Source organism: Candidatus Omnitrophota bacterium (genome assembly GCA_028715965.1).
Lineage (GTDB): Bacteria > Omnitrophota > Gorgyraeia > Tantalellales > Tantalellaceae > JAQUQS01.
The window spans coordinates 1-57,671 of sequence record JAQUQS010000008.1 but is presented as its reverse complement, the minus strand read 5'-3'; the positions used below and the strand labels follow the sequence as shown (position 1 = coordinate 57,671).

Sequence of the window (57,671 nt, the reverse complement as noted above, 5' to 3'; positions counted from 1 at the left end):
CATAAGCTGTCCCTTTGTATCCAGCGTTCCCTCGAACTTACCGTTTATCCTGAGGTTAACGGGGTCGTCGAACCGCAATGTCCCCTGCATGCTGGCGCTCACATCCAGGAATTTCTCCTCAGCGTTCTGTTTTTCCGGAAGTTTTTTTCTCATTATTCCCTCCTTGCGTTAGGTTAATGGCTAAGCGTGCCATATCACATTCTCGACATCAGGTAATGCCGCGATGTCTATCTTGATATCTTCCCGTGATGTCCTGGGAAGGTGTATAAGCTCAAAAAGCATCTCCGTCGTATCCCTGTCCTCCGACCTTTCTGAGTTTATGCTTTTTATCCTTCCGCCGTGCGCGTCAATAATGCGTTTTACGTCGCCTTTCAGGGTAATGGGATCCCCCTTCACGGTGACCCTTATCATGCTGCCGTGTTTCCTGAGGGCCAGCCTTTCTTCAAAACGTGAAAGAAAAAGTATTGATAAGGATACAATGGCCGTAAAGACCGCGGCAGGATACATCCCTACCCCTACCGCCACACCCATCGCCGCGACAGCCCATATGCTCGCCGCGGTAGTAAGCCCGCGTATGGCGGCTCCATAACGAACAATAGACCCGGCTCCCAGGAACCCGATACCAGTAACGACCTGGGCCGCTATACGTGTCGGGTCTACAGACGAGGAGAACCCGCCTGTGGTGACCATAAAAATAGAGCTTAGCACGAAAAGTGACGATCCCATGCCCACCAGTATGTGGGTCCTCAATCCTGCCGCGCATCCATGCATCTCTCTCTCAAGCCCAATAAGCCCGCCCAGGAAAGCGGAAAGCAACAACCTCACCAATATCGTCATAGTGTCCATGATCACCCCAAAGGTTTCGCGTTCAGAGTCAGGTCTGATCTCACGCCCGCATCGAACAGTTCTTCGGCGTAGGCGGCTATCATGACCGCGTTATCGGAGCAATACCTCTTCTCAGGAAGATATAACTCTACATCTTCCTTCTCTCGTCTTTCCGTCATCCTCTGCCTGAACAATGTATTGTTCACTACCCCGCCGCCGACCGCCACCCTCTTTATCCCGGTCAATCTGGTCGCGCGGTACACTTTTTCGACCAACGTATCTATTATAGCATTCTGGAAAGAAAAACAAACTTTTTCTTTTTCCTCTTCACTGCGGGAAGAATCCCTCCAGTAGTACAATGCCGCGGTCTTTATGCCACTAAAACTGAAATCCAGGCTCTCCTCGTCCTTTAAAAGAGGTCTGGCGAAAGGGATCGGGTCATCACCGTCATATCCACGCGCTTTTTCTTCGACCAATGGGCCACCCGGATACCCGAGATCAAGTATCTTAGACACCTTGTCGAACGCCTCACCGGCCGCGTCGTCCCTGGTTCGTCCTATCTCCCTGAACTTGCCGAGCTCCCTGCATTCAAAAATACTAGTATGCCCGCCCGACACCACCACTCCGATGAACGGCATTATCCCGGATAACGGCAGTTTAACCCCATCGCGTATAGTACTCGCTGCCATATGCCCGTGAAGATGGTTGACCCCTAGAATAGGCAGGGTCCGGGCAAAACTCAGCGCCTTGGCGAACGCCAGTCCCACAAGGAGGGATCCGGGTAGACCGGGCCCTTCCGTTACAGCTATCCTGTCTATGTCCTCCACACGTTTCCCTGCGTCATGAAGCGCTTTCTCAAAAACCGGGCATATGAACTCCGTATGGAACCTGGACGCGATCTCCGGGATAACCCCACCATAACGCGAATGTAAATGCACGCTGGAGGACACTTCGCTGGAAAGCACTTTGCCGTCCTCCAGTATGGCGGCGGCCGTTTCATCACAGGATGTCTCTATCCCAAGCGTTATCATTCGTTCTCTCCGTCCAAACGCCCGATGAGCTCGGGCAACCTTACAAAGACCACGTCGCTGCCCAGTATCTCCGGAACAACCTCTTTGAGCGCCTCCACTGTTGCCTGGCGATAATGGCCGATACCAACGGCATAACCATTCTTACGTGAAAGCTCTGCCAATTTTGCCATCTGCCCTTTTATATATTCCCGGTCAAGCTGGTTATCGATGAAAAGCCCTCTTTTGATCGCGGGCACTCCCATCCGGCGCGCGGAAGCCTCCACGACCGAAGATGCCGAGGTATACGAGTCCAGGAAGAACAGGCCCCTTCGTTCCAGGTCTCCCATAATAACATCCATCACATGCTCGTCCGTGGTCGCCCTTGATCCCATGTGGTTTGAAACGCCTTTGGCGTTCTTTACGGAAGCCAGGTCATTGTCCAGGATATCCAGGATCTCCCTGTCGGACATGTCGGTCATAATAGTATTCTTCTCAAGACCCGAGGTCACTTCAAAGGGTTCCATTGGAAGATGCAATATCGTATCTAATCCTTCGGCATCCGCGAAGTCACAGACCCTTGAGGAAAAGGCGAGATCCGGCAGGACCGCCAAAGTCACTGGTATCCCCAGCGCTGCTATCTCCTGAAGCAGTTTTTCCCCGTACCCAAGGTCATCCAGGACCAGGGCTATGGCCGGGGCTGGCGGTTCTTCCTTAACGTTACTGGACGGCACATCAGCCCGTACCCGGGGCTGGGTGGTCGTAGGCTCCGGCACCTTCACCGGTTTCCCCCCTCCCACACGCCCAGAGAACAAGTATACCAGTACCATGATAAAGGATAACAGCGCTACCGTTACGAGGGCAAAGAGCATAAGACGTTTGTACATGTATGGGATCTCCTGAAAATGGTCCTCTTCGTGTCCCCGCGTATATGTATGTGTTATTTCTGGCGGATCTTTTCGGCAGAGGACAACGATATAACCCGGGAACCTTTGACTATATTTACCGCCGTGGCAAGCTGGTTATCTTTTACCAATCTTTCACGCAGAGCTTCGTCCTTTTCTTCCTTTTCATCCTTAACGGGTTTCTTGACCTCATCGATCTTCCTGAAAATATCGGCGTCATCATCCGTCGGAACAGATTTATCCATATCAGCGGGTTTGATCGCCTCCACATAAATATCCGGTTCCATGCCTTTGTCCATCAGTCCGGTGCCTGAAGGCGTGAAATACTCAGCAGTGGTAAGACGCAGCGCGGAGTCATCCTGCATGGGAATGACCGTCTGGACGGACCCTTTACCAAAGGTGGTCACTCCAACGACCAACCCGCGTTTATTGTCCTTTATCGCTCCCGCGAGTATTTCCGCCGCGCTGGCAGACCCTCCGTTAACAAGGGCCACAAGGCCTATATCCCCGAATTCCGGGTCTTTTTTCGCGATAAAATCAAAACGTTTATCGGGGTAACGCCCCTCCGTGTAAACAATAAGCGAGCCCTTGTCCAGGAACTGGTCCGCTACTTCCACCGCCGCCTCCAGGAGCCCTCCCGGATTATTCCTCAGGTCCAGAATAAGGTATGAAGCGCCTTTTTTGATCAGGTCCTTAACCTGCTTTCCCAGGTCCCTGCCTGTCCTTTCCTGGAACTCCACGATCTTTATATAAGCAATGCCGTCGTCAAGGATCGCGGCGTCTTTCACGCTGTCTATCTTTATTATCGCGCGTGTTATCTTGATCTCGATAAGGTCCTGAGCATCCTCCCTCAATATGGTCAACATCACGTCAGTGCCGGGTTCGCCCCTGAGTAGCCTCACCGCCTCGTCCAACTGCATATCCTGGGTTATCTTATCCGAGATCTTCACTATCTTGTCCCCGGCCAGTATACCCGCGGCCGAAGCCGGTGTATCCTCCATCGGGGAAATAACGGTAAGTATCCCATCCCTGATACCGACGCTGATACCAACACCACCGAACTCACCCTTGGTCTCCTCGGTTATTTCCTTGAAACTTTCGGGGTCGAGGAACTGGCTGTATCCATCAAGCGTGTTCATCATCCCCTGCACAGCGCCGTATATAAGGTCCTTCTCCTTGACCGGTTCGACATAGTCCGCTGTTATAAGGGTGATAGAATCAGCCAGTATCTGTATCTGCCGGAAAAGCTCTTCCTTGTTAAGGGCTCGGCTGGCATCCTCCTCGCTCCGGGCCGGAGCGCTAGCTAACAAAAATATGGATATGAATAGTATGACCGGGCCTTTTTTCATAAAACCTGCCTTGTTGGAGGATCGGGTAAACGGCTATGCCCCTATGAAAGCTTTTCCCTTAACATCTCCCCGACCAGTTTGGGGTTGGCCTTGCCTTTTGTCTTCTTCATGGTCTGTCCGACAAGAAAACTTAAAGCGTTCTCCTTGCCGTTCTTGAAATCATTCACGGATCTTTCATTCTCGGATATGACCGTGTCTATCACGGCTTCAAGTTCCGACCTGTCCGAGACCTGTTCTAATCCTTTTTCCCCGACGATATCGTCGGGGGACTTACCCGTATCAAGATGCGCTTTCAGGACCTCTTTGGCGGCCAGACCGCTTATCTTACCGCTTTTTTCCATTTTAATTATGGAAGCCAGCATAACCGGGGACAAGCCCAATCCTGGGACATCGGTCCCCCTCTCCCTGGCATGCATCAGGACCTCTCCCTTTATCCAGTTACACGCGGTCTTGGCATCTCCCAACGCCCTCGCGACACCCTCGAAGAACTCGGCGATGTCCCGCTCGGAGACCATCAGTTCAAGATCCTGATCGACCAAACCATATGTTTCAGCGAACCGCTTTTTCTTGCTCGCGGGGAGCTCCGGCATGAACGCCCTTATCTCCTCCAGGAGGTCTCCGGAGACCTCGAAAGGCACAAGGTCGGGGTCGGGAAAATAACGGTAATCCTGCGCGTATTCCTTGGTCCTCATAGAGACCGTGATATTCTTATTCTCGTCCCAAAGGCGTGTTTCCTGCACGATCTTCCCGCCATCGTCCAGGGCTTCAGCCTGCCTTATCTCCTCGTACGCCAGCGCGTCCCTCACGGCTTTGAAAGAGTTCAGGTTCTTTATTTCGACCTTGCTGCCCAGCTTTTCAGTCCCCTTTTCCCGGATAGAGATGTTGGCGTCGCAACGCAGACTACCTTCTTCCATATTGCAGTCGGAAACATCCAGGTACTTTATGATCTGTTTTAACGTGACAAGATACTGGTATGCCTGTTCCGGCGACCGCAGGTCGGGTTCGGACACGATCTCCAGAAGTGGCGTGCCCGTCCGGTTAAGATCGACATAGCTGTACGGCTCGTCCGTTCCGTGTATCAGTTTCCCCGCGTCCTCTTCCAGATGTGCCCGCGTCACTCCGATCACCACCTGGCCTCCGTCCGCTCCTTCAAGCGTGATACTGCCGTTATACGCCACGGGCATATCGTACTGGCTTATCTGGTAGTTCTTCGGTAGGTCCGGGTAATAATAATTCTTCCTGTCGAACTTCACCGTTCTCTGGACATCACAATCCAGCGCGAACGCCACTTTGACGGCATACTCAAAGGCTTTCTTGTTCAGGACCGGCAGCACTCCGGGCAGCCCGAGGCATACCGGACATACCTGGGAATTAGGCTCAGCGCCGAATTTCGTACTGCATCCGCAGAAGGCCTTGGTACGCGTAGCCAACTGCACATGGACCTCAAGCCCTATCACGGTCTCGTACCTATCCGACATCGTCCCTCCCGGATGAGATCCCACTGAAAGCGCACGCCTTTTCGAAAGCGCCCGCCGCGGAAAAGATCGTCTCTTCCCTGAATGCTCCCGCCATTAACTGGAGCCCCACCGGCAGGCCCTTACCATCCAGACCGCACGGCAGGGAAATAGCCGGAATGCCTGCCAGATTAGCCGGTATGGTAAAGATGTCGGACAAGTACATGGTCAAAGGATCGTCCATCTTCTCCGCAAGTTTGAAAGCCGTGGTCGGCGCCGTAGGGGTAAGTATCACATCACATTCGTTAAAAGCCTTCTTGAAATCTTCGGATATCCGCGTTCTTACTTTCTGCGCCTTCAGGTAATAAGCGTCGTAATAACCGCTGCTCAGCGAATACGTCCCCAAAAGTACCCTGCGTTTTACCTCAGGCCCGAACCCCTCGTTGCGGCTCCTGAAATACATATCGACCAGGCTTTCCGCCGAACGGGTCCTATGCCCGTAATGCACTCCATCATATCTGGCCAGGTTAGAGCTGGCTTCGGCCGGCGCGATTATATAGTAGCAGCTAACGGCGTACTTCGTATGAGGAAGGCTTATTTCCCTGATCTCCGCGCCCATGGAACGGAATATATCCACGGCCTCATCGATACGCCTTTTTACATCCGGGTCGATCCCTTCCGGGAAATACTCCTCGGGAATGCCTATTCTCAATCCCTTCACGGGACTTTCCACGCTTTTGACATAGTCCGGCACCTCGACATTGACCGAGGTCGAGTCCAGCGGATCATACCCCGATATCGCCCTAAGCATAAGCGCGCAATCCTTTACGCTGCGCGTTATCGGCCCTATCTGGTCCAGGCTTGACGCGAACGCTATAAGACCATAACGCGAGACCCGTCCGTAAGTCGGTTTCATCCCGACCACGCCGCACATAGCCGCGGGCTGCCTGATCGAACCGCCTGTATCGGACCCCAGAGCGGCCACTACCGCGCCCCCCGCGACAGCCGCGGCGGACCCGCCACTGGACCCACCCGGGATACGCTCGGTATCCCAGGGATTCCTGGTCGGACCGAAATAGGAGGTCTCACAGGAAGAACCGAAAGCGAATTCGTCCATATTGGCGCCGGCCACGGGGATAGCGCCTTCCGCAAGCAGTTTTTCTATGACGGTCGCGTTATAAGGTGGTCGAAAATCCTCTAGTATCCTGGAAGCACAGGTGGTAAGACTGTTCTTTATACAAATATTGTTCTTGATAGCCACCGGTACGGCGTATAGATCGCCGGCTGGGCCGGATCTTTCCAGCTCTTCCGCCCGAGCGATGATAGCGTCCTTATCTACCCGGATAAAAGCGCTTATTTCACGGTCAACCGCCTCGATACCCGCGATCATATCCCCGGTCGCTTCACCGGGTTTCCCTCCGCGGGCTGAAAGCCATTCTTTGAACCCTGAGATATCCCTGAACGCATTTACCATACTGTGACCTATGATTCCTTTATGACCCTGGGCACACGGAAAAACGAACCTTTCCTGTCCGGCGCGTTCTGCAAGGCCTGGGATACAGGTATGGAAGGTCTTTCCTCATCTTCCCTGAAAACGTTCTTCATCGACGGCAGGACATGTGTAGTAGGGTTTACGTTATTCACGTCAACTTCATTAAGCTGTTCAATATATCCAAGGATACGGGAAAGGTCGCCCTGGAAGCATGAAACCTCGTTCTCGTCCAGGCTCAGCCGGCCCAGTTGCGCCACATAACGCACGTCATCCGCGGTGATCTTGTTATTCTTTTCTGAAGGTCTATCCATAATGCCCCTAAGGTATCATAATAATATTAAATTGTCAATTCACCTGTTCCCGTCCCATGCTCCCGCGAATATCGACCAACTTATCGGAGATCCGGGCAAACTCTTCCAGAGATAGGTGTTCCGCTCTGTTTCCCGGGTCGATCCCGCATTCATGGAATATATTTTCCCACTCCACACGGCTCAACCCGGCTTCTTTCCATCCCGATAACGGGTTTATCATCTTTTTTCTTCTCTGGGAAAAGGCCTTTCTTATCAGGCAGAACATCGTTGTCTCATCCTTGGTCCCGACCCGGGGGGACGCGGGGATGTCCATTTCCAGAAGAGCTGAATCCACCTTCGGGCGGGGAGAGAAACAATTCCGGCTTATCCTCATGACCTTCGCGGGCTTTGTATAGAACTGCACGAAACAGCTCAACGACCCATACGTCCTGGACCCCGGTGGTGCCACTATCCGATCAGCGAATTCTTCCTGCACCATCAGGTATATCCGCTTGATATGATCACGGTTAGAGATCAGATGCTCTATGATCGGCGAAGATATGTAATAAGGTATGTTACCATAGACATGTACCTTCCCTCCTGAAGCTATCTCCGCTATATCGGTCTTAAGGATATCCCGGCTGACCAGGTCTATGTTCCCCACCTCCCGGAACATGGGGGCCATAAGCCCGCATATCCTGGCATCCTTTTCAACAGCTACCAGCCTGCGGCATGATCTCGCGAGGGAGAATGTCATGCTCCCGAACCCGGGTCCGATCTCCACTACCGTATCCTCCCCGGAATAAGGCAATAGGCTGATTATCTTTTCTTTCACGTTGTTGTCGACCAGAAAGTTCTGCCCAAGACTTTTAAGCGGCCCGAACCCCGCTTCTTCCCATAGTTTTTTGAGTTCTTTTAGGTTCATATGATACGGATCGGTTCCCGGAAAAGCAATGTCAAACGGCCTGCCTTACGGCCTTGACCGCGCATTTTATCGCCTGCTTGAAGGAAACGGATGAAGCGATGTTCTTTCCGGCTATATCAAAAGCGGTCCCATGGTCCGGGCTGGTACGAACATACGGAAGCCCAATGGTCATGTTGACACCCGTTTCGAATTCCACCATCTTGAACGGGGCCAGCCCCTGGTCATGATACATCGCCATGACTATATCCAGGCCGCCATTGAACGCTTTATGGAAAATGACATCCGCCGGGATGGGCCCGACAATATGCGGATAGACCGCCCGGGCCCGGTCGATCGTAGGCTTGATAACACTAATATCTTCCTTTCCGATCTTACCACCCTCACCGCCATGCGGGTTCAACGCCGAAACACCTATCCTCGCCTCATTCCTGCCGCATATAACGACACGCGCGTCCACGACCTGCATCAATGTCCTCATCAGCAGATCCCCTGTCAGCTCCCGCGACACATCCTTGAGCGGTATATGCCGCGTGACCGGCACGACCCGCAGTTTTTCCCCGACAAGCACCATCGTGACAAAATCCACTTCATGCCGGTCCCTGAGATATTCCGTGTGACCGATGAACCCGGGCTTAACTCCGGATATCATCTCTTTATTAACAGGAGCGGTGACCAGGGCCATTCTACCACCCGACCCACTCCCTTCCTTCATGATGTCCGATGCCAGGTCCAGGCAATCCAGGGTCTTTTGCGCGCCTTCACGCGTAGGTTTCCCGGGTTCCGCGTTATCAAGCGGTATCCCCGGATCCATAAGAAGTACCCGTCCATCAGAAAGATCGACCGTGGAACCCGATCCCTGCTTATCATGGACCTTCGGCTGGGGCAGGCCTCTGGACTCGAACGCGGCCAGCATGACCCGGGCATCGCCAACAACAATGAGATCCGCCAGTCCCCTTACATCCGGATCGGATAACGCTCCCGCTATCACCTCCGGACCTATCCCGGCGGGGTCTCCCATCGTCACGACAACAAGAGGCCTATTTGTATGAGATATACGCATTCTTCCTTTTTTCTTCAAGCCATTCGACAAGGCTTTCCTGGAAATCCTTCATAAAAAGCTGTTCTCTCAAAAAGTCACTGACCTCCTCATATGCCAGTGGCCTTGACTCCTGGACATCCTCGGCAAAGAACAGATGGTACCCAACGCTCGTCTCCACCACGTCCGACACTTCGCCCTTCTTCAGGTTGAATACAGGACCATCTATCTCGCCAAGAAGTTCGCCTTTCACCACATACCCCATATCGCCGCCATCAGCAGCGTACGGACCTTCTGAACGTTTTTTGGCCACTTCGCTGAAATCAGCCCCCTTCTTGAGCTCCTCCTGTATTTCCCGGATCATCTTTTGACTTTCTTCAGGCGTCCTATCCTCCGCCTTACGTATCATTATTCCCCTAAGTTTGATACGCGGCGGCGTCACCATTTTTTCCTTGTTCTTCTCATACAGATCGCTTATCTCCGAAGGCGTTATGGTTATTTTTGAGGCCACTTCCTGTTCCACGAGTTCCTGGGCAAGCATCTGCTCCCTGATCTCTTTCTCGAACTCGCTCAGGTTGGTCCCCCTGTCGTTCAGGGCGTAAAGGAATTCTTCTTCCGAAGGATAATATGACTTTATTTTATCGACCCGCTCTTTCAGCTTGGCTTCATCAATGGTTATATTCTTTTTTTTGGCCAGGCTTATCGTGAGCTTGGCGTTGATAAGCTGCTCAAGTATCCCCTTGCGTGCTATATCCAGCTGTTCTTCGAGATCCTCACCCGCAAGATTCTTCTCGAACCCCTCCTTGATCGGACCAAAAAGACGATCAAACTCCCTCTGGGTGACCACCTCGTCATTGACAACAACGATCACCTTGTCCACCACTTCGGCCGTCGCAGAGACAGGCTCCAGAACCGACCCACACAACAACAATGCCACACATGATAACCCGACAATAATAGTCCTCATCGATCCTCCTGCTTTAATTGATGCTACCCGCTTTTTCCTTGTCTCCGGCGTTTAAAACACTTTTATCGATCTGTACATTCGTATTCTCTCTTAATCCCGCTATAAGGTCATTGAACATCTGCTGCATCTTCGCCTTACGCAGTCTCATCACGATATCCTGCCTGACATCATCGACCTCCCGATACTCCGGTTCTTTCCTGTCGGTCAGCTTGATTATGTGGTATCCCAGTCGGGTCTTCGTCACCTCGCTTATCTCGCCCGGCTGGAGACCTTCACACCCTTTTTCGAACTCCGGCATCAGCTGCCCCTTGGGGAAATACCCGATATCCCCGCCTTTCTGCGCGGTAGGATCGATCGATCTGGCTCTTGCTATTGCCTCAAAATCCTCACCACTCCGCAGCTCTGCCAGTATACTGTCCGCCTCTTCCCTGGTCGGGACAAGAATATGCGACACCCTTAATATCTCCGGGGTCTTATACTTCTCCCTGTTATCCTCATAAAAAACCATTATGTCGTCCTCAGAGACATCGACCTTATCCTCGATATCTTCCTTTATGAGCTTGGCTATCAATATCTTTTTAGTAGCCTCCTGGATGACGCCCTGGACCTCCCTGTCCTTGTGTATGTTCCTGCGTATGGCCTCTTGATAAAGCAAGGTATCGTTCACCACTTCATCAAGGTATTCCCCTTTCCGCTTTTCGACCACATCCATGTATCTCCTCGGAAGATTGGAAATACGCTCATTGAAATCATTCAAAGTGATCTTATCCCTGCCGACCGACGCGATTATCTTCTCCCCCGGGTCGGACTGTCCGCACCCAAAGACCAAAAGAGACAAAAACGCGGTCATGAACAGATATAAGACATTAGACCATCGTCTGTTCAACATGTTGCTTTCCTTTAATATTATAAATAAGTATTATTACGTATATGTGGTACTAGTATATGGTACCAGAAGAAAAAGTCGTCAGCAAGTAATTTCAGACAGAACCCGGGAATTCCTTATTTTTTTGCCCCGGCCTTGTCGATCTCAGCCCGTAAAAGACGACAATAAAGATCGAACCCCACCTGGTCGATAAACCCGCTTTGTTCCAGGCCCAGGATGTTCCCCGCGCCTCTCATCTCGAGGTCCCGCATGGCTATTTTGAATCCCGAACCTAGTTTTTTATATTTTTTTATCGCGCTCAACCTGGCCTGGACCTCGGATGTCAGGATGTCCCTGTCCCGAACGATCAGGTACGCGTACGCTCTCCTGTCAAACCGGCCTATCCTGCCACGCAGTTGGTACAGGTCCGCCAGGCCGAATTTATCCGCGTGGTCGATTATCATGGTGTTGGCGTTGGGAATGTCTATCCCGGACCCTATTATCGTGGTACAGACCAGGACATTAACATCACCCCGCATGAACTTAAGCATTGTACTCTCAAGCATCCGGGGACTCATCTGTCCGTGCCCGACCATCATCTTAGCATCGGGAACAAGGCCGGCTACCTCCTTAGCCACTCCGTCAATGGTCTCCACCCTGTTATGAACGAAATAAACCTGTCCGCCCCTTTTCAATTCATATTCAATAGCTTCTCTTATCTTGCCGTGGTCCCGATCGATGATCTCCGTTTCAATAGGGGACCTTTCCAGTGGGGGCGTCTCTATCATAGAGATGTCCTTGCCCCCCATGAGCGCCAGATACAGTGTCCGCGGTATCGGCGTAGCGGTCAATGTAAGTATATCAAGGTCCGTCTTCAACTTCTTGATCTTTTCCTTGTGCTTCACCCCGAAGCGTTGTTCTTCATCGATCACAAGAAGCCCCAGGTCCTTGAACTTAATGTCCTCCGAGAGCAGTCTATGTGTCCCCACCACCACGTCTATCTTCCCCGCCTCTAATCCCCTGGTCACTTCCGCCTGCTCTGAGTCAGTACGGAACCTGTTCAGCATCTCTATCTTTACTGGATACCCGTGGAAACGTTCGGTGAACGTAGCGGTATGTTGTTCCGCCAAGATAGTGGTCGGGACAAGCACCGCGACCTGTTTCCCGGACATAACGGCCTTGAAGACCGCCCTGAGGGCCACCTCCGTCTTGCCGTAACCGACATCCCCGCAGAGAAGACGATCCATGGGACGCGGCCTTTCCATATCGGCTTTTACCTCGATAGCGGCTTTTTCCTGGTCCGGGGTCTCCTTGTAAGGGAAAGCGGCCTCTATCTCTTTCTGCCAGTCGGAATCCTCGGCAAACCTGAAACCTACGGAACTTTCCCTCTTGGCCTGTATCTCCAGAAGGTCCTGCGCGACCCTAGCGGCACCTTTCGCGGCATTTATCTTAGCGGCTTGCCACCTTTTACCGCGAAGACGGTTCATCTTCGGAGCGCCTTTATGGAACGCTATGTACCTCTGCACCTTATCAAGGTCTTCATACGGCACATATAACACATCGCCCTCGGCATACTCGAGGACAAGACAGTCGGCGACCCGGTCATCCTTGCGCAGATGGCTGATACCTTTATACCGTCCGATCCCGTAGTCGACATGTACTACAAGATCTCCCGGCTCTATGTCGACAAAAGAATCAATGGGTTGCTGGTCATATCCGGAAGGTTTTTTTGACAGGCTCTTTCTTCGCAGAATATTCAACGGGAGGATTATCACGCCTTTATGTTCGTCTATAGTGCGGAAGGACTGGGTATCAACGCTCTTGATACTTTTCACCCGGCCATCGGGGATATCGATACGTACGGGATACTCAAAGGTGACAGGGAACACCACAAGCGTCTCCCCGACAAGGCTATAATCACCCGTAGCGCCTACATGCCGCCGCCGGTCATATCCGAACTTTTGCAATGTGGCGAGGAGTTCTTCGACCTGGACGTCCTCCCCCGTATAGAGCTTAAGCGATTCGAACATATGGGTCTCACAGGAAGTTAAAACGGATACCAGCTTCCGTCACATTTTTTCCGGCAGCGTGATATTAAGAAGGTTCAGGCCATTGGCGAGCACTATGCGAACACACTCAACCAGAAAAAGCCTTGCCCCGGAAAGAGCCGCGTCATCGGACACCACCCTGCATTCAGTATAAAAGGAGTGGAATGCCCTGGCAAGCTCACTAAGATAGACCACTAAACGATTAGGTTCAAGCGCGCTCGCCGCCGCGCTCACCGCCAGCGGGAACTCTCCCAATTTACGCATAAGGTCCTTTTCCTGCCCCGTCGACAACAAGGAAAGATCCCTTCCCCCGGGAGAGGCTTTATCCAAAGCGTCGCTGCCGAAAGCCTTTATGCTGCATATCCTGGCATGCGCGTATTGTATATAATAGACCGGATTATCCGACGATTCCTTCTTGGCCAGCTCAAGGTCGAAATCAAGGTGGCTGTCCAGCCTGCGTGACAGGAAAAAGAACCTGGCCACGTCTTTGCCGATCTCATCGATTATCTCCCGGAGGCTGACGAACTCGCCTTTTCGCGTGGACATCGAAAGTTTTTCCCCGGCGTTAAGAAGCGTTACCAGCTGAACTATCATTATATCAAGAGAGGACGCGTCCTGCCCCATAGCCTGTACGGCCGCTTTCATGCGCTTGATATAACCATGGTGGTCCGGACCAAGAAGATCTATGAGCCGAGTGAATCCCCGGCTGTATTTATCCAGGTGATAAGCGATATCGGGAGCAAGATATGTATATGACCCGTCACTTTTGACCACCACCCTGTCCTTGTCATCCCCGAACCTTGTAGAGGCGAACCAAACCGCTCCATCCTGGTCATATATATATCCATTAGCCCGCAACAGGTCCAGGGCCTTGCGGACCTCGTCGCCATGCTCGATATCTGATTGCGGTTTCCACACATCGAACTCCACCCCGAAATCATCCAGGTCCTTGTATATCAGGTCCATTATGTGGCCAACCGCATATTTCCTGAAGAACTCTTCGGTCTCCGGCGTACGCGCCTTCAGCGAAGGTCCTTTCTCCTCCAAGACCTTTCGCGCGATATCGATCATATACTCGCCCATGTACCCGTCATCGGGCATGGCGTCTTTCTCCCCCGTAAGGTTACGATAGCGCACGAAAAGCGATTCGCCCAGCATTCTTATCTGCCGGCCTACATCATTGAGGTAATATTCGTTCGTGACCTTATAACCGGAAAAACGCAATATACGCGAAAGGGTATCCCCTATAGCCGCCTGGCGGCCATGGGCTATAGTGAGCGGACCAGTAGGATTGGCACTAACGAACTCGAGGTTGATATGCTGCCCCTTCCCGTCTTCCGAACGGCCGAACACGTCCTTCTGGGCGTATATCTTTTCCAGGAGGTCACAGAAGAAATCATCCTCAAAGAAAAAGTTCAAGAACCCGCCCTTCACCTCGACCCGCCCTACCGAGGGTATCTCGGCTAATTTTCCGCGGATATGGGACACCATAGCGGAAGCGAAATCCGCAGGAGGTATCCTGCAGATGGAAGCCAGCCTCATAGCAATATTGGTCGTGATATTCCCGTTCGAGGGATCGCGGGGAGGTTGTAGGATAACAGGCGTACCTTCAGGAAAAATGGTCCCCTCCGGCGAACACTTTTCCGCGAAAACGGTCTTTGCCGCCTCTAATATGACCTTCGTCAATTTTTCGGTAAGTTCAGGTGTAAACATGTTCAGTAAGATCCCCGGGGAGCATCTGACCATAAACGTTCAAGACCGTAAAAATCCCTGATATCCTTATGGAAAACATGCAATATAACATCACCGTAATCGACAAGGACCCAGGAAGGATTGTTCCTGCCTTCAACTTTTAACGGGGATATCTTGAACTTTTTGGACAGGTCCTTTTGTACGGCCTTGGAGATGGCATCCAGCTGCCTGGAAGAACCGGCGGAGACCAACACGAACCAGTCAGATATCGTCGACGATGAACTCATGTCCATCAGGACGATATCTTCCCCTTTTTTGTCAGCCGCGATCCCCGCGATCAGCTTAGCTTTTTCCTGCGATGTTATCTCTTTACCCACGTATATTGACCCGTGATGCTTCCTTTGAACAGGCTCAACGAGATATGCTCTATTATAAATAGATGCTACTTTTTCCCCATTATCCGGTACATACCGGTGCCACATTCGGGACAGCAACCTTTCATGGCTTTCCTGCCATTCTTCATGGTCACTTCCTTAGCATCCTTCATTTCCTTCTTGGATTTACATTTAACGCAATACGCTTCAGCCATGTGAAAACCTCCTAAATTTTGATGCTTTCAACGTTACTGGATAAGTTTATCATAGAGGGACCATTTGTCAAGTGAATATGACACTCTTAATCCCGGTACAGGCCCTTATTCCGTATATATTTCACCACATTGACCGGCATCATATGATCGATGGGCTCACGTACCCGTATCCTTTCCCTTAACATGCTCGAGGAAATATCTATACCCGGCATATCCACTCGCGTTATCCTGCCCTCATAACCAGTTATTTCCGGGCTACCTGGCCTGGATACGACCACAAAATCGACCAGGTCCAAAAGCGTATCGGGATCTTTCCATGTCCCCAGTCCTGAAGCGGCATCCGCCCCCGCGATAAAGAAAAGTCCGGCGCTATCACCATATACTTCCCTGAAATGACGCACTGTATCTATGGAAAAGGATACCCCGCCCTTGTCCATTTCATAAGTCGATATCTCGAACCTGTCATCACCCTCAAGCGCGAGACGCACCATATTAAGCCTGTCCGCCGGAGATACGTCCCCCTGCACATCCTTGTGGGGAGGAATATAGGAAGGGATGAATACCACCTTGTCCAGATTCAGGGCGTGCCAGCATTCCTGGGCAAGTACAAGATGTCCCGTGTGTACTGGATTGAACGTTCCTCCGAAGAGCCCTATCCTTGGCATGGCACCCCTTGAAATTGAGCGTAGTTATTCTCTTATCTGGCCCGTACCGCGTACCACGTACTTATACGTGGTCAGTTCTTCCAATCCCATGGGGCCACGGGCATGCAGCCTGTCCGTCGATATCCCGATCTCGGCGCCCTTGCCGAACTCGCCTCCATCGGTGAACCGCGTAGAAGCGTTCACGTAAACAGCGGAAGAATCGACCCGTCTCAGGAAATCCTCAGCCGCGCGCGCGTTTTCCGTTACTATAGCGTCGGAATGGCCTGAGCCGAAACGCGCGATATGCCCGACCGCCTCGTCCAGTGAATCCACTATCTTCACATTAAGCACGAGGTCCAGCCACTCCGTGGCGTAATCTTCGTCAGTGACCGTTCCAACGGGTATGTTAGCGTATTTTTTTGTCCTCACGCATCCCTTTATTTTTACGCCTGCGCCAGCGAATTTCGCCAGCATCCCCGGCAGGAAAGCATCCGCGATATCTTTATGCACCAGCATGGTCTCCATCGCGTTACAGACACCGGGCCTCTGCACCTTGGCGTTGAAACATATGTTCTCGGCCATATCTGTGTTAGCGTCCTTATCTACATAAACATGGCATATACCCTTATAATGCTTTATCACGGGCACACGACTCTTCTCCGTTACCTCCCGGATAAGGGCTTCTCCCCCTCTGGGCATTATAAGGTCAATCTTTCCGGCCGCACCGAGCATACTGTCGACCATATCCCTGGAAGTGTCCTCGACGAGCGCAAAGGCGCCTTCGTCCATCCCCGCGGACACCGCGCCCCGTCTCATCGCGTCGTAAATAGCCTTATTCGAGTTTATGGCGTCGGATCCGCCGCGCAGTATAACGGCATTGCCGGATTTCATGCATAACGAGACACAATCCGCCGTTACGTTCGGCCTCGACTCATAGATGATACCGATAACCCCGATAGGCACCCTTACTTTCTCTATCACGAGGCCGTTAGGGCGAGTGGTCGTTCCGATCACCTTCCCGACCGGGTCCTCAAGCGCGGCGACTTCCCTTAACATGGAACACATGCCGCTTATCCTCTTATCGTTCAGTTCCAGCCTGTCGACGAACGCGCCTGTTCGCCCTTTCTCCCGTGCCGCCGCTACATCGATCGCGTTGGCTTTCTTTATATCCGCGGCGGATCTCTCTATCCCATCCGCCATGGAACGTAAAACCGCGTCCTTACGCTCGCGGGACATCACTGCAAGCGAATAAGAAGCCTTCCTGGCCTTTTCGGTCATTTCATTCATCATATCCCTGTTCATTGCGGCTCCTTCGCCCCGCGTAAGGCTCTTTATTCCCCCATAACGACGAGATTATCCCGATGGACGACCTCGTCATAATCCTTATACCCAAGTTCTCTTTCTATGCAATCTGTCCTTTTGCCTTTTATCTTATCTGTTTCCGCCGAAGTATAGTTCGATACTCCCCTTGCCAACACCTTCCCGTCGGCATCGACTATGTCCACCACGTCCCCGTCGGAAAAAACACCGCGTACGCCTTTAACCCCACCGGGAAGAAGGCTTTTATGCTTTTCGACCAATGCCTTCCTGGCCCCGTCATCGACCACAATAGCGCCTTTTGACCTCTTGCTGAAGGCTATCCATCTCTTACGCGCCTTTATAGGCCTCTCGCTGGGATTGAAACGCGTCCCCACATGCTTACCGTCGCGAATGTCCAAAAGAACGTTCTCTCTCCTGCCACGGGCGATAACACCGGGTATCCCTGCCTTAGAGACCTTTGCCATGGATTCAAGCTTGGAGATCATCCCGCCCGTGCTCACCTCGCATCCTTTTCCCCTGCACAGTTTCTTTATGTCCTCGCTTACCATGTCGACCTCACCTATCACACAACCGCTGGCGTCCATGAGGCCTTCCACATCCGTGAGTATCACCAGCATATCCGAATCCGATATATCCGCCACCAGGCTCGACAATCTGTCGTTGTCACCGAACTTTATCTCTTCAGTGGAGACAGTATCATTCTCGTTTATTATAGGTACGGCCTTGAACTCAAGCAGGGAATTAATGGTATATCTTATGTTGAGGAATCGCCGTCTGTCGTTGAAATCATCCTGCGTCAGGAGTATCTGCCCGGCCACATACCCGCGTTTAGCCAGGTATTCATTATAAATATCCATCAGGTGGTTCTGCCCGACACTGGCTATGGCCTGAAGATCGGAAAGTGATCTGCCCTTTTTCTGTATGTTCAGGAGGCCGAGCCCGGCCCCGATGGCGCCGGATGACACAACTATGACCTCAAGCCCCCCGTCCACAAGGTCCGATATCTGCCCCACCAGGAGCCGAAGCACCTTCCTGTCGATACGGTTATCCTTATCCGTGAGGACCCGTGTCCCTATCTTGACGGTTATTCTTTTCATATCTTTCACCTGAACGCTTTCACTTTATGATATATCTCGTCCAGAAGGTCCTTTACCCCGTATCCGCTTACCGCGGAGACAGGGAATACTTTATCCCCCACCTCTTTTGAGAACCTTTCCAGTTCCTTATCGGCCCCTGGCAGGTCCATTTTACTCCCCGCTATGACCCTTGGTTTATTGAATACGTCTTCGTCATAGGCCTTGAGTTCTTGCTCCAGTTTTTTAAAATTCTCCAGGGGATCACTGCCATCCACCGGCTGCATATCGACCAGATGGACCAGGACCCGCGTACGCTCGATATGCCTTAGGAACCTGTCCCCCAGTCCTTTACCCTGATGCGCTCCTTCAATGAGCCCGGGCATATCGGCCACCACAAAAGTATCCTCATAAAGGCTTACCACACCCAGATGGGGATCTTTTGTCGTGAACGGATAAGGGGCTATCTTGGACCTGGCCCTGGATATTCTCGACACCAACGTGGACTTCCCCGCGTTAGGGAACCCAATTATGCCCACATCCGCGACAAGTTTAAGCTCGAAAATAATGGTTTTTTCCTCGCCGGGCTCGCCGGGAGTGGCCTCGCATTTCCTCGCGTTACCCCTGCCGCCAGAGCCACCCTTAGCCACAATGACACTTTCTCCGACTGATACAAGATCCCTCATCACAAGACCATTTGACGCGTCTATGATGATCGTACCCGGAGGCACTTTGAGCACACGGTCCTGACCGCGTTTCCCGATCTTAGTGTTAGAGCCACCGTGTTTGCCGTTCCCCGCGTTATGATGCTGATTATACCTGAAATCCAGAAGTGTATTGAGGTTAGGATCGCTTTCGACCACTACGTTACCGCCGTCACCGCCGTCACCGCCGTCGGGGGTGCCTTTTCTCTGGTACTTGTCCTTATAGAGGCTTTGGCATCCGTTCCCGCCACGCCCCCCGGAGACATAGATCTTGGCGTGATCGATAAGCATTTTATTTTGGCATGACGTTCACGACGCGCTTACCGGTATAGGACACCACTCCTTCGCATTTCGCGAACAATGTATCATCCTTACCCTTAGCTACGTTAAGCCCGGGTTTATAATGGGTCCCTCTCTGCCTGACCAGTATGTTACCTGCCAGGACAGCCTGCCCGCCGTATTTTTTTACACCCAGTCTCTGTGAATTTGAATCGCGTCCGTTGCGCGATGAACCTTGTCCTTTTTTATGTGCCATGACTTTCTCCCGTTATATGTTATTCTTCGGCTTTCTTTTCTTCGCCGGATTTTTTCGCGCTCTCGCCAAGCTCGATATTCACGACCTTTAGCTCCGTAAGGTCCTGACGGTGTCCTTTGATGGACTGTGAACTCTTCCTGTCGCGGTACTTATAAGCGATGACTTTCTTCCCGCGGGTCTCCCTGAGCACTTCGCATTCAACATAAGCGCCCTTTATGGTCGGATCACCCACGAGATAGCTGTTCCCCTTCTTGGCAAAAAGCACCTCTTCCACCTTCAACGTCTTTGAGGACAGGTCCTTTAACCTGTTCACCGTGAACTTCGTATCTTTCTCAACTTTGACCTGATCCCCGTTAATACTCATTATAGCGTACATGTTCTTCTCCTGCAATTCCGTAACTGTTTTAATAATATAAGCTTACAGCAAGCCAATTACGCCTTCGTATACAAATGTTTTACCATATTATCAAATAGGTGAATTCTTGTCAAGTTTAATTATCAAAGGGTTTTATGTGTTCCAGCTGGCGATATAGACCTGGTTCTCCATATTCATCGGTGAGACCGACACATAATTATATGAAATGTACGCTATGACCGACCACATATATATATCCCTTCCCGCGACAAGAGCGCCATTGACATCGATTATATCGAAAGCATCAAGGGAAACTATGTCCCGGGAGGCATATACAAGAGCTTCTTCCGTATCCAGTTTGCCTCTTATCTGTATATCACCGTTCCTGGCAATGAACACATTACGATTGTCTTCAGTAGAATACTGTTCGACCTCCCCCGGTGATGTAACATAGAAAAAGAGGATCTTCACCCTCTTACCGATATAGATATTGTCTGCAATTATCCCGCCGTTCACCGTGCAGTCGCCAACGAACCGGACATCGCCGTCCACGAATACTATGCCGTTATTCGGGCTCAGGGTCTCGTCCTCGAATTCCTTCACGCCATTCCCGTCAAGGTCGTCAGTCCCGTAATATATGCCGTCATCCATAGCGGCCGCCCTGTAAGCCTCGTAATCGAACACCGGGAACGTAACGATAGGAGCACTGTCCCCCTCGGACACTTCAGCGGCATCATTATTGTCACCATTTATCCATACAAGTATATCAAGAAGGTCCGACTCATCATGTGTGGTCCCCTCGGTCACCAGTCCGCGCGCCGATACGTCTCCGGTCACCCCGACCCCTCCCAGCGGACCCTTCAGGTAGACGTTATTGTTCGCGTGGACGTCACCTGTTATCGGGCATATGGCAAGAAGAGCCGCGATCCGCGCGTCATTACCCGCCGCGCACATGAAGTCCAGCGCTGTCGGGATATTCACCCCGAGCTCCGCCGTTACTGTCTTAGACACACCGTCCACCGTACCCGTTGAAGTAACGAGATATTTGGTCTGGCTGCCCTGGCTTGTAGCGTTCCCGAAACTTACACTATAAGTCCCTATATCCAGGCTCCCGGAAAACGCGCTTACCCCTGAAGACCCCATGTTCTTTATCCTGGATACGGCATGATGTATACCGGCTTCGGCCAGGTTCTTAGCCTGCTCTCCCGTCTTGACCCTCCGTATAAGCTCCACATCCTGCCTAAGCATGGACCCGAGAGAAACAGTACTTATGCTCATAAGCATCACAAAACAGAGAACCAGCATAAGGACCATTCCTTTCCGGTCCTCCCTGACGTGACTCTTTATCATGAGCATTAAATCCCGCATAAAAGATCATCCTTCATTTGCCGGTATTCCTCGGTTCCACCTCAAGCACGTTACTCTCGGTCAGCACCCTGCCATTGACCTCGGCGCTGGCGGAAAGTTCTACCCGCAGAACACGCACTAGCGCGGAGCTATCAACCGTGACCTCGACCTGTCCAAAATCGTCCTCTTTCACTATATCGCCCTTTATGACACATATCTGTTCCTCCCCGGCCCACGTCATCTCCACATCATCCAGCCACGCGGTATCATATCCCGTCACAAGCGGTTCCCCACTCCGGTAGGGGAACTCCCATGGATCAGTCGCCGCTGCCTGTTCCGTAATATACGCCACATAGCTCAACGTACCTCCGGACCACTCCCAACCCATATCGGTGGATATGACCGCCTGGAACTGCGCATAACGTCCGCTGCCAATGCCCAGGCTCCCCGGATTAGTAGAAGTTCCTGTCAGGGTATCCCACGATGAAGCTCCCTGCATATCATCGTTATCCGAACTTCGGGCCTTCATGACTATCGAAGTACCCGAAGGCGTACTCCCGTTCCACTTGATCTGGCTATATGACGGTGATGAAATAGTAGTGTCGTACACCTGGGACTCGACCGTACCTTCGTTGTCCCATGTGTCAATATCCATGGCGAAATAGACGTTATTTGATGCCACGGGCACATAAGTCGCGTCACTCCAGTCAGGTGTACCCGCGGCTTGTAATATATTAGTGTATGTCCCTGTCCCTCCTCCTATATCGGCAAGCCGCATATACTGGGAGTTACAAACGCTACCGGTCCACTCCCGGCACTCACAATCGGACGAGTCAAATCCCTCCCAACCCGACGGAAAGGAAACGGATGAAAGGTCGGGGATACTGACGGTTATCAGAAGATCCACCGGATCACCGTCCGCGTCCTCGCGTACCATCGGGAACGCCGTCCATACCGACCAGATCTCGCCGCCGGATGGAATGTTCGCGTAATCCAGTATATCCAGCTTGTCCCCGTCACCATTCATATCGATGTCATTGTCCTCCTCACTGAAAAAAAGACGCTGATGCCTGTGATATTCGCTTACCGTAAGCCCCGAAGGGTCCTGGTTCGCCAGCCCATCCGGGTCCGTATCCGTACCTTGTATTGTCTTACGTGTCAGGTATGCCGCGTCTATCCTGGTCGGATTGGACGACGGGGCCTTGAAACGGACCCGCACGGCGTTGGCGGCCATATCCATATATCCGTTCTTTACTATCGTCCTTATCACTATTGGATACGCCGGCAGATACCCATCCGCTCCATCCTGGGAAGCCGCCCCGGTCTGCGAATAAGCTGACCAGGCTATCATGTTCTTGTCATCCTCCCGATCCTCCGGTAGCTCGAGTTTTATCTTCACGTCGGCGTCGAATTTTGTGGTATTGTTCCGCGTTGTATTGTCGAACGCCGATTCCCGTACCAGGTCATATCCGTCCGTTATCTCGATATAATCGTCAATGAACGTGGCGTTATATTCCAGGTAATTGTTGTTGGACCACATGCTCCCGGAAACCTTCTCCAGCGTGCTGCCGCCGGAACTTAAGGCGCCGGACGGGGCGCCCGCGGAATTATAGTATTCCGCTTCGCGGGGATATCCCGCCGGCTCTATCTTTATAGTGTCCAGGCCAAAAGCGTACCCTGTGGAATCATCGTTCTTTCCTGTCACCTTGAACTTAACAGTATGGCTACCGCTACTCAGCTTGGCGTAACCGAACACCACATTGCGCACCTTGACCGGGTCCGATGAATCATAATAAAAATCTATCACGGGAGACAAAGTGGTTATCTCGAAAGCCTGCAGGTCCTTTTTTATCAGGTCCTCATGTGATGCCCCGGTATTAGTACCATTCACGACATTGGTAAGGAGTGAATATCTCCCCGTGGCGTCCAGGGCGCTATCCCATGAGTTTATAACGGTCCGGCGGAGCTTATCCACGCCGGTTTCACTCACGATATGGTATATGACGGTCTTGCTCCAGGATATCTTATCCGACCCATCTCTTAAAAAAAATCCATCACTGTCTGTTGTCGCCAGTGGCATGGATATAGCGGAGAACTCGCTGCCACCTGAAGGATAGAATGTCATATATGTACCGCTCGACAAACGTATATCGCTTCTTAATCTCTCTATGGCCTTTATCATGTCTGTACGTATCGACGTGTGCCTTATCTCCCCACGCCAGGTCCGTTGCGTATATATCCACACCGAGACCACGGTTGACACCACCATTATGCTTATCACGGCAGCGAACATGATCTCCGCCAGTGTTATCCCTTTTTTGTCTCCCACCAAGCGCGCCATAGCCTACCCCTCGTCACTGATCCGGGTTTTCCGCGATCAAAGTCTCCATTATCACGGGGTTGCCGGAGGCTTCCCCCTCGTCCACCCTGTCCACGCTTACCTTGATCTTGATAAGGTCAGCGTATCCGTTATAATTTTCCGTTATTTCGGTCGTTCTGTAGTAATCCACCGTGCCGTTCCCGTCAAAATCCTGAGACACGGCTGTCTCTGGAGCCGCGGATGGCAGGTCGCTGAAATCGAATTTTTTGAGGACATCCAGTCTCCTCTGGGCTATGATCGAGGCGATATACACGCTATCGGATTTTTCGCTGTAGCTGATACTCTGCGACATGGCCCCGATGAACGCGACAGTAAGTAATGTCACTATGGCCATAGACACTACTACTTCCGCCAGCGTCATACCGCGTTTATCCATAATTAACATAAATTTAATACAGAACATCCCAACGCCCCCATCTTATAGTATATATTATCATAACGCGGGATATGGCAATTTGACCCTCAGTGTTTAGAGATAAAATAGCCGCTTATTGGCAAGTCCGAAGACATCAAACGAGGAGGATCAATTCTCCTCGATAATGGTCTCCTCGATATGAAGGCCTCTATCTTCCTTAATATCGATCTGGCACCGGTATTTACGCTGTATATCCCCCAGCATGACCGCCTGATCGGATATAAGCGCCTCATGAATGTCCGGATGCACGGTGACCAAAAGGCGTTTACGATGTTTTGTGCTTTTCGAAAGCACTTGGTCTATATGCCTTGCGGTCTCAATAGCTATGGTCTCTACGCTTTTGATCATACCCTTTCCGCCACAATACGGACACTCTACGTGGGACGAACCCTCGAGGCTTTTCCGCATCCTCTGTCGCGTCATCTCCACTATCCCGAATTGCGAAATAGCGCGCAGGCTTATCCTCGCCTTATCTTCTTTCAGGTTCTCCTGCAATATCCTGAAAAGCTCGTCCCTATGGTCTTTTCTTTCCATATCGATGAAATCTATTATTATGATCCCACCCATGTCCCTCAATAAAAGCTGTTTGGGTATCTCCCGCGCGGCCTCGATATTAGTACGGAAGGCGGTCTCCTCAAGGCTCTTTTTACCAACATAACTGCCGGTATTCACGTCTATGACAACGACTCCTTCTGTCTGTTCTATCACAAGATATCCACCGTTCTTGAGCTCAACTTTGCGCTCGAATATCTGGTCAATCTTGCGGTCGAGGGAATATTTCGTGAACATAGGGGTCTTTCCCTTGTAGAGCTTTACTTTTTTACGCAGGGACGGCATAAATGCCCGGAGGAACTTTATTATCCTGGAGTATTCATCTTTCGAATCGACAACAAGCCGCACGACATCGTCGGTGAAGATGTCCCTCAATAGACGCAACACTACGCCATATTCCTCATAGACAGTAACAGGCGCCGATTGCTTTTCCGCGCGCGACCTTATCTTTTCCCAGAGGCTCACGAGATACTTGGCCTCGTTCACGAGCTCCTGCTCACTTCTCTTTTCCGCCACTGTACGCACTATACACCCAACGTCCTTAAGACATCCTATCTTCTCGATTATGCCGCGGATACGCTTGCGTTCCTCCCTGTCCGGTATCCGCCTCGATATACCTATGTTCTTATCGAAAGGCGTAAGGACGATATACCTCCCCGGGATGCTTATATAGGTCGTAAGTCGCGGACCTTTGGTCCCGATGGCCTCCTTCACGACCTGCACCATGATCTCCTGGCCCTGCTTCAATATATCGGATATCTTCTGGTGTTGTTTATGCCTTTTTTCGGAAGATTCGTGCTTTTCCCCATCCGAATCATCCATAAGCATTTCCTTGAGCATGGAAGGCTTGTCCAGGACATCACTGACATGAAGAAAACCGTTCTTTTCCATGCCGATATCCACAAAGGCGGCTTCTATCCCGGGCAATATGGATTTTACCTTTCCCTTGAATATACTTCCCGCGTAATGTTCCAGCCCCTTCCTTTCCATGAAAAAATCCACCAGGTTGTTCCCTGCCATCACGGCAACCCTCTTTTCTACGGGGCCGACGTTTATCAATATCTCCCTGGAAACGTTCTGAACTTCCTTGTGTTTTCTGTTCCTAGCCATCATATATGTTCCTTCTCCTGATCTTTTTATCATTTATCGATCGTTAATCCATGTATATCTATACCCTGCGTCACCTGACGCCTCAAAGACGTGAGGACCTCTTCCTCCCGGACCCTTTCCTTCAGCCAGAACACAAGCTCCTCATGATCACTCTCCACCCCGAGCTTAAGCGCCTTCGGCATGCTGATCTTCACCCTCGGGGTAAACCCTTCCGTAAAAACCAGCGGCAGGCCGGAGCGTCTTAATGCCCTCCTGAAAAGCGTCATAAGGTCAAGATGCGAGATAAAGACCATCTGGCCTTTTTTACCAAAATCCGCCTTGTACTTCGTGTTCATGCTGTCAGCGTTAACCATAGATATGGCATTCCCCTATGGAGCGACGGGAGGGACGCGGCGCTCCGCCGCGGCTCAAAATGTTCATCATATACACCCCACGCTTCCTCCCAATGATGCCGTGGGGACGGGAAAGCTCCTCATTTTTCTTTTCTAAAATCCAGGAACGGTCTCTTCTTTTTTTTCGGCGACGTGGCCTGGACGTTGACCACCTTGACCTCCGCCTCTTCGCTCTTCTCCACCAGAGTTCCCGACTGTACCGTTTCCGCGTCACCCCGTGACGAGGCGTTGACAAAATCGTCCTTGTACCTATCGTACAGATTACTCGTACCCGAGAGGTCCATCGAGGCCTTGCCCTCATCCAGAAGATGCACAGTCACAAAAAACACTATCTCGCTGCGCATGGTCACTTCCGACTCGTACTTGAACGCGCTACCGATCAGGGGTACCCCGCCCAAAAGATCTCCCAGGATCGGGAACCTGTTGTCTTGCTTAGTTACGTTCTTACGGATAAGCCCTCCGATGAATATGGTCTCTCCGTCCCTCACCCGGACCACCGTATTGGCCTCCCTGGAACTAAAAGTAAGTGAAAGGGTGGTCACGCTACTATTAGCCAATGTAAGCTCGCTGAATCCCGAGTTAGTCGACACCTCCGGCAAAAGGTTCACCGAGATGTCGCCCGACTCATTGACATGCGGTATCACCGTAAGAAGCACTCCGACCTCTCTTGCCTCGTCCTCGGACTCGAACTCTACAGTAACAATGCTCGGGTTAAGGGTCTGGGTCGTCTCCTGCGTCTTCTGAAGCATTATCTTGTCTATGACCTTTATCGTCGCTTTCTGGTTATTCAGCGTAGTTATACGCGGGCTGGAAAGTATCTCAGTATCCCCGCGGTTCTCAAGCAGGCTCAATGTCGCGGAAAATGTACTGAAATCCAGCGTGCCGTAACTGAAAAGCGGCGAATCCCCTATCGACGGGTTAAGGGGATCGATACCAGTGGAATTATCGATGAACGGGAAATTCGAGCTGGAAGTCCCCACGGTATCCGTAGGATAATACTGCTTCTGCCCGTCACCGAACATCTTGATCACGCCCGAATTAGTAAAGGGGAACGTGGTAGGGCGTCTTGCGCCCGACGCCGATATAACAGCGTTCCAGTCCACGCCGAAACGTTCATCGTCATCCAGTTGTATCTCTATGACCTTGGCGTCAAGCATGATCTGCGGCGTTTTCTTGTCTATCTTGGCTATCAGGTCCTGTACCATGCTTATACGTGTCGGGATCGCAGATACGATGATCGAATTCGAACTGGCGATGAACGTGGCGTTTTCTCCCTTCTGCCGGTCGAGCAGGGAGTTAATGGCCTTCATGAGCTGTTGTATGCTTTCCTCCTTGGCTTCCACGCCTACCGTATCACCCTGCGTACTCTTGGTGAGTTCTATCTCGCGTATTATGTTATTGAGCGGTATCACCTCGGTCACGGGCTCCTCCGCGCTCAACTGGCTCCTGGGGAACACGCGGATGATATCCCCTTCCCTTGAATAGATATATCCGTAATTACGCGTAACTATGTCAAGTGCTACATCCCATGGCTTGTCCCTGAGGCGCATGGTAACCTGGGCCTCGACACCCGGCGATGGGACTATATCCACTCCACTGACCTCCGAGAGGTAGTGGAGTACCGTTTTTATGTCGACATCCTTGAAGTTGACCGTTACGTTCCCCGCGCCGGGAAGAGGGGTCTCCACTTGCGGGATGTTCTCCGCCGGAGAGACCGGATCGACCACACCCTGTCCCTGCACCTGCGCGCCGGAGTCCAAAGGCAGGAAAAGAGCCATCATCGTCACCGGCAGGGCAAGAGATACCGTTCTTATCAGCGTGGTGAATGTGGAAAATTTTGTCATAAGAGCTCCTTTTTCGTATACAATATCGTCATTCGTAAAGGCGTACTATATATTCGTCGTCGCCTATCTTCAAGGTGACATAATTATCGGCAATGGTCATCATGGTAACCCGCCCTATCTTTGTCCCTTCCCTCATTATCTCACCGTTTATTATCGCCTCTCTAACACCGTCCGCGGCCATAAGTATGCCCTGGAGACGCACATCGTCCACCATCAGGACCGACTCCACTCCCTGGACCGTGCTTTTCCTGGAAGCCCCTACCAACGGCACAAAAGGGTCCCTGCGATCGGAATGTTCATATTCTTCCGCGCCGGACATCTCGTGCGACCCGAAGACACTGAGCGCCAGCAGGAGCATAATTATCATTCTTTTCATATTCTTCCCGACATGTTCACTCTTTCATGTTATCCGAAGCGACATATGTAAGCAGGACCATGCGTATATCATGCACCCTCGGGGTCTTGCTGCTATTATTGATCTTAAGGTCCTTGATCGTTATGACCCTTTCGCCGCTTTCCAGCCTGGAAATAAAATCACCCAACTGGTGATACCCTCCCTTGGCCGTAAGGACTATAGGCACCTCGTGGTAGAACGTCTTGTCATCTTTTGCCCCCAGTTCGGGCATATCGATAGGCGTAATGCTCAATATCTTAATATTGGCCCCCTCCGCCACGGACGATATCCCTTCCAGAAAGGTCGATATCTCTTTCTGGTCCGGGAGCCCTCTGGAATATGTTTCCAGTTCCGCTCGAAGTTTCGCCAGTTCCTCGGATGTCTTCGCCAGTTTTTTGACCTTCTCGTTCAACTGGGTGATCCTGATATTGGCCTGGGCGATACCGGTGATGTTCGATCCCAGTCTTAACACACCAGGCACTATGGCAATAGCTATGTAGATCAGGCACACCGCTGCCCCGACACCCAGGATAAGGTATTCCCTGTACTGTTCTTCCTCAAGAAAGGCCCTGACCTTGTCCGGGAAATGGTCCATTATGCTCATTTAGACCTCGTTTTTTTCTTCTTCGGCGCCGTCTTTTTAACAGCTTTTTCCTGTTCCGGCGCCTTGAGCTTACAATCCAGCTGGAACCGCATGACCTCCTGCCCCGTTATCTTGCTGTTGTTTATGCTGTCCAGCTCGATGTCGTCGAAATATTGCGCGAACTTATTATTACTCTTTAAGCTGTTTATGAACCTCGCGACAAGCGCGGTAGCCTTATCGCTTTCCCCGAGAGCGTACCCCTTTATATCTATTGAGACCGGTTCACCCTGCAGTTTTTTACCCTTGGCGCCGGACACCTTAGAGACGACCTCAAGCTCGTAAAGCCACACATTGGATATCACGGACTGGTTGAGCCCGGAAAGAATCCTGGTCCAGTTTAACTGAGGTCTTGATATCGACTTGAGGGATCTTACCTTGTCCTCGATCAATTTGGTGTCCGAACTGATCTTGGCGATCTTGGCGCGCTGGGGTTCCATCTGTTCCCACTTGCTCTTCAGGCCATCCAGGGTCCTACCCGTGCTCTTGGCGAAGAAAAGTATACCCGCGTGAAGCAATATGAGCACCACCACCGCGAGGGACACGACCGGCACGGCCTTGATCTTCGGAAGGGTCAACCGGACGGTCGGCCTCGCCTTTACCTCTTTTTCTTTTCTTTTTTTTCTGAGCTCTTTAGGGAGCAGGTTTATTTCTATCATGTTTTTTCTCTACACGTTCCTGAGGGCCAACCCTACACATACGGCAAGCCTTGAAGCGATCATGCCCATATCCTGTTTAGATAAGGTCTCAGCGAGTTTCAACCCTTTTACCGGGTCCCACGTCTCGACGGGGACCCCTAAACGTGAACCAAGATATTCCAACAGGCCTTCACGGTATACAAGTCCCCCTGAACAGAACACCCGGGATATCCCCTTGTTGTACCTGTTCTCGAAATACCCGAATGACAATTGGATCTCCTTGACCAGGTCGTCCAGTATCTGGAGCATTATCCGCTGGGCCCCTTCCTTGTTGGACTGGTCCAGCCCCATCTTGATCTCCTCGGCCTTTGCTAACGGCACCGAAAGATCACGGGATATCGCCAGCGTCATGTCCCCTCCCCCGATCTGTACCTGTCTTGTAAAGCATGGCTGGTCCCCGGTGGAAATAAGTATATCCGTCTGCGAATGTCCCAGGTCAAGAAAAACCGTGCCCTCATCCTCCGAAAGCCCTCCGGTAGAAAGATAGGCATTGAACACCGCGAGCGCGTTTATATCGATAAGGCCTACGTTAATGCCCATCCTGTCGAATATCCTTATAAGGGGATCAACAGCCTCTTTTTTTCCCGCGGCCAGGAGCACCTTCATCTGTCCCGGCTCCGGGGCCTTACCCATTATTACGAAATCCAACACAACTTCGTTCACGTTGAACGGTATATATTTCTCAGCTTCGAAAGCCAACGCGTTCTCAAGCTGCTCTTTGGTCATTTTCGGAAGATTGATAAAACGTACTATGACGTCCGGTCCTGACATGGATATGTTCACGGTCTTCGGCTTTATATCAATCTCGTCGAAAGCCTCCCCGATAACGTTCTCCATCTTATGATCCTTGCCATCCAGCGGCAGGTTCTTTATGTTATAAGCGGTGACGGTCCTATCGTTCTGTTCCCGGGACACGGATAAGACCTTAACGGAATAAGCGCCTATATCCACGCCCACTATATCTTCTTTATGGTTTTTCGGCATGTGTGTGTTGGTCTTTTTAAATTAATAATATTACTATAACTCACCCAAAGCGTATCACACCGGCACGTATATTGTCAAGCCGGCCCGGAATAAAAAAAAGAGGGCGCGTACGCGCCCTCTTTTTGTCGAATATCCGATACATCCTTATCCTTCGGCAGGTGGTTCTTCCTCTTCAGCCGTTATCGTGCCATCCAGGTTCAGGGTCCCGCGTCCCGGTATAGTGGCCGTTGGTTCAGTGCTCATATCGCCTATGGTATACGTTATTCCACTCGGTCCTGTCGGGAACACCTTCAGGTAGTCATCCACCAGATCAGCCTCGGCCGGTGTCGCGTCCGTGGCCGCACCAGTATCCAGAGCCCAAAGCGTCTTGGCTCCCTCTATCTGCTTCAGGTTGGCCAGAGCTGCCTTCTCCTGCGCGGTCTCGCGCGCTTTCACAAAGTTCGGTATCGCTATCGCGGCTAAAAGACCTATAATTGCGACTACTATCATTATCTCCACGAGAGTGAAACCGCCTTTGCCCATCAATTTACGCATCTTCATATGTATCACCTCCTCTCTTTCGGATAGGGATCATTTTTAACCTCATCCCCACCACTAGCAAGTATACATTCCGATATTTCCCATTGCAAACCAAGCGTTCATTTTGTTAACTTCTAAATAGCCAGATGAGGATAGCGCGGATCAGGCCTGTATAAGCGTGCTCATCTTGAATATAGGCAGGAACATACATATCACTATACCACCTATAACGATCCCCAGGAACGCGATCACAAGGGGCTCAATAAGACTTGTCAAGGCATCGACCGACGCATCGACCTGCTCGTCATAAAAATCCGCGATCTTGGTCAGCATCGTTTCGAGCTGTCCGCTTTTTTCACCCACAGCTATCATGCGGGTGACCATGCCCGGAAAAATACCGCTCTTCTGCATCTGGACCGCTATGCTCTCCCCTTCCCTTACGCTTTCCTTGACCTCATTTATGGATTTTTCTATTACAGTGTTCCCGGACGTTTTAGCGACTATCTCAAGGGCCTGAAGAATGGGAACACCGCTACGCACAAGCGTACTTAGTGTCCTTGTGAACTTGCTCACCGCGACTTTTTTGAAAAGCACCCCGAAAACAGGAAGTTTCAATTTGAGGCCGTCAGCCTGTAATCTCCCCTTTTCCGTGTTAACGTACCATTTGCCCGCGAATACGGCAAGGCCAATGACCACCGCGACCTGGACAAAAGACCCCCTCATGGCGTCACTGAGGTTTATAAGGAACTGTGTCGGCGCCGGAAGCGCCGCGCCGAACCCGGAGAACATATCCTTGAAAACGGGGATCACCTTGAGTATCATTACCATGGTGATCACGATCGCCATAAAGCTCACCACCGAAGGATATACCAGCGCCGATTGTATCTTTTTCTGGAGAGCACTGGTCTTTTCCAGGTATAACGCTACCCGGTCAAGCACCTCATCAAGCATACCGCTTGATTCTCCCGCGCGCACCATATTCACGAAGAACGTAGTGAAGACCGGCTCATACTTCGCCATCGCGTCCGAAAGGCTGGCCCCCGTATTCACGGCTTCCCTTATATCGAGAAGTATCTTTTTGAAAGAGAGGCTTTCGACCTGTTCCGCCAGGGTATCCAGCGAAGTTACCACGGTGAGCCCCGCGCTCATCATTGTGGCAATCTGGCGGGTGAACAGCACTATTTCCTCTGTTTTTACCTTAGCTCCCTGTTTCGACAAAAAAGAAAGAGATGAAAGGAACGAGCCTTTTTCGCTGACCTGCTCGAGCCTCAGGATCATCAGGCCTTCCCCCCGAAGCAGATTGAGAGCCTGCTTGTTGTCGGAAGCGTCCACCTCTCCCTTCAGGGTCTGTCCCACTTTATCTTTCGCTATATATTTGAATTTGGACATCTTATCCTTTTATCCGCGCCTCAGGTCACCCTTAGCACTTCCTCGTACGTTGTCAGCCCGTTAATGAACTTCGTCATGGCATTACCCCTGAGATCCCTAACACCCTTTCCGACCAAGTACTTCTTTATATCGAACTCGGAGCTGCTCGCATTGATCATCTCCCTTATCTTCTCATCAACCAGCAGGGTCTCAAGCACACCCATCCTGCCCAGATATCCCGTACCGTTACATCTCTGGCAGCCGGCTCCCTTGAAAAACTCGTCTTTGTCCCGCGCTTCCGGGTATCTTGCTTTTATCTCCGCGACAAGCGCTTCAGGAAGCCCTGCTTCCGTCTTGCAATGCGGACATATCTTACGTAGCAGTCGTTGCGCGCAGGCCATTATAAGACTGGACGCCACAAGGAACGGCTCTATGCCCATGTTCACGAGCCGCGTGATGGCTCCTACGGAATCATTGGTATGCAGGGTACTTAGCACCATTTGTCCGGTAAGCGAGGCCTTAATAGCGATATCCGCGGTTTCCATATCCCGGATCTCTCCGACCATTATGACATCAGGGCTCTGCCTGAGCACGGCCCTGAGCCCGCCGGCGAAATCAAGCCCTATCTCCGGTCGCGCCGCTATCTGGGTTATACCTCCCACCTGGTATTCTACCGGGTCCTCTATGGTGACAATGTTCTTTTCCGGGACGTTCATCTCGGTAAGAACGGAATAAAGCGTGGTCGACTTACCGCTCCCGGTAGGACCGGTAACAAGTATTATCCCGAAAGGCCTGGACAACGCTTCGCGGAAATCACTCATCGGGCCTGGCAGGAAGCCCAGGGTATCGAGCCCGATGGAAAGATTGCTCTTGTCAAGCGCCCTTAGTACCACCTTGTTCCCGAAATTGGTCGGGAGCACCGAGACCCTGAAATCTATTTCCTTGTTCTCGAGCTTTATCCTGAACCTGCCGTCCTGGGGAACACGTGTCTCGGTGATATCCAGGTTCGACATGATCTTCAGTCTTGCCAGTATGGCGTTCTGGTTGATCTTCGGCAGGTCGAAAATATTATGCAGCCGTCCGTCCACCCTGTACCTGACCCTGAGCGTCTTTTCCTGCGGTTCGATATGTATATCACTCGACCTGCGCTTTATCGCCTCAGAGATAATGAGGTCCACCACTTTAACTATCGGCGCGGTAGTACTCTCCTTGGTAAGGTCCATTATATCGGTACCCTGTGCATGCTCGATGATCTCTACGCTGGACTCCTCGCCCTCATCAATTATGGTACTTATATCCTCATCAGCCTCATCGTAAAAAGAAGAAAGTATGTCCTGTATATCCTTTTTCGTGGATAATACCAGTTCAATGTCGCATCCCGTTATGGTCTTGATATCATCAATGGCCAATATGTCCGTCGGATTAGCCACCGCCAGGGTTATTTCCTTGCCTATCCTGGATATCGGCAGGACGGAATATCTTCTCTCCAGTTTTTCCGTTACAAGCGCCATAAGGTCCCTGTCAAGGGAGATACGCGATACATCTATGGGCGGAATATCAAGGGCCGTCCCAAGCACTCCCAACATCTCTCTTGGCGGTATGATGTCGCTTTCCATAAGAAAGTTGACTATGTTCCCCGAAAGCTTCCTGGTCTCATCGACAAAGGACTCCAGCCTTCCATGATCCATGCTCGGGACATGTTTCAGGTTGTCTATTATCTTTTCAGTAAGCGTGTTACTCATACTTAAGCCTCAACGCGCCATAACGGTAATGCGCAGCACATCCTCCAGGGAAGAGACCCCCTCCAGCACGTTATATATACCATTCTGCCTGAGGGTGCTCATGCCTTCTTCCTTCGCCTGCCTCTCGATCTCATGTTCCTGCGCGTTCTTGAAAATAAGTTCTTTTATCGCGGGCGACAACTTCAGGCATTCCGCGATGGCCACCCTGCCCTGATACCCTGTCCCCACACATTTTTTACATCCTATCGGGCGGAATATCTGTTTTATCCCTCCCTTTTCATCGAACAACCCGTATTTCTCGGCCACGTCCCTGGTCGGCATATAAGGTTCCTTGCACTCCGTACAAAGTTTCCTGAGGAGCCGCTGCGCGGCCACCAGCTCCACTGATGCCGTGATAAGGAACGGTTCGATCCCCATGTTGACCATCCTGACCACTGACCCGGCGGCGGTATTCGTATGGAGCGTACTCAAGACAAGGTGCCCTGTAAGCGCGGATTTTATGGCGACATCCAGCGTCTCATGGTCCCTTATCTCCCCTACCATTATAATGTCCGGGTCCTGACGCAGTATGGACCTCAGGCACGCGGAAAAGCTGAGACCTATCTCATCGTTTATACTGACCTGGTTTATCCCCTTGAGCTCATATTCCACGGGGTCCTCGACCGTAACTACGTTCTTTTCGGGATCGTCTATATACTTGAGAATGGAATAAAGTGTCGTCGTTTTACCGCATCCTGTGGGGCCGCATACAAGTACCATCCCGTGGGGCCGGCGGGCCGCTTCCCGCATATCAGCCTTGGCGCTCTCTCGAAACCCAAGGGAGTCAAGATCTATCATGGCCTGTTCCTTGTCAAGCACCCTGAGCGCGATCTTCTCGCCAAAACTGGACGGCACTATCGATACCCTGAAATCCACCTTGCGGTCCTCGATCTTTATCCTGAACCTGCCGTCCTGGGGAAGACGTCTTTCCGCTATATCCAGATCGGACATGACCTTTATCCTGGAGACTATGGCCTGGTGGAATTTCCTCGGAGGCGTATATCTTTCGCAAAGCACGCCGTCTATCCTGTACCTGACCCTTGAGCTCCTCTCAAGCGGTTCTATGAGTATGTCACTCGCCCGCTCTTTTACTCCTTTTCCTAATATCATATTGGTCAATTTGACCACAGGCGCGTCCTCGGTGATCCTCAAAAGATCAAGGGAAGAGAAATCGTCAGCGTCATCCTCCACCATCTCCATCTTGGCGCTTTCCATGTCCTCTACGATGGCGCTTATTTCCTCGTCGGCTGATTTTTCGAAATATTTCAGGAAAGCGTCCTTCATTTCGTCTTCCGTGACTATCACCGGGCTGACATCCAGGCTGGTGATTATCCGGAGATCGTCCAGGGCGAAAATGTTCAGGGGATCCACCATAGCCACCGTGAGCTGCTTACCCATGCGGGATAGCGGCAATATCTGGTAGGTCCTGCACACGCGCTTTGGGATAAGTCCCAACACCTCGTCACTTATGTTGAACCGGGACAAACGGAACGGGGGGAACCCCATTTCCTCGCTGAAGACCGTCAAGAGATCTTCTTTCGACACTTTCCTCATGTCGATCAGTATATCACTTAAGCTTCCTCCTCTTTCACCACATATCTTACTGGCGTGCTTGAGATCCTCTTCGGATACAAGCTTCTTCTTGAGAAGGAGGTCACATATCCTTTTTGTAATGAAAAGCGACATAGGTCAGCCTCTGGTCTTATCCCTGCTTGTACAGCTTGTCTAACGCTTCATATATGGAACTCACCGTAGAGATGAAAGCCTGTACCTTTTTCGAGGTCTTGGATTCGGCCTCTTCAATGGCCTTTGTGTTAAGAGGATCCGACATGGCAACGGTAAATATACTGCCTATCATATCCAATGGCACCATGCTGTATTTGCGCGCCATTTCTTCGGGCAGGACTTCGGCCAGTTCTTTCTTGAGCTCGTAACTTTCCAAGGGCAGGAAAGGGAACCCGTATTGCATGGTAAGCGCCAGGACTATATCTCTTTCTTTCGCGTAACCCAGTTTTATCAGCACATCCCCAAGAAGGCCCCCTTCCGTCCTCTGGACCTCTATGGCAAGCTTGAGCTGCTCGGACGTGACCACCTCGTTGAAAACGAGTATCTCTCCCAGTTTTTTCAACATCTTCCGTTCAGGTATCACTTCTCTCCCTTCCCGGCCATGACTATCCCAGCATCTTAATAAGCTCTTCCGTGTTCGGGGACCGTGCCAGGGCCTCATCATGGGTAATCTCCCCCTGGAAGACCAGGTCGACCAGGGACTGGTTCATCGTCTTCATGCCATACTTCTGGGAGGTCTGGATTATTGAATATATCTGGTGTTCCTTGTTCTCCCGTATCATGCTGCGCACAGCTGGCGTCGCGACCAGCACTTCGGCGGCGAGCACCCTGCCCTTCTTTCCCGCGCGGGGAATGAGCTGCTGGGATAATATGGCTATAAGCACGAATGAAAGCTGCACGCGTATCTGCTTTTGCTGGTGTGACGGGAAAACATCCACGATACGGTTTATCGTCTGTATCGAATCCGACGTATGGAGCGTTCCCAGCACAAGATGTCCCGTGTCGGCTATTACGAGAGCCGCCTGTATCGTATCCAGGTCCCGGAGCTCACCGATAAGGATCACATCGGGATCCTGACGGAGCACATGCCGGAGCGCGCTGCCGAAAGAATATGTATCCTGGAAAAGCTGACGCTGGTCAATTATGGATTTCTTGTTCTTATGCACGAATTCTATCGGGTCCTCTATGGTGACTATATGGCATGTGCGGTTCGCGTTTATCTCGTCGACCATGGCCGCTAGCGTTGTGGATTTCCCGCTTCCCGTAGCCCCGGTAACAAGCACGAGTCCACGGTGAGTATAGCAGAACTTCTGTACCACATCGGCGGGTAGGCCGCATTCGGCTATCGTCATTATATCAAGAGGAATGAGCCTTATCGCGCAACCGGTAGCGTTCCTCTGGGTGAAAGCGTTGCACCTGTAGCGTCCCACATCCCCCATGGCTATGGAAAAATCTATCTCTTTTTCCGTTTCCAGCCGGTTGATCTGCTCCTCTGTAAGCAGGCTGTATATTATTTCCTTGGCTTCTTCGGCGGACAACACCTGCTCGGTCACCGGGACAAGATCATTATCTATCCTGTAATGCAGCGGCGCGTCGGCCCCTATGTGAAGGTCGGAGGCCCTTTTTTCAGGCATATCCGCCATGATCTGCTTGATATCCAGGTCCATACTCACCTCTCCGTTGGTCGTTCAGTTAGTCAAAAAAAACCATAGCCGACACATTTCACAGCGCCGTACCGGTCCTTTCTATATCTATTGAGTAATATTACACTACCATCCGACAAAAGTCAAAAAAGGCGGGATAAGGGTTAAACATCAAAAAAGCACACTAAATAGCGTGTTATTGATACAATCCACTGGCAATAAGTTCTTTCTTCAACATATCTTTCGGGATACCGGCACTTATATGCTCCCACGGCAGGACATCATCCATGCCGAACCTCTGACAGGCATAACTGTCTATATCAGCGCCATTGGCCTTGAACGCGTCCGCCCACAGTACGGGATCGAAATGGTCGCGCCATCCATCGAACCTCGCGCCATTATTCCACGCAGTGTAAATGATATCCGCCACCTTGCGATCCCCTCTCGACATGCACGCTTCCAGAAAAGACTGTCGTATATCATGCACATCGACCTCGACATACTTGGACCGTGACGACAAGAGCTGCCCCCTTATCTCTTCCAGCTCTTGCCTGGATCTCATTGGAAGCCACTGGAACGGAGTATGTGCTTTGGGAACGAACGGATTAACGCTGACTTTCACTTCGGCGGGCTTGGACGCCGTCTCCCTCCTCACCCCCGAGACCTTAGCGCTCATCTGAAGGATGTTCTCCGCCTCGTCCTTCACTGAGGACGAGAAGCCTACCATGAAATACAGTTTGATCCTTTTCCAACCATGACGGTAAGCAAGTGACGCGGATTTACAAAGTATCCCCATATCAATGTCCTTGCCCAACGCGCTCCTTAATAAGTCGTCCGCCGTTTCAGGCGCGAAAGTAAGGCCGGACTTGCGCATATCTGAAAGCATTCCCGGGACATCGTAAAACGCTTCATCCACTCTCAGTGACGGTATAGAAATACTTACGCGCCGGGAACCAAGATCCTCTTTCAAGGCCTCGAAAAGCCCAGCAAGCCCGGGATAATTCACGCTGGAAAGCGACAGGAGGGATATCCTTTCATATCCGGTATGAAGATAGGTCTCCCGGCACAATTTCCTCACCGTCTCCGGTTTTCGTATGCCCAACGGACGGTTCACGGCACTGGCCTGGCAGAACCTGCACCGGTTAGGACACCCCCTCATTATCTCGACCGAGATCCTGTCATGTATGGTCTTTACGAGCGGTACCAGCTGTTTTACCGGGTAATATGTGGAATCGAACGAAGTTACGCACGCTTTTTCCACCACACGGGGGATATCGGGACCGATAGGTTCCAGCCCCTTGAATTCCTCTCCGACGTATTTTGGCTCATATAGCGACGGCACATATACGCCCCTCATCCCCGCCAGCGCCCTTAAGGCTTCTTTCCTACCGATCTTATTCTTTTTCAATTCCGTGTACCTGTCGACAAGCGCGGGAAGCGCTTCCTCCCCGTCACCTATCACGAAAACGTCGATGAACCTATGCATGGGTTCGGGATTATAACAGCACGCGCCTCCGGCTATGACCAGGGGAGCATCCTCCCCACGTTCGGAAGACAGCACTTCTATCCCACCCAGTTCGAGCATAGAAAGCACATTGGTATATGTCAGCTCGTATGAAAGTGAAAAACCCACGATATCAAAATCCTTAAGCGGGGTCCTCGACTCCAGGCTGAACAGCTTCATGTCTTCGTTCCGTAGCTCCCCGGCCAGGTCATCCCAGGGCATGAAGACACGTTCACACACCACATCCTCACGTTCGTTCAAAAGGTGGTACAATATCTTAAGCCCCAGATAGCTCATGCCTATCTCGTAGATATCCGGATACGCCAACACCACGGACACCCCGCAGTGAGCATGGTCTTTCTTTACCACGTTGAACTCTTCCCCGATATACCGACCGGGTTTCTGCACTTTATGCAATATGTCCGCTAATTTGCTCATAACACCCTTATCTGTTAGCCCTTCGGCTTATACTGAGGAGGAACCCGATACCTATCATGGACGTGATAGTGTTCGAGCCTCCATAGCTTATAGCCGGCAAGGGCAGTCCTACTACAGGCATGAACCCTATGGTCATGGATATGTTGACGAACACCTGGAACGCCATAAGCGTTATTACGCCGGCGGCTATGGCCCTCCCGTAAACATCCTCCGTTTCCGCCATTATACGTATACCTCTTGATATCACCAGCACATACAAGCCCACAAGCGCCACGGCGCCAACAAATCCCCATTCCTCTCCGACGACGGAAAAAATGAAATCCGTATGCCTTTCAGGCAGGAACTTCAGATGGCTTTGTGTACCGTTCAGCCATCCTTTTCCCAAAAGACCACCGGACCCTATCGCGATCTTGGATTGTATTATCGTATATCCGGCCCCAAGCGGGTCCAAATTAGGATTTATGAACACCATAAGCCTCGCCTTCTGGTAATCCTTCAATATCCCCCAGAAAAAAGGCATGGAAACAAGGCCGGCTGAAATCATACCGATGATATATTTAAGGTTCTCACCGCAAATGAACAGTATAGCCAAAAGTATCGGGATAAGCACAAGGGCGGTCCCCAGATCGGGCTGCAGGAATATAAGCAATCCCGCGGGCATGACAATAGCGATCGCGCCCATGAAATTACCCAGGCTTCCGCGTTTTTCCCTGCGTTCACCCAGAAAAGACGCAAGCGCCAGTATAACGGTAAGCTTGACGAACTCTGACGGCTGGAAGGAGAGCGGCCCTAGCCCTATCCATCTTCTGGCGCCGTACCTTTCCCCGCCGAAAAGTAGAAGGAATACCAGGAAAAAGAGGTTCACCACATAGGCCAGGTACGAATAATCCAATACCCGCAGATAATCGGTCGACGCCGTCAGGAGAAGGACCACTATGCCTACGGAGACCCATATCACCTGTTTAACAAGTACCGGGTCAAAGCTTCCCGCCGCGTTATCCCCCCGGTCCATGGTCGCGCTGTACACGAAGATCACCCCAAGAAGCGCCACGGCTACGGCCGCCAAAAGAAGCGGTTTATCCATTCTCGATAATTTACGTCTTATCATCTATCCTTCTTTTCGGTCACAGTATGCCCAGTTCATGAGCCTTGGAGAACACCTTTCCGGCTGTCTCCGCCGCGTAATATCCACCACGTCCCCCGTATTCATCAAAGACGACCACCGTAAGCGCCGCGTGATCGAACGGAGCGAATCCCGCGAACCATCCATGGTTCTTCTTCTTACCGGTCTGCGATGTCCCTGTCTTCCCCGCCACTTCAAAAGACTCCTGCCTGGCTTTGATCCCTGTACCGCGTCTGTCATTGACAACACGGTTCAACCCTTCCCTGACCGCCGAAAGCGTACGTTCGGATATGCCCAGCCGTATCTTTTCAGGGGTATTAACATCCATGTCCTCTATCTTCTCAACGATATAGGGTTTGATCATGTACCCTCCATTGGCGAACACCGACATCATTCGCGCCACCTGTATCGGCGTACAAAGAAGGTACCCCTGTCCTACGGAATAATTCATGGTCTCGCCCTTATACCATTGCTCTTTCATGTTCTTCTGTTTCCATTCTTTTGATGGAAGGAGACCCTCTACCTCTCCAGGCAGATCTATGCCGGTCCTCTGGCCGACACCGAACCTCCCGGCGTATTCCGCGAGTATATCCACACCCAAAGTAAGACCTGTATTCCAGAAGAACACGTTACAGGAATTCTTTAACGCGTCCTGTATCACCTGCGGCCCGTGGCCCGTCTCTTTCCAGCAATGGAAGACCCTCTTACCCATGCGCATACTGCCGTCACAGTTGAACGTGGTATTAAGTTTTATTTTCCCGCTTTCAAGAGCGGCCACGGCAACAACGCTTTTGAACACGGATCCCGGCGGATATGCCCCCGCCACGGCCCGGTTTATCATGGGATATTCCTTGTCCTTCATGAGTGGACGTATTTCATTACGCCTTGAACGATCGACGAAAATACCCGGATCATATCCAGGAGAACTTACCATGGCCCTTACCGCCCCGGTGTTAGGATCAAGAGCCACGATCGCCCCCCTTTTTCCCTCCATTAGCAGTTCACAATATTGCTGCAGTTCAAGATCTATGGTAAGGTAAAGGTCTTTACCGGGAACTGGCTCGAGATATCCCAGCGTGGCCGACTCTCTGCCCTTATGATCGACCTCCACCTGCTTACCGCCGTGTTTGCCCCTGAGATATTCGTCATAATACTGTTCAACTCCGGCGCGACCTACCAGGTCATCTATGCGATAACCATACGGTTTCAATCTCTCGAACTCCGGCTTATTAAGAAGGCCTATATACCCTATAAGGTTTCCCGCGCAGGCCCCATAAAGATACCTGCGGGAAGCGGAAACGTCCAGGATAACCCCCGGAAGGTCTGACATGGATTCTTCTATATGGATGGCTTTTTCTATGCCGATATCCTGGTATACCACATATGGGGCGTACGGCCTGAACCTGCTTTTCTTGATGGCTTTGTCCATCTCGTCCCTCGGCACGTCCAGGGCCTTGCTTAATATCGAGACAAGTCGTTCCTTGTCCTTTATGCTCCCATACACTACGGACAGATCGAAACTCAGTACGTCCTTGACCATAGGATGCCCGCGCATATCGAATATAGTACCCCTGGGAGCCATGAGGGGAACGATCTTCAGCCTGTTCTCCTCAGACATGGTCTTATATCTCTCGTACATGATGATCTGCGTATAGAACAGACCCGTAACGAGTATGGTCAGGAACACCAATAATATCGCGGCATATATCCGTATCCTCATTATTGCGGTCCTACTCCTCGAATTCCAGTAATTCTTTGAGCATGCCCAATACGACCGGCGATACTATTACCGTGGCCAGTACCGGACGCCAATATGACAGCATCATGCCGGAAAGACCCGGTCCGGGTTCTCCCGGTATCCCCAGATAAAGAGCATGTGCGGTGAGGACCGTAAGAACGGCCACGACAGCCGTTATCTCCTGGGCGAGGGGGTTGTGCGCGTATATGGTCCTGGAAAGCATGGATGCTATGAGCCCAACCACAGGAAAAAGTACCATATCGAGCGCCATGGTCTCAACAGAGAAACACCCCCTGAAAAACCCCGCGATAAGCCCGACCACAAAGCCTTCCACACTGCCTCCAAATATCCCCGCGAATACCACCATTAAAAGCACTATATCGGGGAACCATCTCAGGCTCTTCAGGGATACGGTCTGAAGTGCCAGGGCGAACAACAGGATAACAATGAAATATATATTTTTCCTCATGATAATGTGTAGCCTTCATGCCCGCCTATTTAAGGCACAAGACCTCTTCCTGGTCAAGAAAATCCGCGAACGGTTTTATCTCGGCATACTTATAGAGTCCCGTCCGGCTCTTACCCACGGACACCACTGTCCCAACGGGGATACCTTTAGGGAATATCCTGCTGAACCCGGACGTCAGCACCATTACCCCTTCCTCAACTTCCGTATCGACCGGTATGTACATGAGCCTGGCCATCCCGCCGCCGGACCCGAAAATAACACCGTTCACACGACTGTCCTTTAGCATGCCTCCGGCACGGAAATTCGGATGGCTTACCGGCATGACCGAGCTTGAGTCCCTGCTCACATCGTACACTTTACCAAGGAGCCCGCGGGCCGAGCACACAGCCGAGTCTTTCTGTACCCCATCACGGCTACCTTTATCGATAACGAAAGAATTTATCCAGCTGTTCGGGTTTCGCGCTATTATCTCCGCTGATATCGTGTCAAAAGGGATCTTCTTCTTGAATTTAAGAAGTTCTCGCAACCTTTCGTTCTCCGCGCGCAGCTCCCTGTATCCTTCAAGTTCGATCGAAAGATCAGCGACTTCGCCCCGCAGTTCATGGGTTTGCTCCTGAAGTTCTTTTTTACTGTTGAAATAAACGGACGCCGAACGGACCGCCTTGACCGGCAGAAGAAGCGCTTTGACGGACAGGTCCCTTATAGACCGGGAAAGATCAGGAAAAAGGAAAAGACCGGATAGTAATACGATGATTATTACTGCTAACGCCCATTTTCTCGCGGTAAATTTGATCTTAGGCACATTGAGATTCTTTTACTCGATATTGTTCATCTCTGCAGGCTTGACGCTATGGTAAGCCGCTTGAGATATTTAAGTTCACTAAGCACTTTCCCCGTCCCCAGAGCTACGGCTGTGAGAGGGTCATCCGCCAGGTGCACAGGAAGCCCGGTCTCTTCCGAGATAAGTTTTTCCAAACCCCTTAAGAGGCTACCGCCACCGGCCAATATCAATCCCTTTTCGATCAGGTCAGCGGAAAGTTCCGGAGGGGTCCTTTCCAGGGTTATGCGTACAGCTTCGACTATCTGGGCTATCGGCTCCGCCAGAGCCTCCCTGATCTCTTCACTTGTTATGGTGATCATCTTAGGGAGTCCCGCCACAAGATCACGACCTTTGACCTCCATGGTCATTTCTTCATCCATAGGATAGGCCGATCCGATCCTTATCTTGATCTCCTCAGCCGTCCGCTCGCCTATCATGAGATTATACGTGCGCTTAAGATAATTTATTATGGCATCATCCATCTCGTCCCCGCCGATACGTATGGACTTGGAATATACCACTCCCGCGAGGGATATGACCGCCATTTCAGTGGTCCCGCCGCCTATGTCTATTATCATGTTACCCGACGGTTCCTGTATCGGTAGCCCCACACCTATGGAAGCCGCGACAGGCTCTTCGATCATGAAAACTTCACGCGCACCGGCGTGAAGAGCGGAATCTTTCACTGCCCTTTTTTCTACCTCGGTTATCCCCGAGGGCACCGCTATGACGATACGCGGCCTGACCAGGCTGCGCGAACTATGCGCTTTTTTAATGAAGTACCTGAGCATGCTCTCCGTTATCTCAAAATCGGCGATCACGCCATCACGCATAGGTCTTATCGCGATTATGTTCCCAGGGGTCCTGCCCAACATCCTTTTTGCTTCCTCCCCGACCGCCAACACGTTGGAGGTCCCGGCTTCTATGGCCACAACCGACGGTTCGCAGAGTACTATGCCCTCATTCTTGACATATACCAGCGTGGATGCCGTACCCAGATCGATACCCATATCGCTGGAAAAAAGTCCAAGGATATTGTCAAAAGAACGCATGATCTTTTCTTTAATCATAATAAATTTGAGTCTTTTGGTAGGGTTAATATTATAATAATATCAAAACTGTATTGATAGTATCAGATATATATTTCTTTGTCAAATCTTTTTTGTAAGCGACTATGCCCGTTTTGGGGACATAAATATCCGGTCATCCGGCAAGGCTCGCCAGGTCCCCCAGAAAGCCCGGATAGGACACCGCCACGCACTCATGATCGTTTATGGTACATTCACCGTCCGACGCCAGGGCCGCCACCAACATGCTCATAGCTATCCTATGATCCATAAAACTCTCCAGAACGGAGGCCCGGAGCGCCTTTATCCCTCCTTCAACGATGATATCTTCGCCAACCTCGTCCATTTTTACCCCCAGCAGGGAAAGATCATGCTTCATGCTGGCCACACGGTCACTTTCCTTCACCTTAAGCTCTCCCGCCCCCTCTATCCTGGTCATACCCGAGGCGAACGCCGCGACCACCATGAATACGGGTATCTCATCTATCAAGAGAGGTATCTCATGTCTTTTCACTGTTCCTCCCTTGAGAGCACCGTATCTAACCCTGATGTCCCCGCAGGGCTCGACACCTTCATCCTTGAATCCTGATATGCTTATATCAGCACCCATCCTCCTCAACACTTCAAGAAGTCCTGTCCTCGTCGGGTTAAGACCGACATCCCGTATCAGTACATCCGATCCCGGGACAATGAGCGCGGCCGCGATAAAGAACGCGGCGCTGGAGATGTCTCCAGGCACCGTTATGTCTACCGGTACGAGCTTTTCCGGAGGGACCAGCGTCGTAACGCGACCTTCCTTACGTACGTCCACGGAAAGATGCGCGAGCATCCTCTCCGTGTGGTCGCGGGAGATAAAAGGTTCCCCCACAGAGACCGGCCCGTCGGCGTAAAGTCCTGCCGCCAATACACATGACTTGACCTGGGCGCTGGCGACCGGCATATCATAATGGATATGCTTCAACTTACCGGAAGTCCCGTTCACATAAAGAGGCGCATGCATCCCATCCCCGGTACCCTTGATCGTAACACCCATTAGCCTCAGGGGTGTTATGACCCTTTCCATAGGCCTGCGGGAAAGAGATCCGTCCCCCGTCAGCACCGTATCGAACCCCTGTCCGGAAAGTATACCGGAGATCACCCTCATCGTAGTCCCTGAATTCCCCAGATACAGCTCGGATAGCGGTTCCTTCAACCCCCGAAGCCCGTTGCCATGTACCGTCAGGGCATCCCGGCCCTGCTCTATCCTGATACCTAAAGCCCGGAACGCTTCGACCGTGCTCAGGCAATCCTCACCCATGAGAAAATTATCGATATCGACCTTCCCGTCCGATATCGCGCCGAACATGACCGCTCTGTGGGATATGCTCTTGTCCGCCGGGACCTTGATCTCTCCCCTTAGCGGACGGCGCGAGCCCTTGATCTTTATCCCCATGTTTTTCTCCCTCGTTCTTATGTGCTTTCAGCTTTTTCCAGGTATTCAGCCATATCTTCAGGCATTGGTGAAGTGAACTCCATTTTCTTACCGGTATACGGATGAGTGAACGATATATACTCAGCGTGAAGCGCCTGTCGTCCCATACTCCTGTCAGGACCGTAGACCATGTCCCCCAGCACAGGGTGCCCGATATGCTTCATATGGACCCTTATCTGGTGTGTCCTCCCCGTTTCCAGGTCCAGATCCAGTATGGTGAATCCATTATATCTTTTCCTTACATGATAGACCGTTCTGGACGCTTTCCCGTTCTCGTATTCCGCGTCCATCTTCTTCCGGTCCGAGCGGTGTCTTGCTATCGGCACGTCCACGACACCATTGTCCAGCTCCACCCTGCCCTTTACAAAAGCCAGGTATCTCTTCGTAACGGTCCTGTTCTGGAACTGTTTTGCCAATGACCTCATCGCCTTGTCCGTTTTTGCCACCACTATCACGCCTGAGGTATCCTTGTCCAGCCTGTGGACGATACCCGGCCTTGTCATGTCTTCGGCATCCGCCAGCTTGCCGCAATGATACAGAAGCGCGGCCACCATGGTACCCTTGATATTCCCGCATCCCGGATGTACCACCATACCTGCGGGTTTGTCCACGACTATTATATATTCATCCTCGAAAAGTATCTTCAGGTCCATATCTTCCGGCTCGATATCGGAAGCGGCCCGGCATGGAGGGATCATCACGGATATCCGTTCTCCCGGTCTCAATATATGGCTGGGTTTGACGGGTTTCCCGTCGAGCAATATGCCCCCCGTGTCCATCAGTTCTTTCACCGCCGTTCGTGAAAGGTCCTCTCCCAGGCATTCAACGATGTATTTGTCCACCCGGACACTCTTCACTTCTTCCCCGACGACAAGAACATGCTCCCTTGTATTATCCATACTATTTCCGGCACGCCTTTCCCTTGCGAGCTCTCGAAACCACGAACAGCAAGGCTCCCAGCACAAAAAAGAACATTGCGATCACCTGCGATAACGTGAAACCCGAGCTTAACGGCATCAAGTCCCCCCTGAGGGCATCCAACGTCATCCTTAAGATAGAATATAACATCAGGTAGAAGCTGAACATGGCTCCCTCAAAATACTGTTTTTTCTTCAACAGAGAAAGAAGTATGAACATTAAAAGAAGTCCGGCGCTATAATACAGTTGCGTGGGGATACGCGGCACGATCTCTCCCGGCAACACTACCGCCGCGAAACAGGTCGTGGTCTTTCCATAACAGCATCCGTTCATGAAACAACCTATCCGCCCTATAGCCTGCCCCAGGGCTATATACGGCGCGAGTATATCCGCGGCTGCCAGAAAACGTATCTTTGCCCGGGACACCACCAGCCATGCCGCCAGCGCGCTGCCGACCATGGCTCCCTGTATGGCCAGGCCACCCTGATACAATTTGAATATATCCAACGGCGCGGAACTGAATTGCCCCCAGTTAAGAACAACGAATAATCCCCTGCCTCCGGCTATCCCGCCCACCAGGATAGCTATAAGCATGTCCATGAACGGTTCCGGCTTGAGACCCTTCGCGGTCGCCTCCCTGACGGCAAGCACAGAAGCCGTGATGAACCCTAAAGCGACGAATAACCCGTATGTATGGAGATCTATCCCCCATAAACTGAAAAGGACCGGATGCATATTCACTCCCCTTTGCCTGCTGCGTATCCCTTGAAAAAGAAAAGACTTATCCCCAGCAGGACCGCGCCGATAGTGATAAAGCTGTCAGCGATGTTAAAAACAGGCCAGAAATGCAGGTCGAAAAAATCCACCACATACCCGAACCTTATCCTGTCTATAAGGTTCCCCATGGTCCCTCCAAGGATAAAACAGAGCGCCATCATCTCTACCGACCTGAGCAATGTGGATCTAAGTGATATAAGAGCGACTATAAGAACACTTGATACTACGGCAATGGGCACGAAGAGCCACGGATGGCCGCTCAAGATGCCGAACGCCGCCCCGGGATTGAATACAAGGGTCAGGGAGAGAACCCTCCCCAGCACGGTGACACTTTCTCCAGGCTCCATGGCACCAAGCACGGCTAACTTGGAGACCTGGTCCAGGAGCAGCACAAAGACCACGACCGAACAACAGGCGATCACCTGTCGGGACTTTTCTTTTCCATTTTTTCCTGGCATTTTATGCAATTCACTGCCTGCGGCATCGCCTTGAGACGTTGTCTGGGTATAGGGCCGCCACAATTTTCACATTTACCGTAAGAACCCTCATCTATCCTCTTGATCGCGTCATCGATCGCGATAAGCCTTAACCTTTCGCCTTCAGCCAGCTCCAGAGAGAATTCCCTATCATAGAGGTCCGTCGCCATATCCGCCATATGAAAAGAGTACCCCGAAAGATCTCCCGACGCGTCCTTGAGCGACATGTTCAGCCCATCCCCCTTCATGCTGATAAGTTCTTCTATGATCTTCGCCTTTTCCCTGACAAGCTCTTTACGCGTGGCCTCCAGCTCCTTGTCAGTAAAAGGGGCGTTGTTGTTGTTCTTATTATTATTTGCGTCCTTCTTGACCATCATGGCTCCTTTCATTGATTACATCATGACATCTAGCACACAGCTCCGGGGCATCCCCTATCGTCCCCACCTCGTCGCGGTAATTCCAGCATCTCTGACATTTATTACCCCGAGCTTTCTCGATCTTGATCGATAACTTCCCATCCCCCACCGGATCCATACCCTCCATCGGCTTTTCCACCAGCGTCACTTTCGACACCTTAAAAAGCTCCGCTAAAAGCCGCGGATCGCCGGAAACAAGCTCCCCCGCATCCGCATCCGAGGAGTGAAATATCACTTTCGCTTCCAGGGAACTTCCGATAAGCCCGTTCTCCCGGTTGCGTTCAAGAGCCTTCATTACCTCATCCCTGAGAGAAAGTATGCCGGCCCATTTCCTGTCCAGGTCCTCATCCTTATACACCTTCCTCATTCCCTGAACGTCGGGCCAGTCGGACATATGCACGCTTTTTTCCTTTCCCGGAAGTCCCGCATATCCCCAGACCTCGTCAGAGGTAAAAGGCATAAGAGGCGCCAGCATCTTGTCCAGCGTTTCAAGCAGCATGAACATACCGGTCTGATGTGACCTTCTTCTGGGCGAATGGGCAAGATCCACGTATAACGAGTCCTTCAAGACATCCAGATAGAACGCGCTGACCTCATATACACAGAAATCATATATGGACCGATAAACTTTATAAAAATCCCACGCGTCGTAATTCTCCGTAACTTTCTCGACAAGGGATACGAGCCTGGACAATACCCACCTGTCTATTTCTTCCATGGACCTCGCTCCCACCGCGTCAGTTGCCGGGTCAAAATCGTATAGATTGCTCAAGAGGAACCTGAAAGTGTTCCTGATCTTCCTGTACCCGTCAGCAAGCCTGTCCAATATCTCTGTTGAAAGTTTTATATCACCCTCGTAGTCGCTTGACGCGACCCACAAGCGCAATATATCGGCTCCGTATTTTTTCATTATATCCTGGGGTTTTATGACATTCCCCAGCGATTTTGACATCTTTTTACCATCGCCATCCACCACAAAACCATGCGTAAGTACCTGCTTATACGGAGGCCGGCCACACATACCCATGGAAGTTATGAGAGAGGATTGGAACCATCCCCTGTGCTGGTCCGATCCCTCCAGATAAAGGTCCGCCGGGGATGAGAGTCCTTCCCGGGCTTCCAATACAGCTTTATGGCTCACTCCCGAATCGAACCAGACGTCAAGTATGTCCCCTTCCTTCACGAACTCCGAAGACCCGCATGATGCGCATACGGTCCCAGCGGGCAGAAGACCATTAGCGTCTTTCTCGAACCAGACATTAGACCCTTCACGGGCCGTAAGTCCCGCCACGCTCCGGATCAATCCGGCGCTGGAGAAAGAAGACCCGCACGAAACACATTTGAATGCCGGGATAGGCACACCCCAGTAACGCTGCCTTGACAGGCACCAGTCCGGCCTTCCCTCGACCATGGCCTTTATCCTCTCACGCCCCGAAACAGGCACCCATTTCACCTCCGACCCAATGGCCTTAACGAGACGTTCCCTGAGCCCGTCGTGTTCTATGTTCATGAACCACTGCTCGGTAGCCCTGAAGATTATCGGTCTTTTACATCGCCAGCAATGCGGATAGGAATGTTTCACTTTGTCCTCGCGGACCAAAGTCCCCGACAAAGAGAGTTTTTCAATTATCCTCTCATTCGCGTCATAAACATCCATGCCCGCGAGGTCTCCGGCTTCCGCCTTGAAGCGTCCCCTGTCATCGACCGGCATTATTATCTGAAGACCATATTTCCTGCCTGTGATATAGTCATCCTGTCCGTGTCCCGGAGCGGTATGCACACAACCCGTACCTTCTTCCTTTGTAACGTACCCAGCCGTTACAGTGACCGACACCCTGTCCAGGAATGGATGGCGGCTTGAGGCGAACTCACGGGCCACCGCATCTCCTGACATCCTGCGGACTATCCTGTGCCCCTCCAAATAGGCCTTTTCGGCTATCTTATCTACAAGCTCCGAAGCCATTATCCAGACTTCCTCCCCCGTATCCACCAGTGAGTATTCCAGGTCAGGATGAAGGGCCACGGCTACGTTCGCGACCAAGGTCCACGGGGTAGTGGTCCATACGATAAAAAAGGTTTTCTTCCCGGCCTCATCCTTCTCCGTGCGGAACTTTATATATATCGACGGCGATTCCTTGTCCTCATATTCCACCTCGGCCTCGGCCAGCGCGGTCTCACAACTCTTACACCAGTTGACAGGTTTCAGGTCCTTGTATATGTATCCTTTCTCGAAAAGGTCCGCCAGCGCGGTCAGGATACTGGACTCGTATTCCTTGGTAAGCGTCAAGTACGGTTTTTCCCAATCCCCGAAGATACCCAGTCGCTTGAACTCCTCCGACTGTATCTTCACGAATTTCATGGCGTAATCATACGCCTTACGCCGGAAGTCGACCTGGTCGACATCGTGCTTCGACACCTTCAGCTCTTTGAGCAGTTGATGCTCCACCGGAAGCCCGTGGCAATCCCATCCAGGCACATACGGCGCGTAATATCCCTTCATCGAAAAGTATTTAACGCATATGTCCTTTAGCGTTTTGTTAAGCACGTGCCCCATGTGTATGTGCCCATTTGCGTACGGAGGCCCATCGTGCAGGATAAAAGACCTCGAAGAGTGCTCCCTCTTTTTAATGATAGCCCCGTATATATCCTCTTTCCCCCATTTTTCCAAGGTTTCCGGCTCTCTTTGGGGGAGATTGGCCTTCATCGGGAACTCCGTCCTCGGGAGGTTAAGTGTTTCCTTATATCCTTTATCCGTACTCTTCTGTTTCATCTCACATCCTCATTCCGTATTACACAAGGCCTTCCAGTATCGGGGCCAGTTCCTTTTTTACGCTTTCCGGGATCATCTCTCTCGACGTTACTATAGCGTTCTTAAGAGTATCTCCACAGGAACACCCGCGCTTTACGGAGATCGCGGACAGGGTGTTCACCAGTATCTTTTTCGCCACCTCGACGTTCTTGTTCAAGTTCTCTATCACCATTTCCACGGTAACGCTATCCCCCGAATCGACCTCGTGCCAGCAGTCATAATCCGTGACCATGGCCACCGTGGCATAGCATATACCCGCTTCGCGCGCCAGCCTGGCCTCCGGCATATTGGTCATGCCGATAACATCCACTCCCCATTTGCGGTAAAGAAGGGATTCCGCCCTGGTCGAAAACGCGGGACCTTCCATGTTCAGGTATGTACCGCCATCATGTATCCTGGCCCCCACATCCTTGTTGGCGCGAAGTATCGTATCCTTGAGCTCATGGCAGATAGGTTCGGCAAAAGGAATATGCGCGACTATGCCTCCACCAAAAAATGTCGAAGGCCTTGCCTGGTTCGTCCTGTCTATGAACTGGTCCACCAGGACCACGTCAAGCGGGCGCAATTCTTCCTTCATACTGCCTACGGCCGACAGGGATATTATCCGATCCACCCCCAGGGACTTGAACGCCCATATGTTCGCCCGATAATTGAGCTCACTGGGCAATATAGTATGTCCTTTCCCATGCCTGGGAAGGAATACCACTTTAGAACCGGCCAATTCCCCGACAACGAACTCGTCCGAAGGCGGACCGAACGGCGTGTCTACCGTCCGCTTTTCCGTCACCTTAAGTCCCTCTATGGAATAAAGCGCGCTGCCGCCTATTACTCCGGTCTTACCCATCTGTAAGCACCTCCACTACCTTGGTCCGGGAGGATTCTCCCTTTATAAAACGCACACATCTTTTGGGTACGCCGTATCTCTCAGACAGAAGATCTATTACCGCCTTGTTGGCCTTTCCCTTGTCCGGTGCCGCCGTGACATAGACCCTCAACGTCCCGCCTTCTTCCACTATCACGTTACGTGAGGATTTCGGTATCACCTTAAGCTCTAATCTCATGCATTTACACCAGTTTTAACGCAAATTGGTATATAACGTTAAGCACCACATTGCGTAGGACGGACAGGAGGATGAAGACCAGTATGGGGGAAAGATCAATGCCACCCATCTGGAGCGGCAACCTCCTGAACGGTCCGAGTATCGGGTCCGTTATCCTGTACACGATCTTGACGAACTCATTATACGGGTCAGGATTCACCCAGGACAGTATTATCCTGACCACCAGCAGGAAAAAAAGTATGTCGAATACCAGGGACGCCAGAAGCCCTATACCTTTTATTATTTCAGCCAATACGAACATCTTAGCTCCTATCTCCTATATCCCCTATCCCGCCGAAAGCTCTTCCGATCTTTTCTTGGCGGCGGATATGGCATTCTCAACGACATCTTTCAGCCCGGCTTTATCCATGACCGTCAATGCGGCCTCCGTCGTACCACCCTTTGACGCGACCGCCCTGATAAGCTCAGCGGCCCCCACCGTGGTCTGGTTCAAAAGAACAACAGCCCCCAGCAGCGTCTGCCGGACCAACATCTCCGACCGTTCACGCGACAGGCCATTCTTTTCTCCAGCAGAGATCATGGCATCGGCAAGATAAAAAAGATATGCCGGGCCGCTACCGGACATGGCTGTCACCGTATCAAGGAGTCCCTCTTCGAGGACCATTACTTCACCTATCGCCCCGAATATGTTCTTAACTTCCACTGGCAGGGTCTCCATCCCACTGAAGGACAGACAGGTCATACTTTCCTGTACGGACGCGGCCATATTGGGCATCGCCCTGACGACAGGTATGTCCCCGCCCAGGGCCTCTTTTATCCCGGCCATCCTGATCCCGGCCATTATCGAAAGCACCATATGCCCGGATATCTTTCCCTTGACCGTTCCCGCGACCGTGCCGAAATCCTGGGGCTTGACCGCGAAGAGCAACATATTGGAACGCGCCATCAATTCATCCAGGGAAGCTACGGACACACCCGTGGACTCACCCAGTTTCCTGAGCTTATCCATATCCTTATCATTTATAAGTATGGTCTCGGACTGCAGTATCTTTTTTTCCACAAGGGCCCTGGTTATAGCCGCCCCCATGTTCCCGCATCCTATCACACCTAATCTCACTGCCTGCATAAAATACCCCCGGATCAAAGCTTGCAACGGTTAAAAATATCATAATTTACCTGCAATGTCAACACAGTGTGTTTATATAATTAATAACAATTACTTATAGCAGAAAGGTTTAAGAAAAGTATTCCGGGAATGGGCCGGGGCCGGATAAGGTCGTCACGCCTTAAGTAGCTGCGTTTAAATAACTTGTGCTAAAAATACCTGTTCAGGAAGCTGTTCGCCTTGAATACCAGCCAGCGTGGTATATCGCTGAACGGGTTCTTCCCTATTTCTTCCTCGGCCAGGAGGTCGGCACATCCGAGAACGGCCGTATACCCGTCCTTATCGATAGGGAGCTGTTCAAAATGGCGGGATATGCAAGTTCCGGCTTCGACCGGGGTAGACAAGACCTTTTCAAGGGATTCTATCAGGTCATCCGTCTGTTTCCCTTGTCCGATGACCACGGTCTTGGATATTTTATCGGATCCAGGCAGGACCCTTATCGCCGCGGCAAGATCATTAAGAACAGCGGCGTTAATATTTCCATCCAGACTGTTCATGTCATTCACCCCCAGAGAAAAGACCCTGCATCCCGTCAGAGTACCCTTGTAAAATATCGTCGCCTCGGTCATGTCCCTGCATATATTCAGCAAAAGTACACCCTTCTCCTTATCCTCATCAAAGAGAGACCGATACGAAGTCACTATGCCAGAGAAAAAGAAGCCGGCAGGGACATACCCCGCGTAGGAGATACATTTGGACATATTGTTGACTATCGAAGAATTCAAGGTAAGCACATTGATATCGGCGCTTAATTTGACCGCGTCAAGCCCTATTGGGTTCTTTATATCAGGATCGCCGTCTATGCTGAACCCGGTAACTATCTTGTGTATTATATACCGGTCCAGAGGAAGACGCATGGTCGCCCCGATCTCTACGCATCTGTTTACATCCCTTTTCTCTACTTCACGCCCGTACCTGGACAAGAGGACCAGGCCCGATGAGGGAGTTATTTCTACAGAGGTCGAGGTCAATACTGAATAGACGTCCCTTATCCGCCCTTTACATTTTTTCTGCATCCTGCCAAGGATATCGTTCAGACTCTCGGTGGCAGTACATATATCAGACACTATACCGCCACTGAACCCCCTGGATGAACCGCGGCAGAAGTCCTCCGGGAAAAGGTCCCCATTCTTCATGGGCCTGACCAATATCCCGTCAAGGCTGTCATTTACGGCGCTTATTATAGCGAACATGTATTCCCTCTTCCCTCCATATGCCTATTTAGGGGAAATGACCGTATCCTCGAACCTCAAGTCAATATAGTTTATGTGCTTCAGGTCCATTGCCGGATCGTTAAGTATGCTTCCAAGTCGTTTTATTCTTCCATCAAGGTCTTCCGCGCCTATTTTTACCGTAGCACCGCTTATCCCGACCATAAGATTGTTGCGATCCGTGACATCTATGTAATCTATCCCTTCTTTTCTGAGACCCTTATTGTTCTGTATGATCCTGAGGAGGTTCACGGCGGCATCCAGGGCCTTGTTGTCTATCTTCTCTCCCTTAGTAGGGGCGTTCAGAAAAAAACTGATGCCTTTGATCTTTATGAGCCCGGGGGTCATCATGTCAGAACCCAGCACTACGTTCTCCGCGTCCACCACGATCCCGCGTCCGGACTCGATAACAGCCACGGGTTTCCTTGTTACCACGTCCATCTCGATGACATCAGGGAACACCTTCCTCACCGTGACCTTCTTAAGCTCCGGGTGTTCTTTGGCTACCATCCTTCTGGCGTACTTAACATCCACGTTGAATATGTTATGCCCCACGTAACGTTTGTTCAGGTCCTTGGACACCGGGGCAAAGACCCCGGGATCGTCCGAATTAACAACAACCTGTTTCACCCGGAAAAAATCCCCGTATTTAAAGAACCGGTATAACCCGTATCCCGGAAGACCCAGCACTATGGCGGATATAACGATGCCAGGGACTACGCGAAGCGCTATGAAATTCGCCACGTCTATCGCCTTCCCCCCGGAAGACGTCCTCTTGGCATTCTGCCTTCTCCCGGAATTCCGTTTTGCCGACATTATCCCCCCCCTTTATTCAATGTATCCTGCGTCATTTAGTCCCGGCACGGGACATTGCGCTCATCAGCATATTAACACATAATCCAAAAAAATCCAGCCCGTATGCGGCGGCGGCCATCGGCAAAAGACTTCTCTCCGTAAGCCCGGGTATCGTGTTCACCTCAAGCACATATGCTTCCGAACGTTCGCTGAGCCTTATATCCACCCTGGAAAAACCTTCACATCCAAGACTGTCGTGTGCCCGCGATCCGGCTTCCCGCACCTCCCGCGCGACCTCCAGACTAAGGTCCGCCGGGACGAGATACCTGGTGCTTTTATGTACATATTTGGCGTCGTGATCATAAACTTGTTCCGGCGTCACTATTTCAACGATCGGCAATGCCTTCCCGCCCAATACCCCTACGGTCAGCTCCCGTCCATGTATATACTCTTCGATCAGCACATCCTCACCAAAAATCGCGGCTTTCTTTATAGCCTCCGCGATCCCGTCCTTTTTCCTTACTACGGTAAGACCAAAGCTCGATCCCTCATACCGTGGTTTCACCACGCACGGTACCCACAGCCCATCAGGGTCTACCCACCGCCCCGGATCAAGCGCCAGATACTCGGGCGTTTTCAATCCGGCACTTAGGAAACGTTCCTTGGACGCCAGTTTATCCATGGCCAGTTCGGAAGCTCGCGGACCGGACCCGGTGTATCCGATACCCATACCTTCAAGTATGGCCTGGAGCTTCCCGTCCTCGCCGAACCTGCCATGAAGCGCGATGAAAGCGATATCTATGCCGCTTGCCTTCACCGCTTCTTCTACAGAGTTGTCATCCACATCCAGGAAAGTGACATCCATACCATTGGCTTCCAGGCATGAGAATACGGCGCGACCGCTCTTAAGGCTTATCTCCCTCTCGCTGGAACGCCCCCCCGCCAGGACACCAATACGCTTCCCCTTAAGTCCCTCTATTGAGGACATCATATCCCCTGTTCCCGCGTGGAAATTCATAACACCTCTATTTCAAGCTCGAGCGTCATACCGAACTCGGCCCGGATCCTTCTCTGGGCCTCTCCTATGATATTTTTGACATCTTCGGCGCGCGCGCCGGATCCATTCAGGATGAAATTAGCGTGTTTCACGGAAACGACCGCGCCACCGGACCTGTATCCCCTCATACCTACCTGGTCCACAAGTTCCCATGCCATCATCCCCTCAGGGTTCTTGAACACACTTCCCAGGGACAGACCCTCAAGCGGTTGTTTCCTCATTTTCCTCAAAAAACTATCCCTTACCCTGCTACGGACATTGTCCGGGTCATCCTCCTTAATACTGAACACACCTTCAACGACCACCTCATCGGACAGTATTGATGATGAGCGGTATCCGAATCCCATCTCATCTTTGGACACCCAACGCATGTTACCGGCCCCATCCATCAGGAGTACCTTAACGAGATGATCACTTATCGAACCCTCACAGGAAGCGTTCTTGACAAGCGCCCCGCCTATGGTCCCGGGTATCCCCGCCAACCCCTCGAATCCTGTAAGCCCTTTCCTGCAGGAGAACGACAATAACTCGTTCATCCTGAGCCCGGCACCCGCGCGGACAAGACCGTTCTCAAGACATATGTCCCTGAATGACGGGAAAGAAAGGCTGATAATGGCCTTTTCGACATCTTCATCCGGAAAAAGGATG

57 protein-coding genes and 1 pseudogene (1 of these 58 running past the window's edge) are annotated in these 57,671 nt (G+C 51.5%); all 58 read right to left on the bottom strand.

Features of this window, described 5'->3' with window-relative positions; genetic code table 11:
• Nucleotides 1–153, bottom strand: partial view of a polymer-forming cytoskeletal protein gene (locus PHH49_05565; protein ID MDD5488410.1) — the 5' end (the start) only. 393 nt of this gene lie to the left of the window's left edge; only the first 153 of its 546 coding nucleotides appear in the window; it begins with the start codon at nt 151–153; the stop codon falls past the left edge of the window.
• Nucleotides 154–180: 27 nt separating this feature from the next.
• Nucleotides 181–846 (bottom strand): MgtC/SapB family protein, encoded by a 666-nt coding sequence (locus PHH49_05560; protein MDD5488409.1) that lies wholly within the window; start codon nt 844–846, stop codon nt 181–183.
• Nucleotides 847–848: 2 nt separating this feature from the next.
• Nucleotides 849–1,856 carry a tRNA (adenosine(37)-N6)-threonylcarbamoyltransferase complex transferase subunit TsaD gene (gene tsaD / locus PHH49_05555; protein MDD5488408.1) on the bottom strand — a complete coding sequence of 336 codons (1,008 nt, stop codon included), beginning with the start codon at nt 1,854–1,856 and terminating at the stop codon, nt 849–851.
• The gene (locus tag PHH49_05550) at nt 1,853–2,719 is read right to left on the bottom strand and encodes a divergent polysaccharide deacetylase family protein (protein ID MDD5488407.1); all 867 of its coding nucleotides are present in this window, start codon (nt 2,717–2,719) and stop codon (nt 1,853–1,855) included. Before PHH49_05550 ends, tsaD begins: the two co-directional genes overlap by 4 nt.
• Before the next feature lie 53 nt (nt 2,720–2,772).
• Complete coding sequence (locus tag PHH49_05545; protein MDD5488406.1) at nt 2,773–4,086, bottom strand: S41 family peptidase; 1,314 nt, start codon at nt 4,084–4,086, stop codon at nt 2,773–2,775.
• A gap of 41 nt (nt 4,087–4,127) precedes the next feature.
• Complete coding sequence (gene gatB / locus PHH49_05540) at nt 4,128–5,564, bottom strand: Asp-tRNA(Asn)/Glu-tRNA(Gln) amidotransferase subunit GatB (protein ID MDD5488405.1); 1,437 nt, start codon at nt 5,562–5,564, stop codon at nt 4,128–4,130.
• Nucleotides 5,554–6,945 (bottom strand): annotated as a pseudogene (gene gatA, locus PHH49_05535) (Asp-tRNA(Asn)/Glu-tRNA(Gln) amidotransferase subunit GatA). Before gatA ends, gatB begins: the two are co-directional and overlap by 11 nt.
• A gap of 77 nt (nt 6,946–7,022) precedes the next feature.
• Nucleotides 7,023–7,343, bottom strand: coding sequence for an Asp-tRNA(Asn)/Glu-tRNA(Gln) amidotransferase subunit GatC (gene gatC / locus PHH49_05530; GenBank protein MDD5488404.1), 321 nt, complete (start codon nt 7,341–7,343; stop codon nt 7,023–7,025).
• A 34-nt stretch (nt 7,344–7,377) separates the two neighbouring features.
• Nucleotides 7,378–8,247, bottom strand: a complete 870-nt coding sequence (gene rsmA, locus PHH49_05525) for a 16S rRNA (adenine(1518)-N(6)/adenine(1519)-N(6))-dimethyltransferase RsmA (protein MDD5488403.1) — start codon at nt 8,245–8,247, stop codon at nt 7,378–7,380.
• Between the two features lie 31 nt (nt 8,248–8,278).
• Complete coding sequence (pdxA, locus tag PHH49_05520; protein MDD5488402.1) at nt 8,279–9,307, bottom strand: 4-hydroxythreonine-4-phosphate dehydrogenase PdxA; 1,029 nt, start codon at nt 9,305–9,307, stop codon at nt 8,279–8,281.
• The gene (locus PHH49_05515) at nt 9,285–10,250 is read right to left on the bottom strand and encodes a peptidylprolyl isomerase (protein ID MDD5488401.1); all 966 of its coding nucleotides are present in this window, start codon (nt 10,248–10,250) and stop codon (nt 9,285–9,287) included. Before PHH49_05515 ends, pdxA begins: the two co-directional genes overlap by 23 nt.
• Nucleotides 10,251–10,263: 13 nt before the next feature.
• Complete coding sequence (locus PHH49_05510) at nt 10,264–11,139, bottom strand: peptidylprolyl isomerase (protein MDD5488400.1); 876 nt, start codon at nt 11,137–11,139, stop codon at nt 10,264–10,266.
• 113 nt (nt 11,140–11,252) lie between these two features.
• Entirely contained in the window at nt 11,253–13,145 is a 1,893-nt protein-coding gene (mfd, locus tag PHH49_05505; protein MDD5488399.1) for a transcription-repair coupling factor, read from the bottom strand.
• A gap of 39 nt (nt 13,146–13,184) precedes the next feature.
• Nucleotides 13,185–14,876, bottom strand: coding sequence for an arginine--tRNA ligase (gene argS, locus PHH49_05500; GenBank protein MDD5488398.1), 1,692 nt, complete (start codon nt 14,874–14,876; stop codon nt 13,185–13,187).
• A 2-nt stretch (nt 14,877–14,878) separates the two neighbouring features.
• Nucleotides 14,879–15,232 carry a ribosome silencing factor gene (gene rsfS / locus PHH49_05495; GenBank protein ID MDD5488397.1) on the bottom strand — a complete coding sequence of 118 codons (354 nt, stop codon included), beginning with the start codon at nt 15,230–15,232 and terminating at the stop codon, nt 14,879–14,881.
• Nucleotides 15,233–15,297: 65 nt separating this feature from the next.
• Nucleotides 15,298–15,444: a DUF5679 domain-containing protein gene (locus tag PHH49_05490; GenBank protein ID MDD5488396.1), complete on the bottom strand. Its 147-nt coding sequence runs from the start codon at nt 15,442–15,444 to the stop codon at nt 15,298–15,300.
• A gap of 86 nt (nt 15,445–15,530) precedes the next feature.
• Nucleotides 15,531–16,109, bottom strand: a complete 579-nt coding sequence (gene nadD, locus PHH49_05485) for a nicotinate-nucleotide adenylyltransferase (protein ID MDD5488395.1) — start codon at nt 16,107–16,109, stop codon at nt 15,531–15,533.
• Between the two features lie 24 nt (nt 16,110–16,133).
• Nucleotides 16,134–17,390: a glutamate-5-semialdehyde dehydrogenase gene (locus PHH49_05480; protein MDD5488394.1), complete on the bottom strand. Its 1,257-nt coding sequence runs from the start codon at nt 17,388–17,390 to the stop codon at nt 16,134–16,136.
• A 29-nt stretch (nt 17,391–17,419) separates the two neighbouring features.
• Complete coding sequence (gene proB, locus PHH49_05475) at nt 17,420–18,505, bottom strand: glutamate 5-kinase (GenBank protein MDD5488393.1); 1,086 nt, start codon at nt 18,503–18,505, stop codon at nt 17,420–17,422.
• A gap of 5 nt (nt 18,506–18,510) precedes the next feature.
• A complete protein-coding gene (gene obgE, locus PHH49_05470) occupies nt 18,511–19,476 on the bottom strand; it encodes a GTPase ObgE (GenBank protein ID MDD5488392.1) in 966 nt (321 codons plus the stop codon).
• 1 nt (nt 19,477) lies between these two features.
• Nucleotides 19,478–19,720, bottom strand: coding sequence for a 50S ribosomal protein L27 (gene rpmA, locus PHH49_05465; GenBank protein ID MDD5488391.1), 243 nt, complete (start codon nt 19,718–19,720; stop codon nt 19,478–19,480).
• 19 nt (nt 19,721–19,739) lie between these two features.
• On the bottom strand, nt 19,740–20,096 hold the full coding sequence (rplU, locus tag PHH49_05460) for a 50S ribosomal protein L21 (GenBank protein ID MDD5488390.1): 357 nt from the start codon (nt 20,094–20,096) through the stop codon (nt 19,740–19,742).
• Nucleotides 20,097–20,228: 132 nt separating this feature from the next.
• The gene (locus PHH49_05455; GenBank protein ID MDD5488389.1) at nt 20,229–21,443 is read right to left on the bottom strand and encodes a hypothetical protein; all 1,215 of its coding nucleotides are present in this window, start codon (nt 21,441–21,443) and stop codon (nt 20,229–20,231) included.
• 13 nt (nt 21,444–21,456) lie between these two features.
• The gene (locus tag PHH49_05450; protein ID MDD5488388.1) at nt 21,457–23,763 is read right to left on the bottom strand and encodes a hypothetical protein; all 2,307 of its coding nucleotides are present in this window, start codon (nt 23,761–23,763) and stop codon (nt 21,457–21,459) included.
• Between the two features lie 13 nt (nt 23,764–23,776).
• Nucleotides 23,777–24,178: a prepilin-type N-terminal cleavage/methylation domain-containing protein gene (locus PHH49_05445; protein ID MDD5488387.1), complete on the bottom strand. Its 402-nt coding sequence runs from the start codon at nt 24,176–24,178 to the stop codon at nt 23,777–23,779.
• Between the two features lie 147 nt (nt 24,179–24,325).
• Nucleotides 24,326–25,882, bottom strand: coding sequence for an Rne/Rng family ribonuclease (locus PHH49_05440; protein ID MDD5488386.1), 1,557 nt, complete (start codon nt 25,880–25,882; stop codon nt 24,326–24,328).
• A 26-nt stretch (nt 25,883–25,908) separates the two neighbouring features.
• A complete protein-coding gene (locus PHH49_05435) occupies nt 25,909–26,232 on the bottom strand; it encodes a TIGR03936 family radical SAM-associated protein (GenBank protein ID MDD5488385.1) in 324 nt (107 codons plus the stop codon).
• 119 nt (nt 26,233–26,351) lie between these two features.
• Entirely contained in the window at nt 26,352–28,115 is a 1,764-nt protein-coding gene (locus PHH49_05430) for a hypothetical protein (protein ID MDD5488384.1), read from the bottom strand.
• A 28-nt stretch (nt 28,116–28,143) separates the two neighbouring features.
• Entirely contained in the window at nt 28,144–28,491 is a 348-nt protein-coding gene (locus PHH49_05425) for a hypothetical protein (protein ID MDD5488383.1), read from the bottom strand.
• 16 nt (nt 28,492–28,507) lie between these two features.
• A complete protein-coding gene (gene pilO / locus PHH49_05420) occupies nt 28,508–29,113 on the bottom strand; it encodes a type 4a pilus biogenesis protein PilO (GenBank protein MDD5488382.1) in 606 nt (201 codons plus the stop codon).
• The gene (locus PHH49_05415; GenBank protein MDD5488381.1) at nt 29,110–29,808 is read right to left on the bottom strand and encodes a hypothetical protein; all 699 of its coding nucleotides are present in this window, start codon (nt 29,806–29,808) and stop codon (nt 29,110–29,112) included. Before PHH49_05415 ends, pilO begins: the two co-directional genes overlap by 4 nt.
• Nucleotides 29,809–29,817: 9 nt before the next feature.
• A complete protein-coding gene (gene pilM / locus PHH49_05410; protein ID MDD5488380.1) occupies nt 29,818–30,831 on the bottom strand; it encodes a type IV pilus assembly protein PilM in 1,014 nt (337 codons plus the stop codon).
• A gap of 144 nt (nt 30,832–30,975) precedes the next feature.
• Nucleotides 30,976–31,371 (bottom strand): prepilin-type N-terminal cleavage/methylation domain-containing protein, encoded by a 396-nt coding sequence (locus PHH49_05405; GenBank protein ID MDD5488379.1) that lies wholly within the window; start codon nt 31,369–31,371, stop codon nt 30,976–30,978.
• 141 nt (nt 31,372–31,512) lie between these two features.
• Nucleotides 31,513–32,739, bottom strand: a complete 1,227-nt coding sequence (locus PHH49_05400; GenBank protein ID MDD5488378.1) for a type II secretion system F family protein — start codon at nt 32,737–32,739, stop codon at nt 31,513–31,515.
• A gap of 20 nt (nt 32,740–32,759) precedes the next feature.
• Nucleotides 32,760–34,460 carry a GspE/PulE family protein gene (locus PHH49_05395; GenBank protein MDD5488377.1) on the bottom strand — a complete coding sequence of 567 codons (1,701 nt, stop codon included), beginning with the start codon at nt 34,458–34,460 and terminating at the stop codon, nt 32,760–32,762.
• A gap of 9 nt (nt 34,461–34,469) precedes the next feature.
• Nucleotides 34,470–36,185 (bottom strand): ATPase, T2SS/T4P/T4SS family, encoded by a 1,716-nt coding sequence (locus PHH49_05390; GenBank protein MDD5488376.1) that lies wholly within the window; start codon nt 36,183–36,185, stop codon nt 34,470–34,472.
• A 16-nt stretch (nt 36,186–36,201) separates the two neighbouring features.
• Complete coding sequence (locus PHH49_05385; protein MDD5488375.1) at nt 36,202–36,648, bottom strand: hypothetical protein; 447 nt, start codon at nt 36,646–36,648, stop codon at nt 36,202–36,204.
• Nucleotides 36,649–36,670: 22 nt separating this feature from the next.
• Nucleotides 36,671–37,732 (bottom strand): type IV pilus twitching motility protein PilT, encoded by a 1,062-nt coding sequence (locus PHH49_05380; protein MDD5488374.1) that lies wholly within the window; start codon nt 37,730–37,732, stop codon nt 36,671–36,673.
• A gap of 172 nt (nt 37,733–37,904) precedes the next feature.
• Complete coding sequence (locus PHH49_05375) at nt 37,905–39,650, bottom strand: TIGR03960 family B12-binding radical SAM protein (protein MDD5488373.1); 1,746 nt, start codon at nt 39,648–39,650, stop codon at nt 37,905–37,907.
• A gap of 7 nt (nt 39,651–39,657) precedes the next feature.
• Complete coding sequence (rodA, locus tag PHH49_05370; protein ID MDD5488372.1) at nt 39,658–40,758, bottom strand: rod shape-determining protein RodA; 1,101 nt, start codon at nt 40,756–40,758, stop codon at nt 39,658–39,660.
• Nucleotides 40,759–40,774: 16 nt separating this feature from the next.
• Entirely contained in the window at nt 40,775–42,493 is a 1,719-nt protein-coding gene (mrdA, locus tag PHH49_05365; protein MDD5488371.1) for a penicillin-binding protein 2, read from the bottom strand.
• A 10-nt stretch (nt 42,494–42,503) separates the two neighbouring features.
• A complete protein-coding gene (locus PHH49_05360; protein ID MDD5488370.1) occupies nt 42,504–42,980 on the bottom strand; it encodes a LytS/YhcK type 5TM receptor domain-containing protein in 477 nt (158 codons plus the stop codon).
• A gap of 25 nt (nt 42,981–43,005) precedes the next feature.
• The gene (gene mreC, locus PHH49_05355; protein MDD5488369.1) at nt 43,006–43,782 is read right to left on the bottom strand and encodes a rod shape-determining protein MreC; all 777 of its coding nucleotides are present in this window, start codon (nt 43,780–43,782) and stop codon (nt 43,006–43,008) included.
• 26 nt (nt 43,783–43,808) lie between these two features.
• Nucleotides 43,809–44,870 (bottom strand): rod shape-determining protein, encoded by a 1,062-nt coding sequence (locus PHH49_05350; GenBank protein MDD5488368.1) that lies wholly within the window; start codon nt 44,868–44,870, stop codon nt 43,809–43,811.
• A 133-nt stretch (nt 44,871–45,003) separates the two neighbouring features.
• Nucleotides 45,004–46,299 (bottom strand): 3-phosphoshikimate 1-carboxyvinyltransferase, encoded by a 1,296-nt coding sequence (gene aroA, locus PHH49_05345; GenBank protein MDD5488367.1) that lies wholly within the window; start codon nt 46,297–46,299, stop codon nt 45,004–45,006.
• 17 nt (nt 46,300–46,316) lie between these two features.
• Complete coding sequence (locus tag PHH49_05340; GenBank protein MDD5488366.1) at nt 46,317–47,237, bottom strand: RluA family pseudouridine synthase; 921 nt, start codon at nt 47,235–47,237, stop codon at nt 46,317–46,319.
• Between the two features lies 1 nt (nt 47,238).
• Nucleotides 47,239–47,991: a prolipoprotein diacylglyceryl transferase gene (gene lgt, locus PHH49_05335; protein MDD5488365.1), complete on the bottom strand. Its 753-nt coding sequence runs from the start codon at nt 47,989–47,991 to the stop codon at nt 47,239–47,241.
• Between the two features lie 2 nt (nt 47,992–47,993).
• Complete coding sequence (gene lspA / locus PHH49_05330; GenBank protein MDD5488364.1) at nt 47,994–48,491, bottom strand: signal peptidase II; 498 nt, start codon at nt 48,489–48,491, stop codon at nt 47,994–47,996.
• Entirely contained in the window at nt 48,452–48,898 is a 447-nt protein-coding gene (locus PHH49_05325; GenBank protein MDD5488363.1) for a TraR/DksA family transcriptional regulator, read from the bottom strand. The genes lspA and PHH49_05325 overlap by 40 nt, the downstream gene beginning before the upstream one ends.
• Nucleotides 48,861–51,695, bottom strand: coding sequence for an isoleucine--tRNA ligase (ileS, locus tag PHH49_05320; protein MDD5488362.1), 2,835 nt, complete (start codon nt 51,693–51,695; stop codon nt 48,861–48,863). Before ileS ends, PHH49_05325 begins: the two co-directional genes overlap by 38 nt.
• Before the next feature lie 19 nt (nt 51,696–51,714).
• Nucleotides 51,715–52,578: an S-methyl-5'-thioadenosine phosphorylase gene (mtnP, locus tag PHH49_05315; protein ID MDD5488361.1), complete on the bottom strand. Its 864-nt coding sequence runs from the start codon at nt 52,576–52,578 to the stop codon at nt 51,715–51,717.
• Nucleotides 52,571–52,795: a DUF167 domain-containing protein gene (locus PHH49_05310; protein ID MDD5488360.1), complete on the bottom strand. Its 225-nt coding sequence runs from the start codon at nt 52,793–52,795 to the stop codon at nt 52,571–52,573. Before PHH49_05310 ends, mtnP begins: the two co-directional genes overlap by 8 nt.
• A gap of 4 nt (nt 52,796–52,799) precedes the next feature.
• Entirely contained in the window at nt 52,800–53,096 is a 297-nt protein-coding gene (locus tag PHH49_05305) for a YggT family protein (GenBank protein ID MDD5488359.1), read from the bottom strand.
• A gap of 24 nt (nt 53,097–53,120) precedes the next feature.
• Nucleotides 53,121–53,921 carry a pyrroline-5-carboxylate reductase gene (proC, locus tag PHH49_05300; protein MDD5488358.1) on the bottom strand — a complete coding sequence of 267 codons (801 nt, stop codon included), beginning with the start codon at nt 53,919–53,921 and terminating at the stop codon, nt 53,121–53,123.
• Nucleotides 53,922–54,109: 188 nt separating this feature from the next.
• Nucleotides 54,110–55,153 carry a hypothetical protein gene (locus PHH49_05295; protein ID MDD5488357.1) on the bottom strand — a complete coding sequence of 348 codons (1,044 nt, stop codon included), beginning with the start codon at nt 55,151–55,153 and terminating at the stop codon, nt 54,110–54,112.
• Nucleotides 55,154–55,177: 24 nt separating this feature from the next.
• Nucleotides 55,178–55,987 carry an FtsQ-type POTRA domain-containing protein gene (locus PHH49_05290; protein ID MDD5488356.1) on the bottom strand — a complete coding sequence of 270 codons (810 nt, stop codon included), beginning with the start codon at nt 55,985–55,987 and terminating at the stop codon, nt 55,178–55,180.
• Nucleotides 55,988–56,018: 31 nt separating this feature from the next.
• Nucleotides 56,019–56,984, bottom strand: a complete 966-nt coding sequence (locus tag PHH49_05285) for a D-alanine--D-alanine ligase (GenBank protein MDD5488355.1) — start codon at nt 56,982–56,984, stop codon at nt 56,019–56,021.
• Nucleotides 56,981–57,671 (bottom strand): UDP-N-acetylmuramate dehydrogenase (murB, locus tag PHH49_05280; protein ID MDD5488354.1); only part of this gene is annotated, 691 nt, incomplete at its 5' end. The genes murB and PHH49_05285, both read right to left, overlap by 4 nt.

What these genes read in the sequence shown, in the direction of transcription:
- PHH49_05295 (MDD5488357.1), bottom strand. Translation starts at nt 55,153, where the DNA reads ATGTTCGCTATAATAAGCGCCGTAAATGACAGCCTTGACGGGATATTG.
- rsmA (MDD5488403.1), bottom strand. Translation starts at nt 8,247, where the DNA reads ATGAACCTAAAAGAACTCAAAAAACTATGGGAAGAAGCGGGGTTCGGG.
- PHH49_05560 (MDD5488409.1), bottom strand. Translation starts at nt 846, where the DNA reads ATGGACACTATGACGATATTGGTGAGGTTGTTGCTTTCCGCTTTCCTG.
- PHH49_05455 (MDD5488389.1), bottom strand. Translation starts at nt 21,443, where the DNA reads ATGCGGGATTTAATGCTCATGATAAAGAGTCACGTCAGGGAGGACCGG.
- PHH49_05545 (MDD5488406.1), bottom strand. Translation starts at nt 4,086, where the DNA reads ATGAAAAAAGGCCCGGTCATACTATTCATATCCATATTTTTGTTAGCT.
- PHH49_05490 (MDD5488396.1), bottom strand. Translation starts at nt 15,444, where the DNA reads ATGGCTGAAGCGTATTGCGTTAAATGTAAATCCAAGAAGGAAATGAAG.
- lgt (MDD5488365.1), bottom strand. Translation starts at nt 47,991, where the DNA reads ATGCATCCGGTCCTTTTCAGTTTATGGGGGATAGATCTCCATACATAC.
- mtnP (MDD5488361.1), bottom strand. Translation starts at nt 52,578, where the DNA reads ATGGGTAAGACCGGAGTAATAGGCGGCAGCGCGCTTTATTCCATAGAG.
- pilO (MDD5488382.1), bottom strand. Translation starts at nt 29,113, where the DNA reads ATGAGCATAATGGACCATTTCCCGGACAAGGTCAGGGCCTTTCTTGAG.
- PHH49_05380 (MDD5488374.1), bottom strand. Translation starts at nt 37,732, where the DNA reads ATGGACCTGGATATCAAGCAGATCATGGCGGATATGCCTGAAAAAAGG.
- PHH49_05430 (MDD5488384.1), bottom strand. Translation starts at nt 28,115, where the DNA reads ATGACAAAATTTTCCACATTCACCACGCTGATAAGAACGGTATCTCTT.
- PHH49_05415 (MDD5488381.1), bottom strand. Translation starts at nt 29,808, where the DNA reads ATGATAGAAATAAACCTGCTCCCTAAAGAGCTCAGAAAAAAAAGAAAA.
- gatB (MDD5488405.1), bottom strand. Translation starts at nt 5,564, where the DNA reads ATGTCGGATAGGTACGAGACCGTGATAGGGCTTGAGGTCCATGTGCAG.
- PHH49_05510 (MDD5488400.1), bottom strand. Translation starts at nt 11,139, where the DNA reads ATGTTGAACAGACGATGGTCTAATGTCTTATATCTGTTCATGACCGCG.
- PHH49_05435 (MDD5488385.1), bottom strand. Translation starts at nt 26,232, where the DNA reads ATGGTTAACGCTGACAGCATGAACACGAAGTACAAGGCGGATTTTGGT.
- proC (MDD5488358.1), bottom strand. Translation starts at nt 53,921, where the DNA reads ATGCAGGCAGTGAGATTAGGTGTGATAGGATGCGGGAACATGGGGGCG.
- PHH49_05425 (MDD5488383.1), bottom strand. Translation starts at nt 28,491, where the DNA reads ATGAAAAGAATGATAATTATGCTCCTGCTGGCGCTCAGTGTCTTCGGG.
- rodA (MDD5488372.1), bottom strand. Translation starts at nt 40,758, where the DNA reads ATGATAAGACGTAAATTATCGAGAATGGATAAACCGCTTCTTTTGGCG.
- pdxA (MDD5488402.1), bottom strand. Translation starts at nt 9,307, where the DNA reads ATGCGTATATCTCATACAAATAGGCCTCTTGTTGTCGTGACGATGGGA.
- pilM (MDD5488380.1), bottom strand. Translation starts at nt 30,831, where the DNA reads ATGCCGAAAAACCATAAAGAAGATATAGTGGGCGTGGATATAGGCGCT.
- mrdA (MDD5488371.1), bottom strand. Translation starts at nt 42,493, where the DNA reads ATGAGGATACGGATATATGCCGCGATATTATTGGTGTTCCTGACCATA.
- PHH49_05290 (MDD5488356.1), bottom strand. Translation starts at nt 55,987, where the DNA reads ATGTCGGCAAAACGGAATTCCGGGAGAAGGCAGAATGCCAAGAGGACG.
- argS (MDD5488398.1), bottom strand. Translation starts at nt 14,876, where the DNA reads ATGTTTACACCTGAACTTACCGAAAAATTGACGAAGGTCATATTAGAG.
- PHH49_05310 (MDD5488360.1), bottom strand. Translation starts at nt 52,795, where the DNA reads ATGAGATTAGAGCTTAAGGTGATACCGAAATCCTCACGTAACGTGATA.
- PHH49_05550 (MDD5488407.1), bottom strand. Translation starts at nt 2,719, where the DNA reads ATGTACAAACGTCTTATGCTCTTTGCCCTCGTAACGGTAGCGCTGTTA.
- PHH49_05350 (MDD5488368.1), bottom strand. Translation starts at nt 44,870, where the DNA reads ATGATTAAAGAAAAGATCATGCGTTCTTTTGACAATATCCTTGGACTT.
- PHH49_05440 (MDD5488386.1), bottom strand. Translation starts at nt 25,882, where the DNA reads ATGATGGCTAGGAACAGAAAACACAAGGAAGTTCAGAACGTTTCCAGG.
- rpmA (MDD5488391.1), bottom strand. Translation starts at nt 19,720, where the DNA reads ATGGCACATAAAAAAGGACAAGGTTCATCGCGCAACGGACGCGATTCA.
- nadD (MDD5488395.1), bottom strand. Translation starts at nt 16,109, where the DNA reads ATGCCAAGGATAGGGCTCTTCGGAGGAACGTTCAATCCAGTACACACG.
- PHH49_05400 (MDD5488378.1), bottom strand. Translation starts at nt 32,739, where the DNA reads ATGTCCAAATTCAAATATATAGCGAAAGATAAAGTGGGACAGACCCTG.
- gatC (MDD5488404.1), bottom strand. Translation starts at nt 7,343, where the DNA reads ATGGATAGACCTTCAGAAAAGAATAACAAGATCACCGCGGATGACGTG.
- PHH49_05395 (MDD5488377.1), bottom strand. Translation starts at nt 34,460, where the DNA reads ATGAGTAACACGCTTACTGAAAAGATAATAGACAACCTGAAACATGTC.
- PHH49_05515 (MDD5488401.1), bottom strand. Translation starts at nt 10,250, where the DNA reads ATGAGGACTATTATTGTCGGGTTATCATGTGTGGCATTGTTGTTGTGT.
- PHH49_05450 (MDD5488388.1), bottom strand. Translation starts at nt 23,763, where the DNA reads ATGGCGCGCTTGGTGGGAGACAAAAAAGGGATAACACTGGCGGAGATC.
- PHH49_05480 (MDD5488394.1), bottom strand. Translation starts at nt 17,390, where the DNA reads ATGAACAGGGATATGATGAATGAAATGACCGAAAAGGCCAGGAAGGCT.
- mfd (MDD5488399.1), bottom strand. Translation starts at nt 13,145, where the DNA reads ATGTTCGAATCGCTTAAGCTCTATACGGGGGAGGACGTCCAGGTCGAA.
- PHH49_05325 (MDD5488363.1), bottom strand. Translation starts at nt 48,898, where the DNA reads ATGAAAGGAGCCATGATGGTCAAGAAGGACGCAAATAATAATAAGAAC.
- PHH49_05405 (MDD5488379.1), bottom strand. Translation starts at nt 31,371, where the DNA reads ATGAAGATGCGTAAATTGATGGGCAAAGGCGGTTTCACTCTCGTGGAG.
- PHH49_05390 (MDD5488376.1), bottom strand. Translation starts at nt 36,185, where the DNA reads ATGTCGCTTTTCATTACAAAAAGGATATGTGACCTCCTTCTCAAGAAG.
- ileS (MDD5488362.1), bottom strand. Translation starts at nt 51,695, where the DNA reads ATGAAACAGAAGAGTACGGATAAAGGATATAAGGAAACACTTAACCTC.
- PHH49_05340 (MDD5488366.1), bottom strand. Translation starts at nt 47,237, where the DNA reads ATGGATAATACAAGGGAGCATGTTCTTGTCGTCGGGGAAGAAGTGAAG.
- tsaD (MDD5488408.1), bottom strand. Translation starts at nt 1,856, where the DNA reads ATGATAACGCTTGGGATAGAGACATCCTGTGATGAAACGGCCGCCGCC.
- PHH49_05360 (MDD5488370.1), bottom strand. Translation starts at nt 42,980, where the DNA reads ATGAGGAAAAATATATATTTCATTGTTATCCTGTTGTTCGCCCTGGCA.
- PHH49_05285 (MDD5488355.1), bottom strand. Translation starts at nt 56,984, where the DNA reads ATGAATTTCCACGCGGGAACAGGGGATATGATGTCCTCAATAGAGGGA.
- lspA (MDD5488364.1), bottom strand. Translation starts at nt 48,491, where the DNA reads ATGCCAGGAAAAAATGGAAAAGAAAAGTCCCGACAGGTGATCGCCTGT.
- PHH49_05445 (MDD5488387.1), bottom strand. Translation starts at nt 24,178, where the DNA reads ATGGATAAACGCGGTATGACGCTGGCGGAAGTAGTAGTGTCTATGGCC.
- rplU (MDD5488390.1), bottom strand. Translation starts at nt 20,096, where the DNA reads ATGTACGCTATAATGAGTATTAACGGGGATCAGGTCAAAGTTGAGAAA.
- PHH49_05305 (MDD5488359.1), bottom strand. Translation starts at nt 53,096, where the DNA reads ATGTTCGTATTGGCTGAAATAATAAAAGGTATAGGGCTTCTGGCGTCC.
- proB (MDD5488393.1), bottom strand. Translation starts at nt 18,505, where the DNA reads ATGAAAAGAATAACCGTCAAGATAGGGACACGGGTCCTCACGGATAAG.
- aroA (MDD5488367.1), bottom strand. Translation starts at nt 46,299, where the DNA reads ATGGGGATAAAGATCAAGGGCTCGCGCCGTCCGCTAAGGGGAGAGATC.
- PHH49_05375 (MDD5488373.1), bottom strand. Translation starts at nt 39,650, where the DNA reads ATGAGCAAATTAGCGGACATATTGCATAAAGTGCAGAAACCCGGTCGG.
- obgE (MDD5488392.1), bottom strand. Translation starts at nt 19,476, where the DNA reads ATGCTTATCGATCACGCCAAGATCTATGTCTCCGGGGGGCGTGGCGGG.